68 protein-coding genes and 1 tRNA gene (1 of these 69 cut by a window edge) are annotated in these 53,256 nt (G+C 66.7%); 34 read left to right on the top strand and 35 right to left on the bottom strand.

The genetic code is table 11. From position 1 onward, the window contains the following. Both AB0P21_RS09950 and AB0P21_RS09945 read left to right on the top strand, forming a co-directional pair. Positions 1-298, top strand: partial view of an alpha/beta hydrolase gene (locus AB0P21_RS09950; protein ID WP_363695306.1) — the 3' end only. The gene continues 377 nt to the left of window position 1, outside the view; the window shows 298 of its 675 coding nt (coding positions 378-675); the start codon falls outside the window, past its left edge; its stop codon occupies positions 296-298. Between the two features lie 39 nt (positions 299-337). Continuing rightward, complete coding sequence (locus tag AB0P21_RS09945; RefSeq protein ID WP_363695305.1) at positions 338-1,111, top strand: alpha/beta hydrolase; 774 nt, start codon at positions 338-340, stop codon at positions 1,109-1,111. 3 nt (positions 1,112-1,114) lie between these two features. Here the strand turns inward: AB0P21_RS09945 and AB0P21_RS09940 are convergent, their stop codons facing one another. Next, on the bottom strand, positions 1,115-1,504 hold the full coding sequence (locus AB0P21_RS09940) for a helix-turn-helix domain-containing protein (RefSeq protein WP_363695303.1): 390 nt from the start codon (positions 1,502-1,504) through the stop codon (positions 1,115-1,117). A 91-nt stretch (positions 1,505-1,595) separates the two neighbouring features. On the opposite strand from AB0P21_RS09940, the gene AB0P21_RS09935 reads away from it, so the two are divergent. After that, positions 1,596-1,991: a nuclear transport factor 2 family protein gene (locus AB0P21_RS09935; RefSeq protein WP_363695302.1), complete on the top strand. Its 396-nt coding sequence runs from the start codon at positions 1,596-1,598 to the stop codon at positions 1,989-1,991. A 49-nt stretch (positions 1,992-2,040) separates the two neighbouring features. Here AB0P21_RS09935 and AB0P21_RS09930 read toward each other — a convergent pair whose 3' ends face one another. After that, positions 2,041-3,018, bottom strand: a complete 978-nt coding sequence (locus AB0P21_RS09930; RefSeq protein ID WP_363695301.1) for an aldo/keto reductase — start codon at positions 3,016-3,018, stop codon at positions 2,041-2,043. A 110-nt stretch (positions 3,019-3,128) separates the two neighbouring features. On the opposite strand from AB0P21_RS09930, the gene AB0P21_RS09925 reads away from it, so the two are divergent. Further along, positions 3,129-3,416, top strand: coding sequence for a YiaA/YiaB family inner membrane protein (locus tag AB0P21_RS09925; protein WP_363695300.1), 288 nt, complete (start codon positions 3,129-3,131; stop codon positions 3,414-3,416). 66 nt (positions 3,417-3,482) lie between these two features. Here AB0P21_RS09925 and AB0P21_RS09920 read toward each other — a convergent pair. Further along, a tRNA-Arg gene (locus AB0P21_RS09920) sits at positions 3,483-3,556 on the bottom strand. Positions 3,557-3,754: 198 nt separating this feature from the next. On the opposite strand from AB0P21_RS09920, the gene AB0P21_RS09915 reads away from it, so the two are divergent. The 3 genes from AB0P21_RS09915 (at position 3,755) to AB0P21_RS09905 (ending at position 10,479) form a co-directional block, all read left to right on the top strand. Beyond that, complete coding sequence (locus AB0P21_RS09915) at positions 3,755-5,341, top strand: PrsW family glutamic-type intramembrane protease (protein ID WP_363695299.1); 1,587 nt, start codon at positions 3,755-3,757, stop codon at positions 5,339-5,341. Between the two features lie 90 nt (positions 5,342-5,431). Next, positions 5,432-8,824: a dynamin family protein gene (locus AB0P21_RS09910; RefSeq protein WP_363695297.1), complete on the top strand. Its 3,393-nt coding sequence runs from the start codon at positions 5,432-5,434 to the stop codon at positions 8,822-8,824. After that, entirely contained in the window at positions 8,821-10,479 is a 1,659-nt protein-coding gene (locus tag AB0P21_RS09905) for a GTPase (RefSeq protein WP_363695296.1), read from the top strand. The genes AB0P21_RS09910 and AB0P21_RS09905 overlap by 4 nt, the downstream gene beginning before the upstream one ends. Before the next feature lie 3 nt (positions 10,480-10,482). Here AB0P21_RS09905 and AB0P21_RS09900 read toward each other — a convergent pair whose 3' ends face one another. Beyond that, positions 10,483-11,121 (bottom strand): helix-turn-helix domain-containing protein, encoded by a 639-nt coding sequence (locus AB0P21_RS09900; RefSeq protein ID WP_363695295.1) that lies wholly within the window; start codon positions 11,119-11,121, stop codon positions 10,483-10,485. Between the two features lie 54 nt (positions 11,122-11,175). Here AB0P21_RS09900 and AB0P21_RS09895 point away from each other — a divergent pair, with 54 nt between their 5' ends. From AB0P21_RS09895 to ettA, 4 genes are all read left to right on the top strand, one after another. After that, entirely contained in the window at positions 11,176-11,685 is a 510-nt protein-coding gene (locus tag AB0P21_RS09895) for an ester cyclase (RefSeq protein ID WP_363695294.1), read from the top strand. Positions 11,686-11,984: 299 nt separating this feature from the next. After that, positions 11,985-12,152 carry a hypothetical protein gene (locus AB0P21_RS09890; RefSeq protein ID WP_363695292.1) on the top strand — a complete coding sequence of 56 codons (168 nt, stop codon included), beginning with the start codon at positions 11,985-11,987 and terminating at the stop codon, positions 12,150-12,152. A 101-nt stretch (positions 12,153-12,253) separates the two neighbouring features. Continuing rightward, the gene (locus AB0P21_RS09885) at positions 12,254-12,685 is read left to right on the top strand and encodes a single-stranded DNA-binding protein (protein ID WP_363695290.1); all 432 of its coding nucleotides are present in this window, start codon (positions 12,254-12,256) and stop codon (positions 12,683-12,685) included. 209 nt (positions 12,686-12,894) lie between these two features. Next, complete coding sequence (ettA, locus tag AB0P21_RS09880; protein ID WP_363695288.1) at positions 12,895-14,577, top strand: energy-dependent translational throttle protein EttA; 1,683 nt, start codon at positions 12,895-12,897, stop codon at positions 14,575-14,577. A 773-nt stretch (positions 14,578-15,350) separates the two neighbouring features. Here the strand turns inward: ettA and AB0P21_RS09875 are convergent. Together AB0P21_RS09875 and AB0P21_RS09870 are read right to left on the bottom strand one after the other, a co-directional pair. Beyond that, positions 15,351-15,746 (bottom strand): VOC family protein, encoded by a 396-nt coding sequence (locus tag AB0P21_RS09875; protein ID WP_363695286.1) that lies wholly within the window; start codon positions 15,744-15,746, stop codon positions 15,351-15,353. A gap of 122 nt (positions 15,747-15,868) precedes the next feature. Continuing rightward, positions 15,869-16,327, bottom strand: coding sequence for a MarR family transcriptional regulator (locus tag AB0P21_RS09870; protein WP_363696470.1), 459 nt, complete (start codon positions 16,325-16,327; stop codon positions 15,869-15,871). Between the two features lie 150 nt (positions 16,328-16,477). Between AB0P21_RS09870 and AB0P21_RS09865 the strand changes: the two genes are divergently transcribed. Beyond that, a complete protein-coding gene (locus AB0P21_RS09865) occupies positions 16,478-17,032 on the top strand; it encodes a YceI family protein (RefSeq protein WP_363695284.1) in 555 nt (184 codons plus the stop codon). Positions 17,033-17,381: 349 nt separating this feature from the next. Here the strand turns inward: AB0P21_RS09865 and AB0P21_RS09860 are convergent, their stop codons facing one another. Next, a complete protein-coding gene (locus AB0P21_RS09860) occupies positions 17,382-17,984 on the bottom strand; it encodes a TetR/AcrR family transcriptional regulator (protein ID WP_363695282.1) in 603 nt (200 codons plus the stop codon). Between the two features lie 102 nt (positions 17,985-18,086). Between AB0P21_RS09860 and AB0P21_RS09855 the strand changes: the two genes are divergently transcribed. The 7 genes from AB0P21_RS09855 (at position 18,087) to AB0P21_RS09825 (ending at position 23,630) form a co-directional block, all read left to right on the top strand. After that, on the top strand, positions 18,087-19,232 hold the full coding sequence (locus AB0P21_RS09855; protein WP_363695280.1) for an acyl-CoA dehydrogenase family protein: 1,146 nt from the start codon (positions 18,087-18,089) through the stop codon (positions 19,230-19,232). Positions 19,233-19,475: 243 nt separating this feature from the next. Beyond that, positions 19,476-20,606, top strand: coding sequence for a site-specific integrase (locus AB0P21_RS09850; RefSeq protein WP_363695278.1), 1,131 nt, complete (start codon positions 19,476-19,478; stop codon positions 20,604-20,606). A gap of 114 nt (positions 20,607-20,720) precedes the next feature. Further along, on the top strand, positions 20,721-21,131 hold the full coding sequence (locus AB0P21_RS09845; protein WP_363695276.1) for a hypothetical protein: 411 nt from the start codon (positions 20,721-20,723) through the stop codon (positions 21,129-21,131). Positions 21,132-21,145: 14 nt separating this feature from the next. After that, positions 21,146-21,718: a hypothetical protein gene (locus AB0P21_RS09840; RefSeq protein WP_363695275.1), complete on the top strand. Its 573-nt coding sequence runs from the start codon at positions 21,146-21,148 to the stop codon at positions 21,716-21,718. A gap of 65 nt (positions 21,719-21,783) precedes the next feature. Continuing rightward, entirely contained in the window at positions 21,784-22,449 is a 666-nt protein-coding gene (locus AB0P21_RS09835; RefSeq protein ID WP_363695274.1) for a hypothetical protein, read from the top strand. A gap of 187 nt (positions 22,450-22,636) precedes the next feature. Continuing rightward, a complete protein-coding gene (locus AB0P21_RS09830) occupies positions 22,637-23,197 on the top strand; it encodes a HEPN domain-containing protein (protein ID WP_363695273.1) in 561 nt (186 codons plus the stop codon). A gap of 37 nt (positions 23,198-23,234) precedes the next feature. After that, positions 23,235-23,630 (top strand): hypothetical protein, encoded by a 396-nt coding sequence (locus tag AB0P21_RS09825; protein ID WP_363695272.1) that lies wholly within the window; start codon positions 23,235-23,237, stop codon positions 23,628-23,630. Here the strand turns inward: AB0P21_RS09825 and AB0P21_RS09820 are convergent. The 27 genes from AB0P21_RS09820 to AB0P21_RS09690 form a co-directional block, all read right to left on the bottom strand. Continuing rightward, on the bottom strand, positions 23,627-24,076 hold the full coding sequence (locus tag AB0P21_RS09820) for a hypothetical protein (protein WP_363695271.1): 450 nt from the start codon (positions 24,074-24,076) through the stop codon (positions 23,627-23,629). The two genes, AB0P21_RS09825 and AB0P21_RS09820, sit on opposite strands and share 4 nt — an antisense overlap. Further along, positions 24,073-24,282 carry a hypothetical protein gene (locus AB0P21_RS09815; RefSeq protein WP_363695269.1) on the bottom strand — a complete coding sequence of 70 codons (210 nt, stop codon included), beginning with the start codon at positions 24,280-24,282 and terminating at the stop codon, positions 24,073-24,075. The genes AB0P21_RS09820 and AB0P21_RS09815 overlap by 4 nt, the downstream gene beginning before the upstream one ends. Before the next feature lie 13 nt (positions 24,283-24,295). After that, positions 24,296-24,511, bottom strand: coding sequence for a hypothetical protein (locus tag AB0P21_RS09810; RefSeq protein ID WP_363695267.1), 216 nt, complete (start codon positions 24,509-24,511; stop codon positions 24,296-24,298). 52 nt (positions 24,512-24,563) lie between these two features. Then, entirely contained in the window at positions 24,564-25,355 is a 792-nt protein-coding gene (locus AB0P21_RS09805) for a M15 family metallopeptidase (RefSeq protein WP_363695266.1), read from the bottom strand. Further along, a complete protein-coding gene (locus AB0P21_RS09800) occupies positions 25,355-25,591 on the bottom strand; it encodes a hypothetical protein (RefSeq protein WP_363695264.1) in 237 nt (78 codons plus the stop codon). Before AB0P21_RS09800 ends, AB0P21_RS09805 begins: the two co-directional genes overlap by 1 nt. A 13-nt stretch (positions 25,592-25,604) precedes the next feature. After that, positions 25,605-25,940: a hypothetical protein gene (locus AB0P21_RS09795; protein WP_363695263.1), complete on the bottom strand. Its 336-nt coding sequence runs from the start codon at positions 25,938-25,940 to the stop codon at positions 25,605-25,607. A gap of 11 nt (positions 25,941-25,951) precedes the next feature. Next, positions 25,952-26,494, bottom strand: coding sequence for a hypothetical protein (locus AB0P21_RS09790; RefSeq protein ID WP_363695261.1), 543 nt, complete (start codon positions 26,492-26,494; stop codon positions 25,952-25,954). Positions 26,495-26,505: 11 nt separating this feature from the next. Beyond that, on the bottom strand, positions 26,506-27,579 hold the full coding sequence (locus AB0P21_RS09785; protein ID WP_363695260.1) for a DUF5047 domain-containing protein: 1,074 nt from the start codon (positions 27,577-27,579) through the stop codon (positions 26,506-26,508). Positions 27,580-27,629: 50 nt separating this feature from the next. After that, a complete protein-coding gene (locus AB0P21_RS09780) occupies positions 27,630-28,532 on the bottom strand; it encodes a hypothetical protein (RefSeq protein ID WP_363695258.1) in 903 nt (300 codons plus the stop codon). Next, a complete protein-coding gene (locus AB0P21_RS09775) occupies positions 28,529-32,401 on the bottom strand; it encodes a hypothetical protein (RefSeq protein ID WP_363695256.1) in 3,873 nt (1,290 codons plus the stop codon). The genes AB0P21_RS09780 and AB0P21_RS09775 overlap by 4 nt, the downstream gene beginning before the upstream one ends. Positions 32,402-32,404: 3 nt before the next feature. Then, positions 32,405-32,698, bottom strand: a complete 294-nt coding sequence (locus AB0P21_RS09770) for a hypothetical protein (RefSeq protein ID WP_363695255.1) — start codon at positions 32,696-32,698, stop codon at positions 32,405-32,407. 62 nt (positions 32,699-32,760) lie between these two features. Next, positions 32,761-33,069 (bottom strand): hypothetical protein, encoded by a 309-nt coding sequence (locus tag AB0P21_RS09765; RefSeq protein WP_363695253.1) that lies wholly within the window; start codon positions 33,067-33,069, stop codon positions 32,761-32,763. Beyond that, on the bottom strand, positions 33,066-33,635 hold the full coding sequence (locus AB0P21_RS09760) for a hypothetical protein (RefSeq protein WP_363695251.1): 570 nt from the start codon (positions 33,633-33,635) through the stop codon (positions 33,066-33,068). The genes AB0P21_RS09765 and AB0P21_RS09760 overlap by 4 nt, the downstream gene beginning before the upstream one ends. Positions 33,636-33,650: 15 nt before the next feature. Further along, on the bottom strand, positions 33,651-34,061 hold the full coding sequence (locus tag AB0P21_RS09755) for a DUF3168 domain-containing protein (RefSeq protein WP_363695250.1): 411 nt from the start codon (positions 34,059-34,061) through the stop codon (positions 33,651-33,653). Continuing rightward, entirely contained in the window at positions 34,058-34,399 is a 342-nt protein-coding gene (locus AB0P21_RS09750; RefSeq protein WP_363695248.1) for a hypothetical protein, read from the bottom strand. The genes AB0P21_RS09755 and AB0P21_RS09750 overlap by 4 nt, the downstream gene beginning before the upstream one ends. Then, positions 34,396-34,785, bottom strand: coding sequence for a hypothetical protein (locus tag AB0P21_RS09745; RefSeq protein ID WP_363695246.1), 390 nt, complete (start codon positions 34,783-34,785; stop codon positions 34,396-34,398). Before AB0P21_RS09745 ends, AB0P21_RS09750 begins: the two co-directional genes overlap by 4 nt. A gap of 2 nt (positions 34,786-34,787) precedes the next feature. Further along, positions 34,788-35,159, bottom strand: coding sequence for a hypothetical protein (locus tag AB0P21_RS09740; RefSeq protein ID WP_363695245.1), 372 nt, complete (start codon positions 35,157-35,159; stop codon positions 34,788-34,790). A gap of 14 nt (positions 35,160-35,173) precedes the next feature. After that, complete coding sequence (locus AB0P21_RS09735; RefSeq protein WP_363695243.1) at positions 35,174-36,115, bottom strand: phage major capsid protein; 942 nt, start codon at positions 36,113-36,115, stop codon at positions 35,174-35,176. Positions 36,116-36,133: 18 nt separating this feature from the next. Then, complete coding sequence (locus AB0P21_RS09730; protein ID WP_363695241.1) at positions 36,134-36,751, bottom strand: hypothetical protein; 618 nt, start codon at positions 36,749-36,751, stop codon at positions 36,134-36,136. A gap of 45 nt (positions 36,752-36,796) precedes the next feature. Continuing rightward, the gene (locus tag AB0P21_RS09725) at positions 36,797-37,537 is read right to left on the bottom strand and encodes a hypothetical protein (protein WP_363695239.1); all 741 of its coding nucleotides are present in this window, start codon (positions 37,535-37,537) and stop codon (positions 36,797-36,799) included. Then, positions 37,534-39,027 carry a phage portal protein gene (locus tag AB0P21_RS09720; protein ID WP_363695238.1) on the bottom strand — a complete coding sequence of 498 codons (1,494 nt, stop codon included), beginning with the start codon at positions 39,025-39,027 and terminating at the stop codon, positions 37,534-37,536. Before AB0P21_RS09720 ends, AB0P21_RS09725 begins: the two co-directional genes overlap by 4 nt. A 22-nt stretch (positions 39,028-39,049) precedes the next feature. After that, complete coding sequence (locus tag AB0P21_RS09715) at positions 39,050-40,747, bottom strand: terminase TerL endonuclease subunit (protein ID WP_363695237.1); 1,698 nt, start codon at positions 40,745-40,747, stop codon at positions 39,050-39,052. Beyond that, a complete protein-coding gene (locus AB0P21_RS09710) occupies positions 40,731-41,216 on the bottom strand; it encodes a P27 family phage terminase small subunit (RefSeq protein WP_363695235.1) in 486 nt (161 codons plus the stop codon). The genes AB0P21_RS09715 and AB0P21_RS09710 overlap by 17 nt, the downstream gene beginning before the upstream one ends. Before the next feature lie 140 nt (positions 41,217-41,356). Continuing rightward, positions 41,357-41,545, bottom strand: a complete 189-nt coding sequence (locus AB0P21_RS09705; protein WP_363695233.1) for a hypothetical protein — start codon at positions 41,543-41,545, stop codon at positions 41,357-41,359. A 17-nt stretch (positions 41,546-41,562) separates the two neighbouring features. Beyond that, positions 41,563-42,027 (bottom strand): hypothetical protein, encoded by a 465-nt coding sequence (locus AB0P21_RS09700; RefSeq protein ID WP_363695232.1) that lies wholly within the window; start codon positions 42,025-42,027, stop codon positions 41,563-41,565. After that, entirely contained in the window at positions 42,020-42,832 is an 813-nt protein-coding gene (locus AB0P21_RS09695; protein WP_363695231.1) for a hypothetical protein, read from the bottom strand. The genes AB0P21_RS09700 and AB0P21_RS09695 overlap by 8 nt, the downstream gene beginning before the upstream one ends. Beyond that, complete coding sequence (locus tag AB0P21_RS09690) at positions 42,825-43,070, bottom strand: hypothetical protein (protein WP_363695230.1); 246 nt, start codon at positions 43,068-43,070, stop codon at positions 42,825-42,827. The genes AB0P21_RS09695 and AB0P21_RS09690 overlap by 8 nt, the downstream gene beginning before the upstream one ends. Before the next feature lie 604 nt (positions 43,071-43,674). Here AB0P21_RS09690 and AB0P21_RS09685 point away from each other — a divergent pair. The 8 genes from AB0P21_RS09685 (at position 43,675) to AB0P21_RS09650 (ending at position 47,817) form a co-directional block, all read left to right on the top strand. Next, positions 43,675-43,983: a hypothetical protein gene (locus AB0P21_RS09685; RefSeq protein ID WP_363695229.1), complete on the top strand. Its 309-nt coding sequence runs from the start codon at positions 43,675-43,677 to the stop codon at positions 43,981-43,983. 99 nt (positions 43,984-44,082) lie between these two features. Continuing rightward, positions 44,083-44,484, top strand: coding sequence for a hypothetical protein (locus AB0P21_RS09680; RefSeq protein WP_363695228.1), 402 nt, complete (start codon positions 44,083-44,085; stop codon positions 44,482-44,484). A 124-nt stretch (positions 44,485-44,608) separates the two neighbouring features. Next, positions 44,609-45,343 carry a hypothetical protein gene (locus AB0P21_RS09675; protein WP_363695227.1) on the top strand — a complete coding sequence of 245 codons (735 nt, stop codon included), beginning with the start codon at positions 44,609-44,611 and terminating at the stop codon, positions 45,341-45,343. Positions 45,344-45,453: 110 nt separating this feature from the next. Further along, positions 45,454-45,846 carry a hypothetical protein gene (locus AB0P21_RS09670; protein WP_363695226.1) on the top strand — a complete coding sequence of 131 codons (393 nt, stop codon included), beginning with the start codon at positions 45,454-45,456 and terminating at the stop codon, positions 45,844-45,846. Positions 45,847-46,016: 170 nt separating this feature from the next. Then, positions 46,017-46,406 (top strand): hypothetical protein, encoded by a 390-nt coding sequence (locus tag AB0P21_RS09665; protein ID WP_363695224.1) that lies wholly within the window; start codon positions 46,017-46,019, stop codon positions 46,404-46,406. Next, positions 46,403-46,624: a hypothetical protein gene (locus AB0P21_RS09660; protein ID WP_363695222.1), complete on the top strand. Its 222-nt coding sequence runs from the start codon at positions 46,403-46,405 to the stop codon at positions 46,622-46,624. Before AB0P21_RS09665 ends, AB0P21_RS09660 begins: the two co-directional genes overlap by 4 nt. Before the next feature lie 85 nt (positions 46,625-46,709). Beyond that, positions 46,710-47,018 (top strand): hypothetical protein, encoded by a 309-nt coding sequence (locus AB0P21_RS09655; protein WP_363695221.1) that lies wholly within the window; start codon positions 46,710-46,712, stop codon positions 47,016-47,018. Between the two features lie 115 nt (positions 47,019-47,133). Then, positions 47,134-47,817 carry a hypothetical protein gene (locus AB0P21_RS09650; RefSeq protein WP_363695220.1) on the top strand — a complete coding sequence of 228 codons (684 nt, stop codon included), beginning with the start codon at positions 47,134-47,136 and terminating at the stop codon, positions 47,815-47,817. A gap of 104 nt (positions 47,818-47,921) precedes the next feature. Here AB0P21_RS09650 and AB0P21_RS09645 read toward each other — a convergent pair whose 3' ends face one another. After that, positions 47,922-49,118, bottom strand: a complete 1,197-nt coding sequence (locus tag AB0P21_RS09645) for a helix-turn-helix transcriptional regulator (RefSeq protein ID WP_363695219.1) — start codon at positions 49,116-49,118, stop codon at positions 47,922-47,924. A 250-nt stretch (positions 49,119-49,368) separates the two neighbouring features. On the opposite strand from AB0P21_RS09645, the gene AB0P21_RS09640 reads away from it, so the two are divergent. From AB0P21_RS09640 to AB0P21_RS09610, 7 genes are all read left to right on the top strand, one after another. Next, a complete protein-coding gene (locus AB0P21_RS09640) occupies positions 49,369-49,536 on the top strand; it encodes a hypothetical protein (protein WP_363695217.1) in 168 nt (55 codons plus the stop codon). Further along, positions 49,536-49,841 carry a hypothetical protein gene (locus tag AB0P21_RS09635; protein ID WP_363695216.1) on the top strand — a complete coding sequence of 102 codons (306 nt, stop codon included), beginning with the start codon at positions 49,536-49,538 and terminating at the stop codon, positions 49,839-49,841. Before AB0P21_RS09640 ends, AB0P21_RS09635 begins: the two co-directional genes overlap by 1 nt. A 177-nt stretch (positions 49,842-50,018) precedes the next feature. Continuing rightward, complete coding sequence (locus AB0P21_RS09630) at positions 50,019-50,378, top strand: hypothetical protein (protein ID WP_363695214.1); 360 nt, start codon at positions 50,019-50,021, stop codon at positions 50,376-50,378. Continuing rightward, a complete protein-coding gene (locus AB0P21_RS09625) occupies positions 50,371-50,574 on the top strand; it encodes a hypothetical protein (protein WP_363695212.1) in 204 nt (67 codons plus the stop codon). Before AB0P21_RS09630 ends, AB0P21_RS09625 begins: the two co-directional genes overlap by 8 nt. 247 nt (positions 50,575-50,821) lie before the next feature. Then, positions 50,822-51,082 carry a hypothetical protein gene (locus tag AB0P21_RS09620; protein ID WP_363695210.1) on the top strand — a complete coding sequence of 87 codons (261 nt, stop codon included), beginning with the start codon at positions 50,822-50,824 and terminating at the stop codon, positions 51,080-51,082. Between the two features lie 8 nt (positions 51,083-51,090). Further along, entirely contained in the window at positions 51,091-52,008 is a 918-nt protein-coding gene (locus AB0P21_RS09615; RefSeq protein ID WP_363695209.1) for a DddA-like double-stranded DNA deaminase toxin, read from the top strand. Continuing rightward, entirely contained in the window at positions 52,001-52,525 is a 525-nt protein-coding gene (locus AB0P21_RS09610) for an Imm1 family immunity protein (RefSeq protein ID WP_363695208.1), read from the top strand. Before AB0P21_RS09615 ends, AB0P21_RS09610 begins: the two co-directional genes overlap by 8 nt. Positions 52,526-53,256: the final 731 nt, after the last annotated feature.

Here is a 53,256-nt window from a genome sequence, read left to right as displayed (position 1 = left end):
CAACCGCGGTCGCTTCGACCCGGTGATGCTCCGCCAGGTCGTCGCCGAGTTGCGCGCTCCCCGCCCGCAATGGTGGGACGCGCTGTCGTCGATCACTGCTCGGACTCTCCTGCTGGCAGGAGGAGGCGCAAGCCACCTGGACCAGTCGCGCTTCGATCTGGTGGCGAAGGTGATGCCTGCTGCGACCCTCACGACGATCGACGTAGGTCATCGGATCCATGCCAAGGCCCCGGACCGCTGGCTCGCGGCGGTCACGGACTTTCTCCGCTCACCTCGCTGTGACCCAGGTCATAGCTGACTGGTGTCTTGCTGGAGCGGCATCGATCGACGGAGGGGTATGGACACGATCAGCTCTTCCGACGGAACCATCATCGCCTACGACACCTTCGGCAGCGGACCGGGACTGATTCTGGTGGCCGGCGCCTTCACCGACCGCTCGTACTACGTACCGCTGGCGACCGCGCTGTCGTCGTCGTTCACCGTCATCACCTACGACCGTCGCGGCCGAGGCGACAGCACCGACAGCACGCAGTACTCGGTGGAGCGGGAGATGGAGGACCTTGCTGCTCTCCGTGAAGCCACCGGTGCTGTCTTCGCGTCGGCCGACTCGTCCGGCGTCATGCTGCTCCTGCGCGCGGTCGCGGCAGGCGTCGGCTTCGAAAAGCTGGCCCTGATGGAACCGCCGTTTCGAGTCGATGGCGCACCCCCGGCCCCGGTCCGTTACCTCGAACGCCTGCAGCGCTTCGTCGCCGACGGGAACCCCAGCGCCGCAGCCGAACTGTTCATGGTCGAGGCGGTCGGTCAGCCGCAGGAGCTGGTCGACAGCTTCAAGGACACCCCGATGTGGAAGTCCCTCGAGGCGATGGCGCCCACCCTGGCCTACGACGCCTTGCAGATGGGCGACAGCTCAGTACCGGTGGAGTTGCTGGCGTCCATCTCGATCGACGTCCTCGCCCTGCACAGCACCGCCAGCCCGGCCTGGCTCCAAGACTCGACCCGGCAGACCGCCGAGGCTCTCCCGAACGCCCGGCTGCTCGGCCTGCCTGGCGAGTTCCACCAGGTCTCACCCGAGATTCTCGCGCCGGCGCTGGACGGCTTCTTCAACGGCTGAGGGTCAGCGGTCGTCGTAGGCGTCGCGGGCGGCCAGTACTTCGGGGATGTGCTCCTCGGCCCAGCGGCAGAGCGCAGTCAGTGGGCCCTGCAAGGTGCGGCCGAGCGGGGTCAGCTCGTACTCGACGCGGGGTGGGACCTCGGGGTACGAGCGGCGGGTGACCATGCCGTCGCGTTCCAGGTCGCGCAGGGTGTCGGTGAGCACCTTGCCGCTGATGCCGTCGAGCGCGGTCCGGATGTCGCCGAAACGCAGCGGGCCGTCGTCCAGGACGACGACGGCCATCGCGGTCCACTTATTGGCGATCCGGGCCAGCGACGTGCGGGACGGGCACTGGCTGGACAGCACGTTCCAGTTCTGGCCGGGCGGGGGAGTATAGGTCTTGTGCTGTGTCATCGCCGGACCGCCATTAGTTACGTTGAGGTTAATGGTCACCAATAGTAAGTATTGATCTCCAGCAGGACAAACGATCCGATCTGGAGGAATCATGAGTGACCCGGTGGCAGTGGTTCAGCAGTACTTCGACGCGCTCGCGGCGAAGGATTTCGCCGCCGTGGCGGGCTTCCTGGCCGACGACCTGGTCTGGCACCAGCCCGGTGGCAACCGGTTCTCCGGGCTGCAGAGCGGCGCCGGCGCGGTGAACGCGATGATCGGCGCGATGATGGAGATCAGCCAGGGCAGCTTCGAGCTCGCGCTGACCGGCCCGCCGATGCTGAACGGCGACGACCTGGTGGCGGCCCCGATCCACTTCACCGCCCAGCGTCCGGGCGCCGACCTCGGCCAGGACGGCGTCGACCTGCTGAAGGTTGCCGACGGCAAGATCGTCGAGGTCTGGCTGTTCTCCGCCGACCAGCCGGCCGAAGACGCCTTCTGGGGTCGCTGAACCGCCGGGGCCGGACCAGTACGGGGTACTGGTCCGGCCGGCTGCTAGGTCAGTCGGAAGGGATGGCGTCGAGGACGGCGAGTTGCTCGGCGGACAGCTGGATCGAGCCGGCCGCGAGGTTCTCGGCCAGGTGGGCGGGGTTGCTGGTGCCGGGGATCGCCAGGACGTGCGAACCCTTCGCCAGGGTCCAGGCGATCCGGATCTGGGCCGGGGTCGCGCCGTGCTCACGGGCGATCGCGACGACCGGGTCCGAGTCGGCGACTCCGCCTTCCTCGCGCCCGGTGGCGGTGACGGCGAAGAACGGGACGAAGGCGATACCTTGCGCGCCGCAGGTGGCCAGCATGGTGTCGTTGACGCGGCCGAAGCCCACGCCGTACCGGTTCTGAACTGCGACCACCGGCGCGATCTCCTGGGCCTGCGCGAGATGCTCGCCGCGGACGTTGGACAGACCCAGGTGCCGGATCATGCCGGCCTCGCGCAGCTCGGCCAGAATGCCGAAGTGCTCCGCGACCGAGGTGAGGCCGGTCTGGCGCAGGTACACGAGGTCGAGCGTCTCCAGGCCGAGTTGGCGCAGGTTGTCCTCGACCAGGCCACGCAGTTGGTCGGGTCGGGCCAACCCGTGCTCGAGCGGGCCGACCTTGGTCGCGATCAGGAGGTTGTCGGAGTACGGGGCGAGGGCGCGGCGGATCGCGTCGTTCGCCCAGTCGACGCTGTCGAACCCGTGCTTGTCCCCGGCCCGCCCGTACGACGGGTAGAAGGCGGCGGTGTCGAGGTGGTTGACCCCCAGCTCGACGGCCTGCCGGAGCAGCGCCGTCACTCGCTCGCTGCCGGCAGCGAGCGCGTCCGGAGTACCGGCTGGGCGGTGGGCGATCGGACCACTGCCGCCGAGGCGTTTGGTGCCGAATCCGATCCGGTTGACCAGCTGATCGCCCAGGCGCCAGGACCCGGCGGGATTGGGGGACTTGCGCCCCGCTTCGTCAGATGCTACGGTTGAGGCGAGATCTGTGTTCACATCTGTCCTATGCATGAGGACAGGATAAGGCCGTCGCCCGTTCAGGGCCAGAGCCGTGGACCAGATCTTCTGCTTTGAGTAGTTCAGCTCAGGCGCGACGCCCGCTCCGCGCCGACGATGAGGGCATGACGAAACCGATCCAGCCCTCGCAGACCCAGGCCTTCTACCTGCAGGCGATCCTGTCCTTCGGCATCTCGATGACCGCCATGACGATTGCCATCGTCTACCTGCCTGCGGCCGGCTGGATCCGGGCCTTCCTGGCCCTCGGCCTGCTGTACCTGGTCACCTCGACCGTGACGCTGTGCAAAGTGGTCCGGGACCGCCAGGAGCTGTCCGTCGTCACCAACCGCGTCGACCAGGCCCGCCTCGACAAACTCCTCGCCGACCACGACCCGTTCCGCGTCGACGCCTGACCTTCGACGCCTGACCTTCGGCCCCTGACCTTCGGCCCCGGCCGGATTCCCTCACGTCCTGTACTGCGCGCCCGGCAGGATTCGAACCTGCGACCAACGGATTAGAAGTCCGACGCTCTATCCAGCTGAGCTACGGGCGCTCTCGGGCCGGGATCTGGGTCCGGCACGGATCAGAGTCTCTCAGATGGTGGGGTGATCACGCTCGTGGGTTCCTTCGGCGGGGCGGAGCGGCGGACGGGCGGCTCCGGCTACTGCGAAGTACAGGCTTGTCGTTCCATCACGGTAACGCCGAGTGGGCGGTCCTGCCGTGTGGAGGGCTCTACAACTAGGCTGCCTGCATGAGTTACCCCTCTCCAGGCACGCCCGAGTCGCCGCAACCGGCGACGGGGGCCGTCGGCGCGCCCGGCGGACCGCCGCTGCCCAACCGGCTCGGCAAGCATCCGGTCCCAGGTCAGCGACGCAACCAGGGCATCCTGATCGGGGTCGTCGTGGCGGTCGCGTTCGCGATCGCCGGGCTCGGCATCTTCGCGATCGTGGCGAAGTCGACCGGCGCCGGCGGGTTCATGTGGGGGCTGGTCTTCGCCTTCATCCCGGTGATCCCGGTGATCGCCCTGTACCTGTGGCTCGACCGGTACGAGCCGGAGCCGGCCAAGTACATCCTGACCGCGCTGTGCTGGGGCGCCTTCATCGCCACCCTGGCCGCCATCTTCATCAACACCCAGGTGTCGGAGTGGATGCACGAGTCCGGCAGCGGCGGCAACCGGTCGGCGGTGTTCGTGGCACCGCCGGTGGAGGAGTTCGCGAAGGGCTCGATCATCTTGTTGCTGGCGCTGCTGCGCCGCAAGGAGTTCGACGGCATCATCGACGCGCTGGTCTACGCCGGCATGGTCGGCGTCGGCTTCGCCTTCACCGAGAACATCCTGTACTACGGCCGCATCTTCAACCAGCTCTCCGAGGAGGCCGGCAGCGACGCGGGTCTGCGCGGCGCGTTCGTGCTGTTCGTGATTCGCGGGCTGATCTCGCCGTTCGCGCATCCGCTCTTCACCTCGTTCACCGCGATCGGGATCGGGATCGCCGTCCGGCACCGCAGTACCGCGGTGCGCTACCTGGCCCCGATCGTCGGCTACCTGACCGCCGTGCTCGCGCACGGACTGTGGAACGGCGGCGCCAGCTGGGCCGGTGGCGGCGGCTTCATCACCGTCTACCTGTTCTTGATGGTGCCGATCTTCATCGCGATGGTCGTCTTCGCCCTGATCATGCGCTCCCGCGAGGGGCAGATGATCGCGTCCCGGCTCTACGACTACGTGCGGTTCGGCTGGCTGATCCCGCAGGACGTGCCGCTGATCGCCACCCTGCGCGGCCGCAAGGCGCTCCGCCAGAACGCCAAGCGGTACGGCGGACAGGCGGAGGCCGCGGCCAAGGCCTTCCAGCAGAACGCGACCGAGCTGGCCTACCTGCGGGACAAGATCGTCCGCCAGGTGATCGGCCCGGAGGCGCTGGAGACCGAGAAGAAGCTGCTCGACGAGCTCCGGGCGCGGCGCCCCAGTGTGCCGTTCCCGCCGATGCCGGCGTTCGCGCAGGCGGTTCCGCAGTACCAGGGGGTGCCGAATGGACCGCAGTACCCGGGCGGGCCGCAGTACCAGGCGCAGCCGTACCAGGGGGTGCCCGCGGGCCCTCCGCAGTACGGCGCGCCGCAGGGTGGGGCTCCGCAGTACCAGGATCAGCCGCAGGGGCCGCCGTACCAGGGCGGACAGCAGCAGGGGACTGGTGGATACCCGCCCGGTCAGGCGGGTTATCCGCCTCCGCAGCAGGGGTACCCGTCTGGGCAACCCGGCTACTCAGCGGGCCAGCCCGGTTACCCACCGGGACCCCCTGGACCGCCCGGAACGCCGGGAGGATACGGTCCCTATCCACCGTCGCAGTGACTGCCACCCGTCCACGCCGCCAAACGGGGATGAAGATGACTTTGCTTCTGCGCTGTCCGACCGGGCACTCTGTGCTCGTGGGCGGTAGCCGTGGCTGACACCAGGCCAGCTGGTGAGGGTTCGGAGCGTTCGGGAGAGCCGAAGGTTCCGGCCCAGGATCAGCCTGTCTCCGAACTGGCCCGGCTGATCGAATCCGGACCGGGTTCGGGGTCCGGGGCTGATGCCAAGGGCAAGGGCTTCTGGCGCCGGCGGAAGCGCAAGGCGGGCGGTGCTACGTCCGCTGCTGCTCCGGCTGAGCCGGATGCGGATGCTGTTGCTCCAGAGGTGTCTGCTGCTGCAGGTGCCACCGACGCTGTGGATGCGACCGCTCCTGCTGATGCCACCGCTCCTGCGGATGCTGTTGAAGCGGATGCCGCCACGGCTGATACTGCCGGCTCCGAAAAGTCTGCGGAGGCGGGCGCGGATGCCAGTGCCGCCGCGGAGTCCGACGGTCAGGTAGAAGACAAGGCCGCCGCTCGCCCGAACGATGACGCCGCCACCACGCAGTCGACCGCAGGGGAACCCGTAATCAAGCAGCCGACCGCCGGAGGCTCGTCTGCCGAGCAGGCGACCACCGGAGATCCTTCAGCCGCACAGGCGCCCGCCGGTGAGCCCGCAGCGGAGCAGGCGACCGCGGCCGACCCCACGGACCAGGCGACGGCTGCTGAGGGGACCTCCGACGAGCCGGCGACGGCGGAGAAGGTATCCGCCAAGGCGTCCGACGCTGAGAAAGCGCCGGTTGAGAAGGCGGCGGCTGAGACGGATGTCGAGCTTTCCGCCGAGATGGTGACCGACGAGTCTGCGCTGGCGACCACTGGCGAGGAAGACGCGCGCCCAAAGGTCGGCGTCACCTATGAGCCGGACGAGTCGGCTGATGGGTTCCCGCTCGAGTACGGCGAGATCATCATCGGACTGCCCAAGGGTTTGGGTGAGGACGACGAGCTCACGACGGACTCCGAAGCGGCGGCGCTGGAAGACGAGTTGATCGCCGCCCACGAGGCGGAGACCGAAGACGTCGCACACGCGAACCCCGAGGACGCTGCAGAGGCCGAGCCCGAGAAGGTTGCCGAGGCTGAGCCCGAGGAGGCCGCCGAGGTCGAGCCCGCGGTTGCAGACGGTGCAGAGCCCGAGGTTGCTGAGGCTGATCTGGAGCCTGAGCTTCCCGAGGGTGAGCCGGAGTCTGCTGCCGAAGTGAAAGACCAGCAGGCGCCTGCTGCTGCGGGCGACGCCGACGCCGAGCCAGAGCTAGACGCCGAGTCGGACGCAGAAGCAGATGCAGGCTCTGGCACGGAGCCCGCCGCTCAGTCGACGGCCGATGCGGAGCCGAAGGAAGACGCCGAGCCGAAGGCTGATGCAGACGCCGACGCGGAGTCGGAGTCTGGCGCCGAGGCCGACTCTGTTGCTGGCGCCGACACCGAAGCTGAAGCAGTGGCGGCCGTTGAAGCTGACACAGCGGCCGACGCCAACGCCGCAGCAGATGCTGACTCGGACTCAGCGGCGGGCACCGACGCAGACACGTCGGCAAGTGCTGACGAAGACACCCCGGCGGCTCCTGAGACTGCTGCTATCGCGAGCTTTGCTGCAGTCGGCGGTGGCAAAACCACCAGCGACAAGCCCGCAGATGACGACGCCTCAACTGACGCCACCACCGACACCGTCACCACCGGCGACGCCGACACCACCACCGACGAGCCCGCGGAAGCCGCACCGGAGAAGTCGGTCGAAGAAGTAGCGACCGAGCAAGCAGCAATGGCGCTCATCACCGCGCTCATGAAGCTCCGCGGCGCGCTCGCATCCAGCCGCTTGCCGATCGACGTAGTCGGCGCCGACGAAGCCCGTCAGCAGCAGAAGTCGATGCTGGATCAGCTCGACGACTACATCCTGCCGCGCCTCGTCCAGCTCGAAGCGCCGGTCCTCGCCGTGGTCGGTGGTAGCACTGGCGCGGGCAAGTCGACGCTCGTCAACAGCTTGATCGGGCAGGTCGTCAGTGAGCCCGGCGTACTGCGTCCGACCACCCGCTCGCCGGTGCTGATTCACCACCCGGCCGACGCCGAGTGGTTCACCGGCGATCGAGTACTGCCGCAGATGGCGCGTTCCAGCGGTGACAGCCCGGGTGGGATGGAGGATCCCGGGCAGATCCGGCTGGTTGCCGCTGACACCATTCCGCAGGGGCTGGCGGTTCTCGACGCGCCTGACATCGACTCGGTGGTCGAGGCCAACCGGGATCTCGCGACCCAGCTGCTTGCGGCCGCTGATCTCTGGCTGTTCGTCACCACCGCCGCCCGGTACGCCGATGCGGTGCCGTGGGAGTTCCTGCAGAGCGCCTCGGACCGCAGTACCGCGGTCGCTGTGGTGCTCGACCGGGCGCCGGCCGACACGATCGACGACATCACCGGGCACCTCGCCCAGATGCTGCTCGAGCGTGGGCTCGGCGACTCGCCGCTGTTCAGCATCAAGGAGACCGTTGTCGACGGCAACGGGATGCTCGCCAGCGATGTGGTTGCCTCGATCAAGGACTGGCTGGTCGACCTGGCGGCTGACCAGGAGGCCCGCTCGGCCGTCGTCCGGCGCACGCTGCAAGGCGCTGTCACCGCGATGACCAAGAAGACGCCGGCCTTCGCCAAGGCGGTCAGGGCGCAGGCCGACACCGTGGTGGAGCTGCGCTCGACCGCTGAAACGGCGTACGACCGGGCCGTCAAGGACATCGCGAAGGCGACCCAGGACGGCACCATGCTGCGCGGCGAGGTGCTGGCCCGCTGGCAGGAGTTCGTCGGGACCGGCGAGCTGCTCAAGGGGCTGCAGACCAACATCGGCCGGATGCGCGACAAGGTCCGTACTGCGGTGGTCGGCAAGCCGCCGCCCACCCGGGACCTCAAGGACGCCGTCGAGTCCGGCCTGGAGTCGTTGCTGCGTGAGCACGCCGAGGCTGCTGCCGAACGTGCCGAGGAGTCGTGGCAGTCCACGGCGCCGGGCCGCCAGTTGCTGGCCGCGGGCGACCGCGACATGGGCCGGATGTCCAAGGAGTTCCCGGCCGAGGCAGGCCGCGCAGTACGCGAGTGGCAGGGCTATGTGCTCGACCTGGTACGCCAGGAAGGCGCCGACAAGCGCAGTACGGCGCGCATCCTCGCGTACGGCGTCAACGGTCTCGGACTGGCCCTGATGGTCGTCATCTTCGCCAGTACTGCGGGCATCCCGACCGGCGCGGAGGTCGGCGTCGGCGCCGGGACCGCTGTGGTCGGGCAGAAGCTGCTGGAGGCCGTGTTCGGCGATCAGGCCGTTCGCACCCTGGCCGCCAAGGCCCGCGACGATCTTGACGCTAGAGTTCATGCTTTGATGGATGCCGAATTCGCCCGCTACCTGGCTGTGCTCGACCAGCATCCGGTCGATCCGGACGCACCCAGGCAACTGACGGAGGCCGCGCGCGCGGTGGAGGACTGCACGTGACGGGACTTGTGGATACGGTCAAGGGCCTGGTGAGGGGCTCCACTGATGTCCTGACGAAGATCGAGGCGCTCGAAGATGCTGCCGAGGCCGGCCGCGGACGGCTGGACCAGGTGGTTCTGAGCGAGGCATCACAGATCGTGGACCGGGCCAGCCAACGGCTCCGGATGTCCGGCGATCTGACGGTGGTGGCGTTGGCCGGTGCGACCGGTTCGGGTAAGTCGTCGCTGTTCAACGCGCTGACCGGGCTCGACCTGGCAGCGATCGGGACCCGGCGACCGACCAGCTCGATGCCACTCGCCTGTGTCTGGGGCGAGGAGCCCGCTGGTGAACTCCTGAACTGGCTGGGGATCCCGCGCCGGCACCAGGTGCAGCACCGCAGCTCGCTGGAGGGCGCGCAGTCCGAGGACCTGGACGGGCTCGTCCTGCTGGACCTGCCCGACCACGACTCGACCGAGGTCGAGCACCGGCTGATCGTGGACCGGCTGGTCGAGCTGGTCGACGTACTGGTCTGGGTGGTCGATCCGCAGAAGTACGCCGATGCCGCGCTGCACAACCGCTACATCAAGCCGTACGCGTCGCACTCGTCGGTGATGGCGTTCGCGCTGAACCACGCGGACAAGCTGACCGACGCGCAGCGCAAGAGCTGCCTGGCCGACCTGACCCGGCTGCTCAAGTCGGACGGTCTCAAGAACCCGCAGCTGGTGGCGACCTCGGCGATGAGCGGCGACGGGCTGGACGATCTGCGCGCCCTGCTGGTCAAGCGGGTCAACGCCAAGCGCGCCGCGCGGGAGCGGCTCGCCGCCGACGTGGACCGGGTCGCCGACCGGATGGCGAGCCAGTGCGGCAACGCCAAGACGCCGGAGATCGCCAAGTCGGACATCACCGAGCTGGTGGACTCGCTGTCGGACGCCAGCGGCGTACCGGTGGTGGTGGAGGCCGTACGCCGGTCCTACTTGCAGCGCGCGACCGCTGCGACTGGATGGCCGGTCACTAAGTGGCTGGGCCGGTTCCGCCCGGATCCGTTGCGGCGCTTGCATTTGGGCCAGCAGAACAAGGCTTTGCGGAAGTCCGCGTCCAACGAGGTGTCGATCGCTCGCTCTTCGTTGCCGGCAGCAACACCTGTGCAACGCGCGCGGATGGACACCGCAGTACGGAACATCACGAACAAGGCAGCAGCCGGTCTGTCCCGCCCGTGGGCCGATTCAGTCCGTACTGCGATCCGCCGCCGCGAGGAGTCTCTCGGCGACGAGCTGGATCAGGCAGTCGCGCGTACTGACCTCGGCGCCAACAACACCCCTGGCTGGTGGGCCGCAGCGCGTTTCCTGCAGTGGCTGCTGTTCCTGGTTGCCCTCGGTGGCGCGGTCTGGCTCGTACTGGTCGGCTTCCTGCAACTGCAGGACCTGACGCTGCCCAAGTGGGAGGGCATCCCGTACGCGACGATCATGCTCATCGGCGGCGCGCTGCTAGGGGTAGCGGTCTCGGTGGCCTGCCGCCTCTTCGCGACGAGCGGCGCCAACCGCCGGGCTCGCCTAGTGGCCAAGGCGCTTCGCAGCGAGCTGGAGAAGGTTGCCGACAGCCACGTCGTTGCCCCGGCCCGCGACGAGCTCGACGCGTACACGGTCTGCCGCGACAAGCTGGCCATCGCCCGCGGCTGACCTCTACGGGCAGATGGCCGCAGTGATGGCCTGGGTGATCCAGGCTGTGTAGCGGTCGAGAGTCCACTCGCGTTGCAGGACGAGCAGTTCGTATAGCTCGACCGAGATGCAGGTCCACAACACATCGCGTACTTCGGCGTGGTCGATCCCCTGGCGGAGTTGGCCGGTGTCGACGAGGTGGGCGGCGCACAGGCCCATGCCGGTGAGGCGCTCGGTCAGCAGGTTCTGCCAGAGCTCTTCGAGGGTGTCGTCGGTGTGGCGGCCGTCGCGGATGAGGATCTGGACCTTGGCCGAGCGGGCCTGCCGCTGGGCCAGCCCAGCGGTGTAGAGCGCTAGCTTGCGGCGTACGTCGGGCTCTGCCTGGACGTCCTGCGACTCGGTTCGCTGGGCGATCGGTACGGGCTCGTCGTCGCCGGCAAGCACCTGGTCGAAGACGGCCTTCGCGAGCGCCGCCTTCGTCCCGAAACCCTTGTAGATGCTCTCGGCCGAGACTCCGGCCGCCTTGGCCACATCGGCGATCGTGGTGGCCCGGAAGCCGTCTCGCTCGAACAGTTCCCGCGCAGCCAGTACTACGGCCCGTCGGCGAGCGCGGGCGCGCTGCTGCCGGCCGGAGGCGTCGTACGGCCTCTTGACTTCTGTCATGCACCGATCCAATATTTTGGGGACAGTCTAACTGTATCTAATCTGGGAGGGGCGATGAACAGTGACCTGGGATCCGTGGTGATCAGAAGCATCCTGGCCATGGCCGACGGTAGTGCCAGTGACTTCGAGGAGCTCGTTCATCCGGCCGCGGTGGATCGGGAGAACGTGGTGCAGCCGCCGTCGTCGCGAGTACCGGGGCCCGCTGGGTTCTATGCCACGGCTTTGTGGCTGCGGGAGGCGTTCGCCGAGCTGCGCTACGAGATCCATCACTCGGTGGCGGACGGCGACCTGGTGGCGGTGAACTCGACGATGAGCGGGCGGCATGTCGCGCCTTTCGTTACCTACAACGAGGCTGGGGCGATCGACACGGTGTTTCCGCCGACGGGGAAGACGTTCGCGGCCACTCAGTCGCACTGGTTCAGGGTGGAGAGTGGGCTGGTGCTGGAGCACTGGGCCAATCGCGATGACCTGACTCAGGCCAAGCAGCTCGGGTGGGTGCCGCCGACGCCGCTCTATCTGTTGCGGATGGCTCGGGCCAAGAGCCGCGCGGGTCGCGCGGCCTGACTGCATGGCTTTAAAGAAAATCTTCGATCGGCGATCCGGGCGTGAATTGGCTGACGGCTGCTTCGATGGCGGGCCGTAGCTCGTCTTCGGTGACCAGCTCGGAGTCTCGTACTGCTTGGGTCCATGCGCGGATCGAGTGGGCCGAGAACTCCAGCGTCTCGGGGGAGTTGGCCATCCCTCTGGGATCTTGCCCCTCTTCGACCTTGCCTTCGAGGTAGAGGGCTAGGCCGAAGAGCGCCGTCCCAGCCGGGGCCGACGTAGAGCGCGCCGCTCGGGCCGCCGAAGGCCGCCGGTACCGAGTGGTCCATCTGGAGATCTGTGGTCTCGCCATCGCCGCTGAGGGTGATCGCGTCCCAGACCTCCTCGACCTGGGCCTGGTAGCTGCGCCGGAGCGTCACCCGGACCTCTTCGCCGGTCTGGCTCACCTGGCGCTGGATCGCGGTGATGTGCTCGAGGAGGTCGACTGAGATTAGGTTGTCCCCAGGCTCTGAAGTCGTCTCCGGGATCGGGCGAATTCGCGGCATCTTCTCTGGTGTAGGCAGTTCACGACACCAGGAGGGTGATGACGATGAGTGAGACACATCTGGCCGTGCAGGGCTGGATCGGCAGCGATATCCGGTTCAAGGAGATCTCCGAAGGAGTTTCGGTCGCCTCGTTCCGGCTGGCGGCGACCCCACGGCAGTACAACAACGACACCGCGGTCTGGACCGACCGGCCGACGAACTGGTTCACCGTCGAGTGCTGGCGGGCGCTGGCCGGCAACGTGCAGCAGTCCATGATGCGCGGCCAGCCGGTGGTGGTCGCCGGCCGTTTCCGCACCACCGAATGGAAGGACGAGGCCGGCAATCCCCAGTCCCGGATGGTGATCGAGGCGACCTCGGTCGGCCATGACCTGTCGCTGGGCACCGCCATCTTCACCAGATCGCCTGCCCGCAACCAGTTCGACACCGCGACCGACGAGCCCGACCTCCGGGTGCCACCACTTCAACAGGTTGCTTGAGCTCTCCTGCGGACAGGTTGCCTGGAGAGCGGGCTATGGCAGGCGCCTGCCACAGCTTCTTTAAGGCTGCCGTACGTCGGTGTTGGTCGGCGGCGTACGGCGTCTTGTCTCTGTGCGGAGTACTCGGGATCTCCGCCTGGAGTACCGGGCTGGTCGGCGTGGGGTACTCGGTTGGGAGACGGTGGGGGGTAGCGCATAGGCTCGGGGGTATGGCGGAATTCATTTACACGCTCCGCAACGTGCGGAAGGCCCATGGTGACAAGGTCGTTCTCGACGACGTCACGCTGAACTTTCTGACCGGCGCGAAGATCGGCGTGGTCGGGCCGAACGGCACCGGCAAGTCCTCGTTGTTCAAGATCATGGCCGGGCTGGACCAGCCCAACAACGGCGAGGGGCGGCTGGCCGAGGGCGCCACGGTGGGGATCCTGCTGCAGGAGCCGCCGTTGACCGAGGGCAAGACCGTGCTGGAGAACGTCGAGGAAGGGGTCGGCGACACCAAGAAGAAGCTGGACCGCTTCAACGAGATCTCCGCCGAGCTGGCCGATCCCGACGCCGACTACGACACGCTGCTCGCCGAGATGGGCGACCTGCAGACCGACCTCGACCACAGCAACGCGTGGGACGTCGATGCTCAACTGGAGCAGGCGATGGACGCGCTGCGCTGCCCGCCGCCGGACGTGCTGGTGGACAACCTGTCCGGTGGTGAGCGCCGCCGGGTCGCGCTGTGCAAGCTGCTGCTGCAGCAGCCCGACCTGCTGCTGCTGGACGAGCCGACCAACCACCTGGACGCCGAGTCGGTGCTCTGGCTGGAGCAGCACCTGCAGAAGTACCCGGGCGCCGTACTGGCGATCACCCACGACCGGTACTTCCTGGACAACGTGGCCGAGTGGATCCTGGAGCTGGACCGCGGCAAGACCTACGGGTACGAGGGCAACTACTCGAAGTACCTGGAGACCAAGCAGCAGCGGCTGGTGGTCGAGGGGCAGAAGGACGCGAAGCGGGCGAAGATCCTGGAGCGCGAGCTCGAGTGGGTCCGGTCGAACGCGAAGGCCCGGCAGACCAAGAGCAAGTCCCGGCTGGCCCGGTACGAGGAGCTCGCGGCCGAGGCCGAGCGCTCCAAGCCGCGCGACATCGACGAGATCAACATCCCTGCCGGTCCGCGACTGGGCAGCACGGTGATGGAGGCCAACAAGCTGGAGAAGGGCTTCGGCGATCGCGTACTGATCGACGGGCTGAACTTCTCGCTGCCGCGGGCCGGCATCGTCGGGGTCGTCGGTCCGAACGGCGTCGGCAAGTCGACGCTGTTCCGGATGATCGTCGGTGAGGAGACCCCGGACAACGGCAGCCTGAAGCTGGGCGAAACGGTCCGGATCTCGTACGTCGACCAGTCCCGCGGCGGCCTGGACCCGAAGAAGACGGTCTGGCAGATGGTGTCGGACGAGCTCGACTACATCAAGGTCGCGAACTTCGAGATGCCGAGCCGCGCGTACGTCGCGTCGTTCGGCTTCAAGGGCCCGGACCAGCAGAAGCCGACCGGCGTCCTGTCCGGCGGTGAGCGCAACCGGCTGAACCTGGCCCTGACCCTGAAGATGGGCGGCAACCTGCTGCTCCTCGACGAACCGACCAACGACCTGGACGTCGAGACGCTGCAGTCGCTAGAGGACGCGCTGCTCGAGTTCCCGGGCTGCGCCGTGGTGATCTCCCACGACCGGTGGTTCCTGGACCGCGTCGCGACCCACATCCTGGCGTGGGAAGGCACCGACGAGGACCCGTCCAAGTGGTTCTGGTTCGAGGGCAACTTCGCGGCCTACGAGGCGAACAAGATCGAGCGCCTCGGCGCCGAAGCGGCGCGCCCGCACCGCGTCACCTACCGCAAGCTCACCCGCGACTGACCCAGCCGCCAGAGCGAGGCGCAGCAGCAAGCGCAGCAAGCAGCAGAGCCCCGCCGGGATCATCCGGCGGGGCTCTTTGCGTTCCTGCATGAGGTCCGTCGAGATCATCCGGCAGGGGTCCGTTGGGTGGCGCGGTGATGGCGGCGGCGAGCAGTCGCGGGGTGAGGTGGCAGCTTGGCGATGGCGGTCCCGAGCGGTCGCCGGGTGGGGGTGTGGCTTGGCGGTGGGAGTGGCGTGCGGTCGCGGGGCGAGGTGGTGGCTTGGCGATGGCGGTCCCGAGCGGTCGCCGGGTGGGGGTGCGGCTTGGCGATGGGAGTCGCGTTCGGTCGCCGGGTGAGGTGGTGGCTTGGCGATAGGCGGTGTCGACCAGTCGCTGGGCGAGGCGGCGGCATGGCGACGGGGTGGTGGACAGTCGCCGAGCGAGATGGTGGCTCGGCGGTGGAGATGCCGAGCTGCTGTCGGGCGGGGTGGGGCTAGGCGGCGGGGGTGCTACGCGGTCGCCGGGTGAAGTGGCGGCTCGTGGTGGGGATGCCGAGCTGCTGTCGGGTGGGGTGGGCTTGGCGGCGGGGTGGCGTGCGGAGGAGATGGTTTGGCGGCTGGGGTGGCGTGCGGTCGCCGGGCGGAGAGCGGCTTGGCGGTGGGGTGTCCGAGGTGCTGCCAGGTGGGGCTTGGCGGTGGGGGTGCCGAGCTGCTGCCGGGGCGGGATGGTAGCTCGGCGATGGCTGTGCCGAGCAGTCGCCGGGTGAGGTGGAGGCTCTGCGGATACCAGTGGTTCAGGTGAAGAGGCAGAAAGGGTGGCCGGCGGGGTCCAGCAGGACTCGGACGTCGGTTTGGGGTTGGTGGTTGGCGAGGGTGGCGCCTGAGGCGAGGGCGTGGTTGACGGCTGCCTCGAGGTTGTTGACGTGGATGTCGAGGTGTTGAGTGGCGTGCTGGGTGCCGGGGCGGCTCGGCCATTGGGGTGGGGTCCACTCGGCTTCGTATTCGAAGTTGAGGGTTGGGCCGATGATGGGGCGGATCTGGGCCCAGCCGTCGGTGGGTGGGGCGCCGGGGCGTGGGCCTTCCTCGGTGGTGACCGGCTGGCTCAGCAGGCGGGAGTAGAAGGCCGCGAGCGCGCGGGGATCCGGGGTGGTGATGGTCACGGAGGTCACTTGGATTGTCAGTCCGTCCATGAGCAGACGGTACTGCGAAGGGCCGACAGCTTCAGGCCCTGATAAGAGGCTGGCGATCGCGTCGGTGAGGAAGGTGACAGGCGAGCGTCGAGGCGCGCCTGTCACCCAACAAGGAATTAAGGCTAGCGCTGGCCGATGTGTTCGGAGACGGCGTCGAAGACTCGGCCGACGGCGGCGAAGTCCTCGGGGGAGGCGAGGTCGACCAGGTTCTCCCGGACGCCTTCGACGTGGAACGGCGCGGCGTGGTCGAGGAGCGTCATGCCGGCGTCGGTGAGCTCGGCCCACACGCCGCGCTTGTCGCTCTTGCAGGACGTCCGGCGGACCAGTTCGGCTGCCTCCAGGCGGCCGACCGTGTGGGTCAGGCGGGAGCGGCTCTGGTGCAGGCGGTCGGCCAGCTCCGCCATCCGGAGCCGCCGCTCGGGCGCCTCGGAGAGCCGGACCAGAATCTCGTAGTCGTTGATGCCCAGGCCGAACTGTCGGAGATCGTCGTCGAGTTTGGCCATCAAGCGCGCAGTGCCCAGCAGGTACGCGCGCCACGCCACCTGCTGCTCGGAGTCAAGCCACCGGGTCCCAGTCGTCATCGTCACCCGGACAGTGTACCGGGAATGTAATTGACTTTTAAACAGTTCCTCTCTAGTGTCGAGCTCGTTGGTTGATGCTTCAACCCGAATCACCAGCACAGCGACAGCGACGCCCCCGACTGGCTTACCGTTTCGAAAGGACCCACCCCCATGAGCACCGCCACGACCACGATCCCCGGCCTGGTTTCCGGCACCTACGCCCTCGACGTGGCGCACACCGAGATCGGCTTCACCGTCCGGCACCTGATGACCAAGGTCCGCGGCACCTTCCAGGAGTTCTCCGGCGAGATCATCGTCAAGGACTCGCTCGAGGAGTCGACCGCCGACGTGTCGGTCGAACTCGCCTCCGTGCACACCCGGAACGAGCAGCGCGACGGCCACCTGCGCTCCGGCGACTTCTTCGACGCCGAGAAGAGCCCGAAGATGTCGTTCACGACCACGGGTTTCAAGCCCGAGGGTGACGACTACATCCTGGCCGGCGAGCTGACCATCAAGGACGTCACCAAGCCGATCGAGTTCGCCGTCGAGTTCCTCGGCGTGGAGCAGAACGCGTACGGCCAGACCATCATCGGCTTCGAGGCCTCGACCCAGATCAGCCGCAAGGACTGGGGCATCGACTTCAACGTGCCGCTCGAGGGTGGCAAGCTGCTGATCGGTGACAAGGTGGACATCCACCTCGACGTACAGGCTGCTCTGCAGGCCTGATCTGTAGCTGAAAGGCCCGGCTTCCCGTGGGGGAGCCGGGCCTTCGCACGTGCCGAGGTTGGTGAGACTGCGTCGAGGTGGTCAGCGCAGAGCCTGGTCGGCAGGGCGCAGGGCGCAGGGCGCGGGGTGCGGGGTGCGGGGCGCAGGACGCGGGGGCGCGCGGGCGCGGATGCCGGGCAAGGGCGGCGGGTACGGGGGCGCGGATGCCGGGTGCGGGGCGCAGGACGCCGGGCGGCGGGTGTGGGGCGCGGCCGGGTGTGGGACTGCGTAGAGGTGGTCAGCGCGGAGCCTGGTCGGCAGGGCGCCGGGCGAGGGTGAGGGTGCGGGTGCCGGATGATGCCGGCGCGGACTAGGCCTGGACCATCCGCAAAGCCAGGTCGGCGTACGTGGCGCCGAGTGTCTCGGGGGATGCGCTGCGCCTTGGGTCGTACCAGCGGGCCACGTCGATCGACAGGGACAGCACCGCGAGGGTCGTGCCCGGCAGGTCCGGTACGGCGAAAGTGCCCTCGCTGACGCCGTCCGCGAGGACCTTCTCGATCAGTGTGGAGATGGCGCGGCGGATCGCGGCGACCTCGGTGAAGTGTTCGGGGCTGAGTGCGGCCAGTTCGTACTGGACCACGCGCGCGATCGTGTGGTGCTCGGCATGCCAGGCGGTGAAGGCGGAGACCATCGCGCGCAGACGAGAGGTCGGGGAGTCGGCGTCGTTGGCCGCGGTGAGGATCTCCAGCGCGGCGCGGTGGCCGTACAGGCTGATCTCGAAGAGCAGGCGTTCCTTCGACGGGTAGTGCACGTAGAGCGCGGCCGGCGACATGTCCGCCCGGGAGGCGATGTCGCGGGTGGTGGTGGCCTGGAAGCCGCGCTCGGCGAACGCCTCGATGGCGCCGACCAGCAGGCGGCGGGCGGCGGCGGGCTGGACGTGCTCCCACGCGAGGGGACTGGTGACTGCGGACACGTTGACACAATGCCCTAGATTCGCGAAGCTAAGCAAGCGCTTAGCCACCCGCTGGACCGGGCGGCGGCGTGATCTCAGGCTCACTTCTCGGGAGGACGCGCGATGGAACGGATCATCTTCAACGAGGACCACCACGCCTTCCGGGCCAGCGCCAAGGAGTACTGCGATCGCTCGCTGGTGCCGCGGATGGAGCAGTTCCTCGAGGAGAAGACGATCGAGCGGGCCGCCTGGCTGGAGGCCGGCAAGCAGGGCTTCCTCGGGCTCGACGTGCCGGAGGAGTACGGCGGCTCGTCGGTCGGCGACTACCGGTTCAACGCGGTGTTCGCCGAGGAGGTCTCCAAGGTCTCGGCCTCGCTGTCGAGCTGCTTCGGGATCCACTACGACTGCTCCGCGCCGTACCTGGTCGACCTGGGCACCGAGGAGCAGAAGCAGCGCTGGCTGCCGAAGTTCTGCTCCGGCGAGCTGATCGCCGCGATCGGGATGACCGAGCCGTCCGGCGGCTCCGACCTGGCCGCGCTGAAGACCACCGCGAAGAAGGCCGACGGCGGCTGGGTGCTGAACGGGTCGAAGACCTTCATCACCAACGGCGACATGGCCGACCTGGTGATCACCGCGGCCCGCACCGATCCGAGCAAGGGCGCCAAGGGCATCACCTTGTTCGCGGTCGAGGAGGGCATGACGGGCTTCGGTCGCGGCCGCAAGCTGGACAAGGTCGGCCAGACCGAGTCCGGCACCTCGGAGCTGTTCTTCGAGGACGTCTTCGTGCCGGACGAGAACGTGCTCGGCACCATCGACCGCGGCTTCATCCACATGATGGAGCGGCTGGCCCAGGAGCGGATCGGCGCGGCGGTCTCCAACATCGCGCACGCCGCCCAGATCCTGACCGAGACGATCGAGTACGTGAAGCAGCGCAAGGCGTTCGGCCAGGCGGTCGGCTCCTTCCAGTACAACAAGTTCCTGATCGCCGAGCTGGTCACCAAGGCCGAGGTGACCCAGGCGTACGTCGACAACGCGGTGGTCGCGCACGACGAGGACCGGCTGTCGGCTGTGGACGCGGCCAAGGCGAAGTGGTGGAGTGCACAGGTACAGAACGACATCCTGGACGCCTGCGTCCAGCTGCACGGCGGCTACGGGTACATGAACGAGTACCGGGTCGCGCGGGCCTGGCGGGACGCGCGCGTCACCAAGATCTGGGCGGGTTCGAACGAGATCATGAAGGAACTCATCGGCCGCAGTCTCGGTCTCTGAGTAAATAGGGCCGATTCGGCTCTTCCCGTCTAGAAATCGACCTACCAACGACCTACGAATCGGTAGGCTTCCCGTAGGGCTGCCATCAACAGCCCAGCCCAGCCATCAACTGGGCGCTGACAGAGCGGGAGCACAAGCATGGCTAGTAAGCCGATTCAGAACCTGTCCAGATCGACAGGGAAGGTCACCTCTTGGACGGTCCGATGGACCTACGGGGGTAAACGAGGTGGTGCCCCACAGCGGGTGACCTGGGACGACTTCGAGGGCTTGAGGAAGTTGAGCCGGGCTGTGGCAGAGCGCGGCCACATGGTCTACGACAACGACCCGATTGTCCTCGACAGGAGCATCGTCTACCCGGAGCGCAGCCGGCCGTTGCCGGAGCCGGAGACGGGGCCGACCTTCTATCAGATGTACGAGCGATTCATCGCAGAACACCCGTATCACAAGGATTCGACGGTCCGTGCCTACGGCTTCCACATCAAGCAGCTCAAGCACTGGTGGGATAGGCCAGTAGAGGAGATCGAGGAGCGCGACGCCCGCGAGCTGTGGAACTACCTACGCAGCCAGGGCGACCCTCGTGCGGGGATGGTGCTGGCCAAGGCGGTCATGAACTTCGCGCGCAAGGTGGCCAAGGTCATCCCGGAAAACCCCTGCGACGTGGTCGTGATCCCGAAGCGGCGCAAGTCGCAGAGCATCGCCCGGTACATCACCGAGGATGAGTTCGAGATCCTGCGCGCCTGCGCGGTGACGGTGATCCATCGCGGACGACACATCATGGGTGTTGAGCCTGACGAGGATATGCGGCTTGAGATGGATCTGGTGTGGGAGACCGGTCTACGTAGTGGCGAGGTCTCAGCGCTGGAGCCCAAGCACGTAAAGATCAAGGGGCAGCAGGCATGGATCGAGGTACGGCAGACCGCGACCCGTGTGGGTAGCGGATGGGGTGTCGGATCGCCGAAGACTGAGCAGGGAGTTCGCGACATCCCCTGCTCTGTCGAGCTGGCCAGACGCCTCAAGGCCCATCACGAGGCCCACGGCAAGCGGTTCATCTTCCCGGCCAAGTTCGGCGGCCTGAAGCGACCGGACACGCGTTGCAAGGTCTGGACCCGGCTTGTCGCACGAGCAAACGAGCATGGGTTCGACGGGGAGTGCAGGTTCCACGATCTGCGGCACGCGTACGCCAGCAACCTTCTGACCGGGAATGTTCCGATCGGCGATGTCTCGGTGATGATGGGTCACAGCTCGATTCAGGTCACCTGGGACACCTACGGCCACATCTGCCGTGGCTTCCGCGATCGCATCCTGGCGGCGACCAGCCGGAAGCGTAATCGCAAGGCTCCGCTTACCCGCGAGGACATGGTGCTCGCAAGCTAGTTGTCCATCCCTGTCCACATTTGGCACCCTCTCTGACCGATTTTGTGGTCAGGGAGGGTGCCTTGCGATAGGCACTTACCTAGCAACTACAGCACCGGAAGGGAGCACCCCTAGATGAACTCGGAATGGGCCGACCCGGACGAGGTTGCATCGTGGGCCGAGGGCAAGAGTCAGGGCGTCCTCAAATGCCGCACGAGTCGCAACCACTGGTGGGATGGCTGGGCGGCCAGACCGCTAACGGAGGACCCGAAGATCCGAGGCCGGATCGCCGGAGCTTTCGAGTGGCGGTACCCACTGCAACAGATCCAGCGATGCACACGATGCAAGAAGGTGATCCGGAAACTGACCATTCATCCGTTCACCGGCAAGGTCTTGCACCGCACGTCTGCGCAGTACCTAGAGGGCTACCTCCTTGAGCCCGGCATGGGCCGGATTGATGAAGATGGCAACGGCCAGTTGAGGCTGATGGTGATGAGCGTCGACGACGGCGAGCGTGAACGCCCGCGACTGCGGAAGGTCGGCTGATGGGGTCGAGGGTCGTGATCGAGCGCTGGTGCGACAACCACGGTGGCAGTGAGGAGCACCCGGCAGAGGAGCGCACCTACGCACTCAACGACAGGCCACGGCTCGCAGATACCTGCAACCCGTGCGATGAGAACATGAGTATGGCGCAGATGCGTGCGTTCCTAGCCGAGTTTGGTCGCCCGGTACCGAGTGAGGCGAAGGCCGGCCGTGTGAAGCCGAACAGCGCGCAACACAATGCGATGGTGGCGGCGGCTACTGGCTCCCGCAAGGGGCGGAAGCCGACCGAGGGTGCCCACAGGCGACACCAATGCCTTTGGTGTGTGCTCGACTATGCAGCCAGCTCTGCATTCACCAAGCACCTCAAGGACCTGCACGGCTTCGACTCCTCGGCCGATGCCTTCGGTCGTGTGTGCCCGGTTTGCGCCCAGACGGATATTGAGATGATGGGTGGCCACGCGAGCCGGAGTCACGCGGACATCGCCTCGACGGCGTCGGAGCTGTTCGTCTGGGCGCGGGAGAACGGTGATCCCTACGGCATCTACGCCGAGCGCCTGGCGCAGGGCACGAATGTCCAACTAGCAGCCTGAACGACGAAACGCCCCCACTCCAACTGTCGGGATGGAGTGGGGGCGTTCGGGTCTATTCTCGTCACATGCGCCGCGCTTACATCTCACCGCACATCGACCTACCTGAGTCGTTCGATCTTGCGAGGGTATGGGCAGGGGGCGACAAGGTCACGATCATCGGTCCCAGTACCGCTGACATCGACGCGTCACCCTTCCTCGCGAAGGCTGGCCTACCTATCGGAATCACGGGCCATCGGCATACCCGGTACACCGCGCGGGCGCGAACTGGAGTGGTCATCGCGTGGTGCCTGCACCTGGACGAGATCCTCGGCATCGAGCGGGAGTCTGGGCTTGACGGTCTCGTCGCGGTCCGTGGGTTCGAGATTCATGCGCCGTGGATTACCGCCCACGACGCGGAGCTTCTAGACGGCGAGCCTGTTCCGCAGGTCCCTGAGGCAAGTTCGGCCATCAAGGCGATGGTCCGCGGGATCTCCCAGCTAGTAGCGGTGCCAAATCAGGGGCTCATCGATCCGCGGGAACGATCGTCAGCAGTCCACGCGCTCGTCTACATGCGTAGTCACGGCCATCAGCTCATCCCCGAACAGCTCGCCGTCGAGGCAATCCGTAACGAGTGGCCTGGGAAGAGTCCCCTGGACCTGGCCGACCTCGCGAAGCAACTCAATGCAGGAAAGCAGCTCCGGTACGACAAGCGACTCAGCTCGACCGTGCTTGCAGAGTGGGCGGCGTCCTGACGCCCTGTGGATAACTTGCAACCTGCTGAGCGGATTCGGGGCAGACTATTGGTGTCGCCAGCCCCGGCCCGCAGTCACCGGTGGGTGTAGCCGTCGCCCGCACAGCGTCGAGGCGCGAGGCCCCTCCGGCAGGCAGGTCCGGGCTGGCGACGCTGACCAGGGTCGCCACAGAGCTAGGGTCATCGGTATGACGATCCACTTGCCGGAGTTGAACCAGCTCTTCTTCTCGAGGGAGGACAGCGAAGGTGATCACGCCGACGACTCGTGCTGCCTGTCGCTCGACTGGGATGGATTTCCCAACGAGGAGTCCAAGTGGTCTGAGGTTCGGGATCAGCACCTAGCCGCCCTCGGCGTGATGGCCGAATACGCGTCGAAGGAAGCGGGCGGTCATTCAGGTTGGCTGTTGGGGCGACCGCTGGTCTTCGCGGCCAACCACGCTGCCGAACTTGCGCTCAAGACAGTTCTTCTGCCGCAGCGTGACGCCTGGCCGAAGGGGGTTGATGGTCATGAACTCGGAAAGCTGCTGGCCTTGGATCGTCGGGAGCACGGTACGCGGCGGGACACGGAGGACTGGGAGAACCGTTTCGTGGACTTGCTCAGTCGCGCTTGGGAGGCCGGCCGTTACCCGGATAGCCCGCGCCGGGAGCCTCTGTTCGATCAGTGGTGCTGCGTGAGCGCTGGAACCCTGGTGGACGCGGTTCGCACGTTCGCCTATCTCGTCGCGCAGCCCGAAGCCAACAACAACTGACCTCGACTCAGTCTCGAACATATGTTCCAATGCTGTCATGGGGAGTCGTGGAATCGGAGATGTGCGGCGGGTGCTTGGTGATCGGCAGCCTCAGGGCTGGATCGATCTGCACTTCAGTAGGCCCGCTCCTGCTCTTCCGGACATTCGCGGGGATGCTCTGTTCTCGTTCGTTGCACATCAACTGACCGGCCGTGAGAACCAGGTAGCGATCGAGTCCCGCGAGTACCAGGACGGGGCGCACGGCGCGGCTTTCTTGCGCTGGGCGCTCGACATGCGTAGGCAATGCGACGCGATACGCCACATCCTGGTCCGGTACGGAGAAGCCCACGACTCGGACTCCCCGGACCTTTCTTGCTTGCGTCAAACGCTCAAGGATCTCGCGGGGTCGTGGTCCAACGAGTACGGCTGGCGTGAGTCCTGGGACGACGCCTAGATTCCACACTGTCCGGTTGGCACCGGAGGCAGTGGATTAGCCCTGCGCTCTGCGTCATTGGCAGCCTGCTGGCGCAGGTAGGCATCGAGCGCCTTCATCATGACTTCCCGTTCGGGGCTGCGGGCGATCGTGCGGGCCAGCAGGTTCTGGTTGGCTCGGTCGTCGTCAGCGATCTTGGACCGCTCGGCCAGGGCTCGGGAGAAGGCAAGGTTGTATTGGGCTTGGCACTCGATAGAGCGGGACCGGTCGCGCTGGTAGAGGTAGTTCTGGATGGTCATGACGACAGCGAGGATCAGGACGAGCGCGCCGAGTGCTGCGCGTGGTCGCCGGTGTCCTCCCCGGAACTTGTCGGTGGCTGCCTGCCAGGCGGAGCTGGTCAGGTAGCCCGCGAGGAAGCCGAGCATGCCCCACAGGAGCGCTGCCTGGGCGTAGGTCTGAGCGGTCATTCGCTCTCGTCCTCCTTGGGCGGCTTGGGGTCTGACTTCCCGCCGCCGCGACCGCTCGCCACCAGCGCGCCGATGACGGCGAGGAAGGGTGCGTTGATGGCGGGGTCGGGTTTGTAGTTCGGGTTGATGATGCTGGCGGTGTAGTTGGCCACCCAGACCAGGGACACGGCGACGATGAGGATGGTGCGGACCCGGTCGTTCAGCATGGGTTGGCTCCGCTCAGAACTCGTCCGTGGTGGGGACTTCGGTTTCGGCCGGCGGCAGGGCCGCGGTGGGCGTGACCTGGGACCGGGTGATCAGGGCGAGAATGGCGGCGGTGACGGCGAGGATTGAGCCGGTCTGCACGGTGGACAGGTGGAGTCCGAACGCGACCGCCAGCGCTACGACGGCCTGGACGGCACCGAGGAACAGCGCGGGTTCTCTCTTCCAGAGCATGGGTGAGTAACCTCCCTTCGGTTACTCGAGGAGGGACGGGGGTGTACGTGGGTCAGGGCTGGACGCGGTAGCCCGCAAGACGGCGCAGCATGTCGGCGGTCTTGGGGCCAGGGACGCCATCCGGAGCGAGGCCGTAGGCGCGCTGGAATCGGGTCGTGAGGCTGACGAAGGACTCGGAGCCGTTGAACTTCACGCCCTTGCGGGTGAGCAAGATGGCGTAGCTGCGGCGGTACCAGCCGATCCAGTGCTTCTCGGAAGCGCTGAGGGTCTCGGTGGGCTTCTTGCCCTTGTCGATGCGCCACTGCTTCATGAGCAGCGACAGGTCGAGCGGAGGCGCGACCACCGGCGTCAGCATCGCCTTGGCCTTGGCCAGGTGCGTGGCGACGGTCTTGGGGGTGCCGATGTACTCGAAGTGCATCGGGTCGGGCTTGGCCTTGGTGTACCGGCCGCCCCAGTAGAAGCCGCACGATTCCCAGGCGCTGACGACCTTCGGGGGAAGGTCGCTCTTGAACGGCGTGCCCTGTCTGTTCGGAATCGAGTTCACATCGACGGCCAGTCCCCAGCTGTGGTTGCTGGCGGTCTTGGTGCCCGCGATGGGCCGGTTCGCGAAACCCCAGGTCTGACCGGCCTTGACGTCGTAGCCGTACTTCTCGGTGACCAGTAGCAAGGTCTGAACGAGGGCGGCGACCTCGCGGCGAACGCTGACCTTCACTCCGGCCGCCGTGACAGTGGTCATCTTGGAGGTTTGGGCGTGCGGCCAGCCGGTGCCCCAGCCGCGGGCTTGTGCGTTGTTGACCGAGGCTCCGGCGTGCGGGTTGGGTCCGTACTTGGCGGGGGCTGCCATCAGTGGTCCGTCTCGTCCGGCGTGGTGTCGGGCTCCTCGTCGGTCCCAACTTCGGTGTCTGTCTCGACCGGAGGCTCGGGCTCGATGACCTGCGTGACCTCGGCCTCCGGCTCGGTGCCGGCCGTGGCGGGCTCGCCGAGCTGGTTGGGGTCGGGCAGCGCTCCGGCCTGCGTGGGCTCGGCGGTCGGGGCTGGGTAGTCAGGCCCGGTGCGAGGGTTGCTTTCGAACACGCCCATGGGCGGTTTCTCCTTACTCAGGTGGGGTTTCCGGTGTTGGTTCCGGAGTGAGGTTTCTCGTGGCCCAGGGCTGGTCGCGCACGGTCCAGCCGTAGTACCAAGGGCATTCGGCCGAGTGGTATCCGGCGCCGCCCCAGGGCTGTCCGAGGCTGACGGTCGCGCCGTCGCATCCGCCGCAGAACTCGGCCTGGATCGCCGAAGCGATCAGTCGCTCGATCGCGGCGGCGTTGTTGACCATCGGGTCGGGGATCTCGATGTTGAGCCGGTCGTCGCCATCGACGGGCGCGGGGACGACTTGCCAGTAGATGGTGTTGTCGGCGCGGGAGGCGCGGAAACTGATCCATGCCACGGGGTTGCCTCCTAGGTGGCGTGAACGAGCCATCCGGCCAGGGAGCAGTAGTAGGGCTGGATGACGGTGCCGATGGCTGCGCTGTGGTTCTGGAAGGCGAACAGCGTGATTGGGTCGCCTGCCGCACACAGACCGGTCCAGGTGCATTGCACGGTGGTGGGCAGGCTGTTGGCGGTGGCGGCGTCGACGGCGTGGAAGTTGACATCGGTCGCGCCGACTTTGAGGTTCGCGCGACGGTAGGTGCCGTTCGAGGCGACGTACTGGAACGCGAGCTGTCCGACGATGGTGTAGATCCCGGCGACCGGTGCGACCAGACGGCCATTGGGCAGGTCGGCCATGCCGCCCGAATTCACCAGCGGGGTTTGGTAGAAGATCTGGACGTTGCTGTTGGCCGGGATGCTCTGTACGTCCTTGGCTTTGAGTACGGCGGCCGGTCGCGGGACGGCCCACACCTGTTCGATGCGTTCGGCAAGGGCTTGGAACGCGGCGGGGCCGTCTGGTGGCTCAGTGAGTAGCGGGTAGGGGAGTGCGTTCTTGGCGGTGTAATTGGGCACAACGCCTCCGTTCAGGCGGGCAAGGTGATCGCTGTGGTTCGGGTGTTGAGGGAGAACTCGCCCGCTGGAGTGAGAGGGATGGCGAGGCTGTCGATGACCCGCAGAGAGGTGCTGCCGTCTGGGAGGGCCACGGTGACGGCGTCTCCGGGACGCAAGGCGGGGTTGGGGGCGATCGACAGGTCGACCGACGAGGACAGGCCGAGCGAGCGCGCCAGGAGCTGGCGGGCGGCAGCGAGGCAGGCGGCGGAGTCTTGGAGGTAATCGACCTGCTGAATCAAGGTTCGGCGGCCGAAGGTGCGCACATAGGTGGGGCTGGTCGGGGTGGTGTCTTCGACGTAGCCGTAGGGGTCGGCAAACGGCGGAACACCTTTGCCCTGCACCGAGACGGCGTTGTAGACGGTTTCGCGGCTGATGGTCTGTTCCCAGTCGGCCAGCGATCCGGACGCGCCGAAGTCGACCGCCCACACGGGCGCGGGGGTGACCATCTCGGGGCTCTTGGCAACGATCAAGCGCGAGTCGTCGTAGGCCGCGTAGACCTCGGCGTTGAGCTGGTAGGCCAGTTGCTGGATCGCGTTCCAGCGGTCCTCATCGACCTCGGTCGCGGGCACCGGCTTGTCGACAACACCAGGCAGGACGGTGAGGGTTGCGGGCCGGTCGAATGTGCCTGCGTTCCACGTCGCTGCCCACGGCTCGGCGGCGAGCATGGCGATCAGGTCGAGCGCGGACGGGCCTTGGATGGTGCGCCGGGTGGGGAACTTGGCGTCGGCGATGAGGGCGGTGCGGTCGAAAGCCCGCACGGTCAGCATTTCTTTGCTGTCCCAGGTGACTTCGGTCAGGAAGGCCCGCGCCAGCGGGACGGTTTCTTCCTTGCCGTCTGCGAACTGGATTCCGCGGTGCACCTGCACTTCGGTGCTGTAGGGGGTGAGGGTGCGGTTGCCGAGGAATCCGGCGATGTCGCGGCGGGCGATCGTGAGATCGACCTGTGCACGGACCTGCGATGTCCGGTCGAGACTGACCGATCCGGAGCTGATGGGGACGCGGTTGACTCGGCGGTTGCCGGAGAACAGGTCGACGTAGGCGACCATGCGGTGTGACTGGCGGACGGCGTCGAGGAACCGTTGCGAGACCGGGTACATCAGCCGACCGCGAACGGAGTCCGGTAAACGTCGAGCCAATCGGCCCGCTGGTCCTTGACGTCCTGCCAGGTCGCGGCACCGGTGACGACCTGCCGCCAGGTGTTGTCGCGCCCCGACACCAGGCGGCCGATCGGGGCGGAGGTCTCCACGAACTCCAGGCCGAAACGCCGGGCCGGGTGCATGCCGAGACGGGTCGCCCGCGACTCGGTGGCCTTCTGGACGGCGAAGTAGAGATTCCCGATGCCGAACTCGCGGGTGGTGCGCAAGAGCAGCACGTCGCCGTCATCGAGCAGCCCCCACAGAGCGTCGCGCTCGTCCAACGTGGCGGTGACGAGGCGGAGCTGTCCGCGACGGGATCCGCGGGTGCCGGTGACGACGACGGGCAGCGAGCGGCCGACCATGTCGAACACGCCGACTTCGGCCGGCCGTTCGATCTCATCGAGCCCTTCGACCCACGCGAGCACAGCCGACGCGGGGTCGACGGCGTTTGACAGCCACGCGCGGCCGTACCCGCCAGCGTCCAGGACCACGGCCGGGCTGGCGGCGACGACGGTTTCGGGGTCGCCGGTGCGGGTGAAGGTCGCGGTGTAGGTCAGCGGTACGCCGAGCGGGGCCTCATAGTCGAACCCGATCCAGCCACCGTCATTGAGCGCGACGTTGACGCCGTCACGGATCGGCTCAGCCACACCACCCGGCGCGGTGCGGGTGATGGTGGCCCAGTTAAACCGGAACGGCGCGAACGCCTCCAGCAGCACACCGCCACTGCCCGGCCGGGGCTCGGCGTAGAGCGTGATGGCGGTGGGCTCGCCGGGGTTGTCCTTCAGCGCCTGCCAGGTCGGGACCTGGTCGGCGACTTCCTGCCACGAGTGGCGGGCGTAGGTGACCTGCGTCCAGCTGGTCATACCGTGGTCCTCCGCAAGGTCTTGTCCGCCTGGGTCCTGGTGGCTGCCTTGACCTCGGTGCGGGCGATGTCGGTGATCTCGCGGTCGCCGATGAACACGCGAAGCTGACCGATCGCGAGCTGCGGCCCAAAACCGTCCGGCAGCCGGGTACCGGTTCCGAGGACACCGGCCAGGCTGAGCTGGGCGCGGTCGACCAGGGACTGTGAGCGCTCCAGACCGAGCGCGAGACCGGCGCCGGTGTTCCAGCCGATGTCTTGGAAGACCCGCGACGGCGACTTGATCTTGAGCGTCTTGCGCAGCGCCGCAACCATCGCGTTCGCGAGGCCAGTGAGGTACTTCTCCAGCGCGGCCTTCTGGGACTGCAAGCCCTTCAGCAAGCCCTGGGCGGCCCTGATCCCGGCGTCATACATGCCCCCCGCGACCGTGTTGCCGAGCGAGCTGGCCTGAGTGCCGATCGCGGCATAGGTGGAGTTGAGTTGCTTGATCTGCGCCGGGGTGGACTTGAGCAGCACGTCGGCCATCTGGCCGCCGGCCGTCGCGCCCTGGGCGGCGATCTGCTGAATGACCTCGCTGTTGAGGCCCTTCTTCACCAAGGCGGCGATCTTGGTCCGGAACGCCGTCAGCGCCTTCAGGTTGGCCTGCAACCGGGCGATCACGGCGGCCGGGTCCGGGGCGATTCCTTGCATCAGGTCGCCGAACAGGTCGCGCCCGCCGAGGTTGGCATCGCGGATGTTCGTGAACACCTGGGCGCGGGCTTCGGTCAACGACTTGAGCCGTGCCGTGGTCGCGGTGATCGAGGCAGCGAGGGCATCGATCTTCTTCGCGGTCGGCGCGATGACCTTGCTGTACGCCTTGGAGACATAGGCAAGCAGCTTGTTGCGCTGGGCGAGGATCGCGGCGCGCTGAGCCTTGGTGATGCCCTTGGTCGCGTACGCCTTGTTGGCCGCGTCGATGATCTTGTTCATCAGCGCCGCAGTGACCTTGCTCGCCGATGCAGCGGAGTCGTTGAGACCGGCGACGAAGCCTTGGATCGTCTGGCGGCCAATGACCATGAACACCCGCGACGGCGACTTGATGCTCAGGGCATCCTTGGCGGCCTTGACCGCGCCGGAAACGACCGAGCGGGCCTTGTCTGCGACGGCTCCGGCCATCGAGGAGATGCCGTTGATCAGTCCACGGATCAGGTCACCACCGGCCGACACGAGCCACCCGGCCGCGCCGGACACGGCACCGGTCACCTTCGACTTCAGCGACGAAACCGCTTGTACGGCTGACGAAACGCCGGACAGCACCGCCGACTTCAGCCCGCTCATCGCCGAAACGACAGCGGCCTTGGCACCGTTGAACGCCTCGGCGGCTCGCGCTCGCACGGCCAAAAGTCCGGCGACTGCCGACTGGACGCCGCGCACGGACGATTGGACGAATGAGCGGATGAACCCGAAGACCGCTGCGACCACGGAGCGGGCGGCCTGGACGTTAGCGACGATGTACGACCGGACGAATCCGAAGACGGCCGAGACGACCGAGCGGACCACGGCGAGGCTGGTACGGACCACTGCCGCGTAGAGGCGGAAGTAGGTTCCGATCACGGAGCCGATGACCGAAGCAGCCTTGGAAACAAAGGGTCCGGCCCACGCCCAGACGGACTGGATCACCGAACGGACGACCTGAAGGTTGCTGACGACAACGGAACGGATCGCGCTGAACACGGCCATCGCGACGCTGCGGAACGTGGAGCTGCGGGTCCACGCCAGGTAGATCGCTCCGGCCAGCAAAACGAGCCCGGCCACCACCAGCCCGATGGGGTTGGCGGTCATGGCGGCGTTCAGCGCCCACTGGATCGGCACCCACGCGGCCATCGCCGCACGGATGATGAGAGTCTTCGCAGTCGCGAGCGCCGAGCGAGTGGCCATCAGCAGCAGGGATGCGCCGACGCGGGCGTTCATGGCGATGATCTGGGCACCGGCTGCCGCGCCGCGCCCAAGCGCCGCGCCGTAGCGCCCGAGGGCACTGCCGGCCGTGGCGACGCCGGACCCGATGGACGACCCGATCCGCGCGCCGGTCTGCACGGCTGCGCTGCCGAATCGTGCGAGCGCGCTACCGGCGGACCGGACGCCGGTGGCGATCTTGGAGCCGAGCTGGAGGAACGTCTCCTGCACGGTGTAGCCGAACTTGGTCAGTTTCGACTGGGTGTTGATCGCGCCGACGCCGATACCGGTCCAGGCGGTCGACAGCCCGGACACCATCTTGGCTCCGATGCCGCGCATCGAGTCGGCCAGCAACATGCCCTTGAGGCGGATCGTGTCGAAGGTCCCGACGACGCCGCCCTGGGACTTGACGCCTGCGGCACCCAGCCTGCCCAGCGCCCCGACCACGGAACTGATGCCGGTCACGGTTCCGACGAACCGGATCGCGGCCAGCGTGCCCAGGACAGTCGCAAGACTTGCGACGGCCTGCGTTCCACCGGGGATCGAGGTAATCAGGTGGGCGAGGGTGGTAGTCATCGAGGCCAGCGACGACACGAACGACGCGACCGCGCCGCCCGCATTCATCTGCTGGAGCGCAGCGCCGATCTGGGCGATGCCGTCGATGACCTGCTGCCCGACGCCGGTGGCGTTGATCTGCTGAAGCAGGCCGAGCAGCGGGGCGATGGCCTGCCGGATTCCGGCGATGGTGTCGGAGGGGTCCGACGTACCGGCCAGGGCACCGAATGCCTTGGCGATGTCGGCGATCAGGCCGCCGAACTCGACCATGGTCTGCTTGCCCTCAGCGAACCAGCGCTGCAACGCCGAGCGGCCCTTGAGGGAACTCGTCCAGGCGGCGAACCTCGCGGTCAGGTTGTTGATCAGGACCAGCAGGGAGTCCCCGGTGCCCTTGCCCTGCTTGAAGATGTTGCCGAGTGCAACCGCGAGGTTCTTGGCGATCGATAGCAGTAGCTTCGCGGAGACGAACGCGCCGCGCATGAACACGGTGATCTGGTTCGAGCCCTTGGTGCTAGCCGCCCATCGGGCGAACGACAACGCGATGTTGTTGATCGACCGGGCGAGCTGGACACCGAACGGCAGCATTGGAAGGAGCGCGGATCGTGCGCCGGTGAAGGCCCGGATCGCGGCCGAGCCCATCAGCTTGAGGATGGTGTTGTTCGCGCCCATGATCCGGCCCCAGTCCCGCAGGGCATGGGTGGTGGTGTTGGCGGACACGAACGCCTTGCCGAGCCGGTTGACCGACGTGGCACCGGTGTTGAGCTGGCGCGTCAGCAGCGGCAGCACGCGGCCGGCCGTGGACTTCATGACCCCGGCGACACCTGCAAACAGGCGCTGCTGGACACCTAGGCGCAGCTTCTGGAAGGCCGGATACAGCTTCACCGTTTCCCCGACGACCTGACGTGCAGCCGGTGCCAGGTTCTTCATCGAGGCGGTCAGCTTCTGCTGCTGGGCCTCGGTCAGCTTCTCCCCGGCTGCCAGGCTGGCCTGAGCCTTGAACGCCTCCTTGAAGGCGTCCTTCATGCCGATGGTGCCGATCTTGGTCACGCCGATGCCCTGGGCGAGCGCGGTGTAGATCGGGATCGCGGCGGCGGCCGAACCGCCTGCGTAGGCGGCCGACGACCCGAGCGCGGTGAGTCCCGCGGCCAAGCCGGAAGTTGCCGCCGACAGCGGCCCCGCCATGACCGCACCGAGCCCCACCAGGAGCCCGGTACGGCCCAGCGACGAGGCAACGCCGGTCTGCATGGCGTTGCCGAACCGCAGACCGACGTTGCGGCCGCCCTTGTCGGCCTGGCCGCTGATCCCGGCCATCTGAGCCTTGAGCCAGGTCCCGAACTTGTCGGAGTCCGGCTTGACCTCTACGTAGGCGTCACCGACCTTGGCCATGGCTCACCTCCCGGCGAAGAAGGCCAAGACCTCGGCCTCAGTGGGCTGCCGCGACTTCGGGCGTGCGGGGGCGGCAGCGGTGCCCTGATCGGGCTGGTAGGGATCGGGTCTGGGGACCTTGAGCGGGCGGGGCAGGCGCTTCACGCCACCGGCCGCGAGGGTGGCCCGGAATTGGGCGTGGGCCAGTTCGACCAGGGCCGCCGCCAGCTCCCGGTCGTCGCTCCAGCCGCTGTTCACGGTCCGGCTGAGTGCGGAGTCGGGCGGGAGATGGGTGATGAGGGCAACGAGTCGCCGCATGCCGACCTTGCCCGCCCAGACATCGCGGATGTCCAGGCCGTAGAACCGCTGGAGGTCGGCTTCTACATGCTGGGGAAGGGCTTCAAGTAGGGCGGCGGCCCCTGCGCTTCCCCCATGTCGATGCCGTACGCCTCCTGCATGATTGCTTCGAGGTCCTGCATCGACGGGCGGGTCTTGAGGAACGCCTCGGCCTGGTCGCCGAACAGCTCCCGCGCGGCGGCGGGGATGTCCATCTGGGCGGTGTACTGGGCGAACATGATGGGCATCTCGACCGGTGCATGCAGCACCAGGTCATCCACGACAATTTCGACGCTCTCGCCCTTGGCCTCGCGGACCTGCGCGCGGCGGGCGTTCAGATCGATCCTGGTCACGGGGCCACCGCCATCCCGGCCTTGTCGAAGTACAGGACCTGCGGGGCCGCGTTCTCCGTGCCGAGCATGGTGACGGTGACACCGAGCGTGGACATCTCGCCCTTGTTGAACGTGGTGTCCTCGCGCTCGGTGACCTTGGCGTGCCGGTAGAACACACCGACGTTGTGCGCCGAGCTGGTCAGCACGTTGAGGAACACGGCCCAGTCCTCGGTCTCGCCCATTGCAGGCGGGGTGAAGGTCGTAGTGGTGGCCTCGGTGTCATCCCAGGTGCCACCGTTGAACAAGAACTCCACGGTGTGGCGGTTCCACTGCGCCAACGCGGCAGAGATGGACGAGGCTTGGCCGGTGGTGACGATGTCCCAGGGGAACGCCATCTGCCAGACGTTCATGTCCTCGGTGTCCTCGTCCAGCGGCGTGTAGCTGACGCCGTCGTCGCTGATGAGTCCGAGGTAGGACCAGGGGGCAGCCGCGAGGGCTGCGAAGTTGGCGGGCTGCGGGGTCGGGTAGGGCGCGACGTAGATGCCGCCACCCGCCCCGACGACCGGCTTGGTGTCGAGGGTAGGCATGACTGAGTGCTCCTGTCAGGGATGGCAGGTCACGGTGATTTCGCTGACGTAGCGAGGCCGTGCGTGCCCGGCCGAGTCCGGGGACTCGGCATCGGGTGAGTAGGTGGTTGAGGTCGGGACCACGCGCGTGACGTAGCCCTCGGCATAGGCGCCGGGCAGGTTGAGCAGGGCAGCCATCACGGCGGCGGTGAGTTGCTGGGCATCGACGTGCCGTAGTCCGTAGACGGTGACGGTGACGTTGGGCTGGGCCAGCCCGAAGCCGCCCACGGGCGGCCCGCCGCTGCGCTGGATGAGCACGAGCGGGTAGGCCCGTTCGTTGGGCAGGTCGGTGTAGACGCGGCCGGCCGTCGCCTCAGCGGTGGCGGTGTCGGCGCGCAGGTAGCGCGAAATCAGCCCTTCGATATCGACTTCGGCATACGTGCTCACGCGATCCCGCGCATGCCGGGGACGAACCGCAGGCCGCAGGTGATGACGGCATTGCGGATCGGGGCGCGGGCCGGGAACGGCCGTCCGCCACGGACCGGGCTGGGGCCTGCTCCGTACTCGATCCAGTTCCACTTGAAGTCGCGGATGTAGATCCGCACCCTCGCGTCGGCGAAGCCCATGTGGCGTACGTCGATCGAGGCGTCGTAGTGGCCGGAGCGGTGCGGAGCCAGCGCGGGGATGGTCTCGGCGACCGTTTCGGCGGCGGCCTGCATCGCGACGTGCATGAACGGCTCACGCTTCATGGCCGCAATGCCCTTGTGGTCAACGGAGAACTTCATGCGGTGGACGACCTCCGTCCGGTGACTTCGACGTGATGGACTTGCCGGCCGTTGCTGGACAGCGCGCGCCAGAACGCCGGGTCGCCGTCGACTTCCACGCGGCCCACCTCGTCGATCTCCAACCAGGAGAAGGAATCGAGGGTTGCCTGTTCGGTGGGGTCGGCCGGTGGCTTGTGCGCGAGCACATCGGCGGCCGGAAGCAGCACGAGATAGATGTCGTCCGACGACCGGCCGTCCGGGGCTTCCAGGCGCGCTTGGATCTGGCAGTAGCAGCGGCTGGGATAGGAGTCCTCGGCGTAAAGGACGTTGCCGTGCGCGTCGCGGCCATCCGGGTAGCGGGTGTGCACGGTGCAGGGCCGGTTGAGGCGGCGGTCGAGATAGCTCATCGCTACGCCAGCTCCACGATGACTGAGGCGACGGTGCGGCGCTGGGGGCGACCCATCAGGCCGTCCAGCACCGACCGCTCATCGGCGGTGAAGGTCAGCGGATCACCGAACCCATCGGCATAGCTGACGCTGGTCGACCCGACCGACTCCGACCTGATGCCGATCGGTACCGCATCGGCCCGGAACGCCTTCATCACCGTCAGGTAGACCAAGACGTTGCGATACGCCGCGTCTACCGCTGTCGCTTGCGGGCCGAGGTAGGCCCAGACCAGGGCGGCGATCACGCCGAGCCTGGCCCGGACCTGCGGCTCAGTTGCCTTGGGCACCTGCGTGCCGGTGATGGTCTCGTAGTCGGTGATCGTGACTTCGAGCACGACAGACCCCTGCGTTACGGGGTCTTCGGGGCGAGGATGGCGAACGGGAACGCGTTCGCGGGAGCGCCCGGCATCTTCGGGGCGACCGTGGTGAAGCCCATGCGGATCTTGAGCCGCATTGCTAGCGCGTCCTGCTCGGCGAGGTTGATGTCGCCGACCGTGGCCTGGTCGAGCATCTTGACGGTGATGTCTTGGCGCATCACGATCCACGCGAGCTGCGGGTCACCCATCAGAGCGAGGGCCTTGGTGTTGTCCCAGATCCCGCGGGACGCGTAGGACACCGGTACGCCGAACGGTGCAACGGCGGAATCAGAGGTGAAGTTGTTCGCCAGGATCGGCTGTCCCTGGGCGTTGGTCGCGGTGCGGAACACGCCCTTGAGCTGGGGGCCGGCGAACGCGCGCTGCACGTCGTAGCCGTCGTTCTCGACCAGTTCCATGGTCTCGGCCCAGTCCATGACGATGTCGTCGGTGGACTTGAAGGTGTTGCCTGCGGCGATCGCGCGGCCGACGAGACCGCCGACCGGGAACGCGGCCGGGACGGCGGAGCCGTCGGGGGCCTGACCGAAGAACACGGTCTTGTCGACCAGGCGGCCGATGGCCTCCACGGCGCGGGTGCGGACCTCGCCCCACAGGTCCACGGTGGAGTCGTCCAAGACGTTCTCCGGGATGACCACGATCGTCGCGGCCTCCTCGACCGAGACGGTGGCCGAGTCCCACGACATGGTGGTGGTGGGCTTCTTGGCCACATCGACGTCTTGTCCCTGAGGGACCGAGAGCCACTGGGCGTTGGGCAGGGTGTCGAGGATGTTGTAGCGGAGCACCGAAGTGCCGACATTCACGCGCCGGAAGCTGCTGAGGGCAACGGATGCCTCAGCTGCGGCCTGCAGAATCTCGGACGAGCGCTCCTCGATGATCAGCGCGGCTGCGTCCGCGCGAGAGATGTACGAGGTGGGCACAACCCCTCCTTGAAGGGTTCATCGCCGGGGCCTCAGCGCCTCCCGAAGCTGGTCACTCACGCTCTTGGAAGCGGGTGCGGTCTTGCGGGGGCCGAGGTCGGCATGCGGATGGGGCGGTTGGTTGCCATCGGCATCAACCGCGAGGATCGGGTACTTCTCCAGCACCGCTTCCACCTGCGCTTTGAGGGCGTCCTGATCCACCGTTCCGTCGTCTGCGATGTCGATCGCGGACAGGTCGAGATGGGGCAGGGCGAGGTCGGGAGCCTTCACCAGACCGGTGAGCAGGGAGACCGCTGCACTGCGCACGGCGAGCGTGCGGTACTTGGCGCTCCACTCCTGGTCGGCCTTGGTCTTGGCTTCCTTGCGCGCCTGGTCGAGCGCCTTGTCCTCGGCGGACTTGGTCTGCTCCTCCAGGGATTCCAGCCGGGTCATGGCGTCGGCGAGTGCCTTGTCACGGCGCTTGGCTTCGGACTCCCAGTGACGCGCCTGACGCTTCGCTTTCGCGAGGTCGTCCTCAGGCGGTGTGGTGGTGTTCGGCTGGGTCTCCTGGCCCTCGGCGGGCTGAGTCGATCCCTGCTGGGTGGTGTCAGTGGGCTGCTGTCCCTCGGCGGGACCAGCGGTTGGTGCGTCGGGCATGGCTGCCCTTCCTTGGGTTGTGGCCCCTCGGCGGGGCGACGGGTGTTACGCGGCCAGGTCGCGCCGCTGCGCGATCGACGCGAGAGCGCGGTCACGTTGCGCGGTGAGGTCGCGTTTCAGCTCCCGCACCTGCGCCAGCTCGACGCGGCTGAAGGTGCGGCGGACTCGGTAGATGGGCTGCGGTAGCAGCACGCACCGACAGTTCGGGTGCGGCTTGGCCCATCGCTCGGTGACGTCGTAGATCACCGAGCCAGTGAGGTTCGGGTTGGTGCGGGCGGCCAGGCGGCGGCAGAACCCGCAACTGTCGGGTTTGGCTTCGCGGCGGTAGCCCTGGAGGATCGCGTAGTTGTCGCCCATGAGGCGTTGCAGCTCGGCCTTGGACACCGAGTCCAGATGGTTGCCCGCTGCCAGCGCGAGCCGGTCGAAACCCTTGCGCATGGCCTCGGCCCGGTCGATGCCCGCTTCCAGCAGGTTCGCCGCGTGGAGGGGTCCGGCGCTGTAGAGGGTGGTGGCCAGCTCGGGCCGGTTCTTCAGCAGTACGGCGGCGCGAAGATCGACGCCGAGGCCGTGGCCGAGCATCAGGTCGATGAACCACAGCACCGTCTGGGCGCGGGCGGTGGTCGCGACATCCTGCACATCGCTCAGCGCGCGGTCGGCAACGTCGTCGTACCAGTCGTCCAAGATGTACTGGGGCCGCAGGTCCGGCCAGTCGCCGGACAGAACCGCGGTGGCCAGGACGGCGGCATTCCTGATGACCTTGCGCCAGGCGTCGCCGGTCTGGCTCACGCGGCGCCGGCCGTGGGCTCAGGCTCTGGCTTGGTCGCTTCCTTGCCGGTGGGGACGGTGCGTGTGCCTTGGCCGATCGCGAGGCCGAGACCGGCTTCGGTCTGGGTCTCCTCGGCGAGCATCTCTTCCCACTTGGCGGCTTCCTGCGGGGAGGCTCCCCAACGCTCCCACAGCACCTTTCGCGGTACGCCGAGCGTGGACATCTTCAACAGCGCGTCCACGATCTCGCCTTCACTGCGGGCCTCAACGTCGTCCCACAAGACCCCGATCTGCATGTCGGTCGCGAGGGCCTGGTTGCCTGCGGCCAGAGCGCACAGGCGGATGGTGTCGGCCCATGCCTCGCCGTAGGTCTGGCGGCGGTTGCCGACCTTGCGGGACAGGCCATACTCGGTGGCCCGGACCGATTCCCCGGACGGGAAGTTGCCCATGCCAGCGGTCAGGTAGTGCGGGGGAGTCCGGCTCTGGGTGGCCAGCGCCTGGATGTCTTCGCGGTTGGCCTCGAGGAAGCCGGTGGGGCTGGCGGCCGGGAACTGGCCGAACTGCGTGTCCGGCGCGAAGGCGGTCCACAGCCGGTCGACCTCGGTATCGAACGGGGAGATCGGTTCGCCGTCCTCGTCCAGCTCGACATCGATCCCGGTCACGTACCGCTGCGGGAACGCGAGGTACTCCTGCGTCAGGAGGCGGTGGTAGTTGGTGCGGTTGATGCGGTCCTGGATCGGGATGACGCCCTGAATCTCCGAGCTGGTGCCGCCCTCAAGATCGGGCTGGGTCGGCATCCACACGAACGGGACGACACCCATGGGGTTGTCCAGAAAGGGACCGCCGTCGTCGTCGGGGTCGCGCGGGACGATGTCGATCTGGGCCAGGTCGACCGACATGGGCGCGGTCACCGGGTACTTGTCCAGCACCTCCAGTGCCTGGGCCGACCGGAACCGGTACACACCTTCGGGCCGGTACAGCGACACGTACAGGTGCCGGGGTGCGCGCAGCGATTCCCAGACCTTCACGGCCTCGGTCGGCTCGCCGGTGATCTCGTCACGGCGTACGTGGACCTGTAGCGGGGATTCGCCGTTGATGCGTGGCGGGAGCTGGTCACGCGGCCAGACGGAGGTGTAGGTGTAGCCGAACTTGAGCGCCGACAGGTGTACCGCGGCCTGGTGGAAGTCCATGTTGTTCGCCTGCCAGAACTCCCAGGCGTCCTTGTCCAGCTCGCCGTCCTTGGATGACTTGATGCCGCCGACGACCAGGCGCTCGTTGACCACGTCGACCACCAGCCGGGTCCAGTTCGACACGGCCATGGCGAGGAGGTCTTTGTGCTTCTGGGTCAGGCGGCGGGGCTCTTTCGGCATGGCCTGGATACCGGCGTAGTAGTCGTCGTACAGCTGGAGCTCCGGGCGCAGATCGCCGAGTTCCTTGGCCATGGCCTTCGCGGTCGCGATGGCTTCGTCGTCGGCCAGTCGTGCGCCGCCGGCCGTGGGTTGATCAGCCATCAGGGCGCACCTCCTACAGGGGTTAGCGGAAGCCGTGACCGACGCGCTTGCGCTGCGTCAGCTGGCCTCGGGTGGTGTACGCACCGACCGCGAGCGCGGCCGGAATGACGGAGTCGATCCGCTTCCCGCCGGTGTTGCGCGGGGGCTTCACGGGCTTGATCAGGTCGGGGTTGTCCACGCCGCGCTTGATCTCGACGTTGTCGAAACACCACGCGGCAACGGGGTTGCCGTGGTGCTTCCAGGTCTGGTCGACGGTCGCCGACATGAGCGCGTTCATCGGACCGGTCATGCCCAGGAAGCTGGGTTCATTGGCGACCTTCGGGACGCGGCCCATGAGGGTGTCCAACTCCTGGCGGACGTACTCGCCCGACCATTTGTCGTAGGTGACTTCGCGGGGCCGGAACGGCTTGAGCCAGGCGGCAATGTCTTCGCACAGCAGCTTGAAGTCGATGACCGCGCCGTCGTGCAGGGTCAGCCATCCGGCTTTCACCCACTGCGACGCCATCTCGTTGCTGGCTTCGTCCAGCGACCCGAGGGTGTCTTCGGGGATCCAGTGCCGCCAGATCATGTCCCCGGTCTCGGGGAAGTACGCCGCGCACGAGGTCAGGTCGTGGCGGGCCGACAGATCGAGACCGACCCAGCAGTCTTTGCCCTTCAGGGCCTCGGTGCCGTAGTCGGGTGTGAGCCAGATGTCTCCGGTGCACTCGGCGTAGGCGTGCATCGGCATCCACCGGGTGGACTGCTTGACCCACTGGTTCAGCCGGAACTGGCGGAACGCGTTCTCTTTGCTCGGGTCGTTCTTGGCTTCCTCGGCCTCTTGGCGCAGGGCCTCCAGAGACAGGTAGTCACCCAGTGCGGGGTTGGCGTGCGGCCACAAGGACTCGTCCCAGGGGTCGGCGTCCATGGGGATGTTGCGCAGGTACACGAACCGGTGCCGTGCTCGGTTGGGGTCGTCGGCGATCTTGACGCACTCGATGTGCTCGGCGTGCGCGAACGACGACAGGTCATCGCCGGCCGTGGTCGCGGCGATCATCAACGGCTGGGTCCGTGCGCCCATCGCCGTGCGCATCGAGTTCCACAGTTTCGAGTCCGGTTGTGCGATGACCTCGTCGAACAAGATCGCGTGCGGGTTCTGGCCAAGGTTGCCCAAGGCGTCGCGGGCGACTGTGGTGTAGAAGCTGCCGGTCGACGCGACGACGATGCGCTTGGTGCTGGTCATCGTCTTCAGGCCGATCTTGGCTGCGTTGCGCTGAAGTACCGGGGACAGCGCGCACATCCGGTCGGCGACATCCCAGACGATGCGGGCCTGGTCGCGGTCGCGGGCGGCGCCGTAGATTTCCGCGCCTTCCTCGCCGTCCATGATCAGCAGGTAGAGCGCGATCCCGGCCAGGAGTTCGGATTTGCCGTTCTTGCGGCCCAGCTCGATCCAGCCCATCGAGAAGCGACGGGTGTAACAGTCGGCCTCGTCGTTCCAGCGAACATCGCCGAACAAGGGCTCGATGATGTCGGTGCGCTGCCAGTCGGTCAGGATGAACGGCTTGCGCGCCCACCGGCCCTTCGTATGCACCAGGGCGGTGTTGAAGAACAGGACGGCGTGCAGTGCGCGAGGCTCGCAGCGGTGATCGCCGCGGGCCTCGCACAGCGGCAGCTTTGCCCACCTGCGGTGCTGTCCCTCGGACCAGGTCTCGTGGCAGAGCGGCAGGTCAGCCGAAGAGGGCATCTGCGCCCGCCTCAGCCCCTACGCCCTCGTCCTGCAACAGCGTCGCTTTGAGCGCGGTACGCGACGAGCTGGTGCCGCCGAATTGCTGCGCCAGCGACTGTGCGGTCTTGAGCGCGGCCTGCCACTCGCGCCGCACGGTCAGAGCCTTCGGGCCGCCGTCCTTCGGGTCGCGCTCCAGCAGCGGCGAGCGCAACAACGCGCGGCCCAGCCGCTCGGCGTCGACCACGGCCGTGACGTACTGGTGGAACATCTGCTCATCTGCGGCCCGGACCCATGGCCACTGCGCCAGCGAGAAGGCGAAAACCTGCCGCCAACGGACCTGCCACTCGTCCTCGCCGGCCGTCCAGTCCGGCAGCGAAACCGCAGTCTCGGAGACCTTCGGCTCATCGAGATTCAGCTGTCGCTTGTCCGTCACGCCCTTGAGCAAGGTGAGCGCTGTTGGCTCCTTGGCGGGTCCACGCTTGCCCATGGCGGCCCTCCTGTCTGTAGTTGTCTGCTGTTTCAGGGCAGGCGAAGACACCGGCTCCGTATGGGGGGTGGGTACGGAGCCGGTGTCGCTTCCCCGAAGCGCCGCCGCGCCCCGTGGGGGAGGGGCGGGCGGACGTGTGGTTAGGCCGACCCGGACAGCGAGTTGGCGATGCTGGTCATGGACCGGCGCTGGTTGCCGGTGACCGGGTTGACCCGAGATGGCGCGGTGGCCGAGTTCGCCCAGGCGAAGACGTTGCCCAGGTTGTCGCCTCCGCTGTACCCGGCCTTGCGGGCACGAGCGAGGATCTGACGACGGCGAGCCTCAGTCATGGCTTCCCTCCTCTCCTTCAGTTGGTGGAACGGTTGTCCTCGACGCTCATCGCGTAGGCATCCCACGAGGTGTCGCGGCGAGCGTTGGGCCAGACAGGATCGGCGGGCAGCTCGATCCCTTGCCTGCGGGCGATCTCGCGGCCATCGAGGTAGCGGGTGCCGAGGTCGCGCCAGTTGATGGCGGCCAGGAAGGCGTCTCGCTGGGCTTGGGTGGCGAAGCAGACGCACAGCCAGTAGTCGGAGTTGGTGGCCAGCTCCATCCGCTCGGCCTCGCGGTCCTTGCGGTCGCGGAAGCCTTGCGCGACGGCGTCGAGTTCGGCGGCGGCGTCGGCCTCAAGGTCGGCGATGTACTCGATGCCGTCGAGGGGGCGCGGTACGGCGCTGTCCAGGTCGGAATCCGCGGCTTGGCTGGCCTGGTCCTCGCCGTAGCCGATCACGTCGTCGGGGTTGTAGCCGACGACCTCGAAGTCGTCTTCAGACATCTGGGGCGTCCGTTTCCCCGCGCCGCCAGGAGTCCAGGCCCACGAGGGGATACAGGTCTGTCAGGGCGCGGTAGTCCTCGGGGAAGGTGTCGCGGATCGGTTTGGTGAACCGGTGGTCGAGGCCGTCAAAGGACCGGCCGAACAGGTGGTAGTCGACCGGGAGCCGGGTGCCGGTTTCCTCGAGTACGCGGCGGATGTCGCGGACGTAGTAGTCGTGGATCGGGTAGAAGACCCGTTCGTTGGGCCGCCAAGGGCCATGCTTGTTCAGCAGCATCCGCCGCATCGGGGAGTCCGCCGATCGCACGCCATGGGCCACCCACGGCCGGTGCTCGGTAAGGCCCAGTTGCTCGGCGATCAGCTCGTAGATGTCGGGATAGGTGAAGTCGGGGAACTGAGCGCCCCAGATCACCGGCAGATTGCTCGGTGTCTGAAACACCGCATCGTTGAGAAACCGGAACACCGACCGGTTCGGCAGACGCAGGATCGGCCGCCCGAACTCCAGCTCGTAGTAGTCCAACGATCTGTTCACGAACCCCAGATGCGGACTGAGGTACAGGTGGTAGGGATGGATGTTCTCGGCGGGCCAGTACTCCAACAGCCGATGCCAGGTGGCGATCGAGTCCTTGCCAGCCGAGAAGCCCAACAAGACGTGATCGGTGCGTTCGCGCACCCAGGCGCAAAGGCCGGCCGAGTCCAGCCAGGTGCCAGCCGCCGAGATAGGCCGTTCGTCAGATGCGTAGGGCTCCCAGCCGGGCAGCAGCTCGCCCTGGGCCGCCTCGGGGACGGCATCCCACAAGTCAGTCACCGGCACCCCAACGGTTACCGAGGGTGAGCAGACCGATTACATGTGAGTAGAGCATGTGCGGTGCGCAGAGCAGGACGCCACGATGACTGCCGCTCTCCAAGTCCTGGACGTTGGCGAGCAACACCCACTCCGTCAGCACCGGATTTCTGAGGTCTACTTCATCGTCATCAGACGTGAATTCGCCAGCCAGGCTGGAAAGTAGGTCATTGAGTCGGTCGATCACACCGGCTTCGGACATGTCGACGCTCCAATCGATCAGGTGTTCGGATGCTCGCCCAGTCCCGGGCAGGGGTGACTGGAAAGCGGTTACCGCCAGAATTTGTCAAGCCCCAAGTTGTTGAGGCAGGCAGGGCGTCAGAAGCTGCAAAAGTGACCCTGTGTCACCTTCCGGCGATAGGATCGGGTGTTCCACCCGATCCACCCCGAGAGGGGCCGGAGCGGGGCGGACTCGCAACCTGACAAGTCCACACCGCGCGACCTCAGAGCCCGCTGTACGGCTGCCTAGCGGCACGCCAGGGCACGAACACAGGCCGCACCTGCCCACGGATGGCCCAGGCGGACTCATCGCCCCACAACGGCCAGCAACGACAGGGACCGCATACGCGGTCCGCTCACCGGTACGGCAGGGAACGGACCGGGGAACCGGCAGCGCGGTGGAGGCAACGCACCTTGACATCTCAACAGTGAGTGCTCTCTCTTCACCCATTCGGTTGTGTGAGGCAACAGTTACCACCCTCATAAGCCCTGGCATGCCGCCAGGCCGCTAGGGCTCTGCTGTTGCCTCCGCACTGCCCGATGGGCGGGCATGCCGAGCCATCAACTCGGCGAATGAGGGGAGCAACATGTTTGTTGACGAGCGGATCACCAAGCTGGACAGGGATTCCGTCGCCTTCGTCACCACACGACAGGACCAGGCGATGTACTACGCCTGGGGCGCGATCGACACGCTGAAGCGCCTAGACCCCGAGTTCGGGGACTGGTTCAGCGATGACGACGTGTGGAACTTCGGCCACGCTGCCTTCACCGGCGGCATCACGTTCCGGCTCGGTGAGACGACCATGCTTACGTCGGTACAGGACCTGTGGGACGAGTTCTGCCGGGACAAGTTCGGGATGTTCATCGTCGTCACGTTCATCTCGTCTGAGGACTGAGGGTGAGGCACCGGCCAATCGGTCGGTGCCTGGCCTGCTGTCACTCAGGCAGCACACCGCCTAGCCATCAACTGGGCGGACAGTGAGGGGAGCAATGCAATGGCTGATGTCACCTGCGCGCACTGCGGGGAACCGTGGGACGCGCACCATCTGCGACACGACATGAGCTGGTACCAGTGCCAGGACTGCAAGAGAACCGTCGTGAAGCACACAGACGGAAGCTGGCAGACCAAGGGGCGACCCTGGGAAGGATCACCGGGCAATTGCACACACCCACTCGGCGGCGTCCTGCACTGGGACGACAGCTACGCCGAAGGCACCCCGGACGAGGTCGCAGCTAGTACCGATCCACAGGCATGGTTCACGGTCGTCATCGCCGGCCGTGGCTGCCCGGACTGTGGGGTAGTCGGCGAACGGCCAGATACCGAGCACGGCGAGGCCAACTTGATGGCGTTGCTTGACTCGGCAGTGTTCGACGGTGATCCAACCGAATACCTGTAGGAGGTCCGAGCCAGTCGTCTGGCCGCCAAGAATCGCGATTCCTGAATCTTGGCGGTCGGGCAACCTGCTCGCGAGCAGGCCAGCCGGGGCCATCAAACCCGGCGCTTACCCGAGGGGAGCAGTCGTGACAATCACGACAACGAATGAGAGCACTGTCAGCTTCGACAACGCCCGCTGGTCGATCGGGCTCGCCCGACAGGTCGAGTGGGTGCGCCTCAACCGTGAGGACAACCTCGCGGTTGTCCAACTTGAGGATGGCCACCAGGTCGGCCGCGAGGTCACAGACCTGGTCGCTCCGTACCGTCCCGGCACCGTGGTGTCAGGGCGTCGCAGCAGCGACAACCAACTCGTGCAGGGACTGGTCACTGAACGATCGGCCAGTGGCCTGACCGTGTGGACGAGCCGAGGGGTCGACTGGTACGGCTGGGAAGCCGGTGCCGCCGACCGATGGTCGGAGGTCACCAGTGTTGTGGTCCAAGAGCTGGTGCGTAGCTTCTGGCAGCATCACCAAGAGACGCTACGCGCTGAACGCCGAGCCAGGCAGCAGGTCGTCACAGACCATGAGGTCTGGAAGTCCAATGTGGCCGAGCGTTTGCACACGGAGGCGAACGACCGCAACTACTGCGAGGACTTCGACGACATCATGGCGGCGATCGGCCTGCCGCGCCGGGAGTACGACTACGACGTGGAGGTCGACGTGACCACCACGACTCGGGTCGTCGTCCGGGCTCGCGGGACCGATGTCGAAGACGCCATGCAGAACGTGGAAGGCTCCGAGGTGCGAGAAGCCTTCCGTCACAGCGAACGGCGTGGTGACTGGTCCGAAGACTGGTCCGCAGTAGACGCGGAGAAATCCTGACAGTGCAGCGCTAGCGCGTTGCCCGCGCCATCCCTCTCCGGAGGGGTGGCGGGGGTTGCCCGCTAGGGCATGGGGGCTTCCGGCAAGAGCCGGAGGTGAGAGGAGATGGGATGACACAGCCAGCGCAGGTGCCGTGCGGCTTCTGCGACGTGGCCCAGCGATGGCCCGATCATTGCCCCGGCGATCCACCCGACGACCACTGTCTCGGAGAGATCGACTACCGGCATGCGGTGGGCGATCACCGGCGCTGCGTCGCACCAGACTGCACTGGTGCTCTGCTGGTCGCGGAGGTCGCGGTCCAAGGCAGCCACTTCGCTCGCTCCGAAGGAAAGGCGTTCGCGGTGGTCAACACGTTGACCGAACCGTGGACCTTCCGCTCGTTCGACCGTCTGCAACAGGCCAAGCCCTACCGCAGCTACTGCGGCAAGGCGGCCGGTGCCACCTGGTCGATCGAGTTCAAAGGAGCGGTGTTCGTCGTGACCGCCAACGGCGTCGTGCTCTAGTCCCAGCTTCCCCGGCCACGTCCGCGCCGGCCGTCTGATGACGGTCGGCCGCGGGCCTGGTCCTGCCCCACCTCGTGACCGTCCCGGTGAACCGCCGAGTCCCAACGAGCAAAGGGGATCCGGTGGTCCGCCGAGTCAGTCAGTGAGACTGGCTTGAAGGGAGCACCCAAGTGAAGAAACGCAGTTTGGGATCGTTTCTACCGCAGAAGGACGACGACAGCTACGCCTCCCATCAGGGCGCGCTGCTGTGGTCCGAAGCGGGCTACGAAGCGATGATCAAGACCATTGCCTCGGGCATCGATGGCTACACGTCCGTCATGGACCAGTTTGCCAACGCCGAGGACGGGCCGATCGATGAGAACCAGTCGGTAGGCATCGGCCAGATCCTGCACGGATTCGTCGGCCTGCTCAACGGCGACATCGGCCGGTTCAACGCGACCTGCCTGGATTCGTGGGCTCGATACAACGCCGCCTTGGTCGGCTACTGCCTGAACCATCAGGACATGGCCTACAACTGCCGGTGCGGCGTGGATCGCGTCCGTGAGGAGGCCGGGGTTTGAAGACCAGGCCCCGCTACTACACCCTGCGGCGCGGACACCACAACGTCCGGCCGTGGGGCGAGCTGACGATCGTCGGCGAGGTCATCCACCAGGCGGTCCCGCCGTACCGGTGGCAAGCGCGCCTGCCGGAAGGCAGGTATCTACCCGATGCCCGAACCACCTACACCACGCGGGAAGAGGCAGCGGAAGCGCTGCTGAAGGAGGCCGGTTACGAGTAGTCGAGTAGTGGAGCATCCGCCAGGGGACCCATCACCCCTGGCGGGTGTGCTGCGACTCGGCAGCAAACGAAGGGAGCACCCGACAATGACCGACGCATTCTGGAACGCCGTCGAAGCCCAGCTCGTAGAGCTGGAGACCGCCGCCACGGCAGACGACGTCCTACGCATCCTCTCCCAAGAACGTAACCCGTACGGGCCTGGCTCATCGTCCGCTGATGGCTTCTTCGCCGGATCGGGCGGTGACGGGTCAGTCATGGGTTCGCTGGAAAAGGCAGGATGGTCGGTGACGTGGTCAGAAGCCAGCTACTACTGGGTCATGGAGGCCCCCAACGGGGACAAGATCAGGTACGTGGAAGGCGACATCTACCGAGGAGACCGGACCGTCACTGAGTAGGTCGAGAGGTTGAGCATCGCGCAGGGACGGCCATCAAACGCCCCTGCGCGGTGTGCTGCAACTCGGCAGCACCGGGGGCCATCAAACCCCGGGCAAATGTAGGGGAGCAATCAGAATGGCAGAAGAGAGCAACAACGCGCAGGACCAGTCCTACTACGCCTTGGTCGTGGACGCGTTCCACGAGGGCGAAGGGCTGCGAGACCAGTACGCGGGGTTCGGCCCGTTCTTCCTCGAGGAGCTGGACGAGCAAGAGGCAAACCTTCTCGCGTTCGGCGCAGAGGTGCTTGCTGAAGGCCCGTTGTACTGGGTGGACGGCACGCCAGCGGTCGACTTCGGCGTGACGAGGATCAAGCTGGCCGGAACGGTTCCGGTCACGCGGGATCAGAAGCCGGTAGATCGCGCCGTGATCATCCATGCGGACGAGTCACGTCCGATCGAGGTCCGCTACCTCAGGTCAGGGATCGAGGAGTACTACGAGCTGATCGGCTCGGAGGTGCTCGAAGCCATCGAGCCTGCGCACGACACCCCGCCGGCCGTGAGCGGTTGGATCGGGTGGCGAGACGAAGACAGCAAGCGCAAGGGCTCGCCAATCAACCGGCGCGCCACCAACCTCGGGGCCGTCATCGGCTGGTCCGGTCACCCCGATGACCACTTGAACGGAACGATCGTGTTCATCGGGTCCACGGAGAACGGCGACTTCAAGGATGTCCCAGAAATCCTGGTGACGATCTGCGCCGAGATGCGATGCGACATCCAGTCGTACGACCGCAGCGGCGTCCTGGAGGACACCAACCGGTAGGCAGGGGAGAGAGCACTCACTGAGAGATGTCATGCGAGAGCCCCGGTCCGCTTCGGCGGGCCGGGGCTCTCTGCGTTTCAGGCTGCCTCTGATCTGTCGACTCATCAGAGCGCGGAGAGCAACCCCATGCGGTCGGCCAAGCCGCGCAGCTCGATGCCCCCGGCGTCGCGCCGGGCACGATGCACCAGTTCGGAGACGATCTCGCGCGCCCAGATGCTGTTCCGTGTCCTGGTCGGCCCCAGCTTGTCGGCCTTCTTGAGCAGGCTGACCACCTCGGCGTCATGGCCGTGCAGTGAGTGCAGCGCCCTTGCGTGGTCGATGAAGAACGCGACGCGACGGGACTTGGCGGGGATGTCGGATGCTCGGATTTCACGGGCGACCTCAGCGGCCTTCACCGGATCATCGGCCTCGAGAGCGATTGACATGCGCCACTGGTTGACGTTGGTCCGAGAGAAGTTCATCCAGAAGGCGTTGGTGCCGCTGGTCCGCTTGGCCGCCTCCATGGCCTCGCGGATGGCCTCCTCTGGGTCATCACCGCGGATCTGGGCTGTGAACGCCGTTGTGATGACCGACGTTCCGTAGATTTCAAAATCGGCCTCAGTCTTGGGCGATGTCAGCAGTGCGGCTGCGTTCTGGGCGAGCCGGTCGGCCCGCTGGTACGCGCCAAGGCCGATCAGAGCCTGTGACCGGGCGAACTCGGACGCGGCGATATACAGCGGGTCGTCCAGCATGATCGCGGCTTGATGGCCGCGTTCGGCGGCGACCCAAGCGAGATCGACTGCGCCGAGGCTCTTGAGGAAGAGGGTGGTGGTGTGCGTTGCCTGGACGATGGATCGCAACGCCGCCGTTCCGTCATTGCCGCCACCCACCGCCGTGGAGTGAAGGTCGGTGATCAGGCCGGGAAGGGCATGGCCAACCTCCAGATCGCGGCAAAGTTGGCGCCACTCGGCGACCTGCTGAGTCGTGGTAGCCAGTTCCGTCATCGCCCGCAGCGGGGCATCGGCCGGCCCCTCCAGGCCGCTCGACAACAAAGCGATGCGGATGTCCGGCACCGAGCCGATCACGTCGCCGTCTGACTGCTCGACCAGGAAGTGATCGCCGATCAGGTCGGCGATGGAGACCCGGAGCGCATCGGCGATGGCCTTGATGGTTGTCCGCTTGTCGAGACTGGCGTTGTTGTTCTCGATCTTGGAGAGGTAACCCTTAGACAGGCCGGACAGGTCCGCCAGCTCTTGCAGCGTCAGGTCGCGCCACTTACGGAGTCGGCGGATCTCCTGCCCGATGTTCGGGATGTTGTCCATGCAGCTAACGGTACCTGACTGAGTTTCCCGGCGGGAAACTTTGTCTCACCAATGTGTCGTAGCGTTCCCGCTATGACACGTACAGCAATGACGCGGGGGAGAGCGCTGCGGGCTCAGCACGCTCTGAGCGAGGCCGAGATGGCGATCTACATCCGCCGCTGTCCGCCTGAACATCGCTGGGCATTCGGTCCCTACTTACGTGGCGAACGCGACCTGGCTGGTGATGAAATCGGCGAGGGAGTGGACGATCGTGACTGATCGTCGGGTCTGCGTCTGGTTCGGACAGCACCTGATCATCGACAGGACCGACGACGAGGCGAAGGCCGTGCGCTACGAGGCAGCCATGCGTCGCCGCTTCGCATCACTGCGGGTCACCAGTGAGCCGGTCTCACCAGCCGACTTGGCCGGTGTTCGGTGATGCGCCGAGGTGAACTCTTCCGCTACCGCGACCCGTCCGGAGTCAGCGGGACCGGCGTCGTTGGCCTGGTGGTGGAGTTCCCTCCGAACGAGGACGGAGAGCAGTGGATCGCCCTCAAGTGGCTCGGGAAGTTTCCCAGCCTGACCTTTTGGCCCAGCATCGAAGGGCTGCTTGAGATTCACGGTCACCTCGGCGCGTCCGAGGTGCGTTGGTTCGATCCCGACCCATTTGACCCTGACGACGAGGAAATGACCGGGCAGGAGCGCGCGGCGCTCGCCTGGCAGCGGCACGACGAGCCGACCTGATCCGGCGCGGCTGGCGTGCCGATATGCCCCTGAATCCGCGCCAGTCGCGCCTTCCAACCCCTCTCATCGCAGGCCCTCCTCTCCTGCGAAGAGAGCTACGGGGAACGGACCCTCGGTCCCGGCAACCTCATCCGGGATCGGGGGTCCATCCGTCTCAACCACACAAAAGGAAGCCACATGCGTTACCCACCAGTCGATGAGCGCGATGGCCGCGATGAACCAGCCGACATCATCACTAAGGATCGCGCCTACTGGTACGCGCTGGGGTTCATCAGCGGTAACCCAATCATGGGCGGCCTGTTGCTGTCCTATCTCGAAGATGGCCTGCCGCCCAACGTGGACCCCCGGGACGAGAAGACCGCTGTGGACGCAATGTGTCTGATGTTCGCGGAGTCCTTCCACAACGAGTGCCCGCACGGCGATACGGCGCTGGGGTTCGTCCAGTGGATGGCCCTGGTGATGGACCCGCAGGTGGGGCCGCCGCCGCCCACTCCGCTCCGGGTCGTTCCCGGTTTGGCCGGTGCCGACTATGACTAAGACGCGCAGCAAAAGCGACGTGCAGCTGAAGTTCGGCTTCGAGAAGATCTCGCTTGGAACCCAATTGAGCGAGGGCGAGCGCGCTGGGCACGAACGTGCGGACGCGCGATGGATTCCTGGTCTGCCAGGGCAGGAGCGGCTATTGGAGGCCATGCTCCGCAGCAAGGCAGGAGGACTGTCGTGGAACGCAGGCTGACCGGGCCTGAGCGTGCCATCTGGGCAGTAGAGGACCCAGACGGATACTCCGCTCACTGTAGGGCCGAGGCCGAGGCGGCTGCGATTGCCACGATCAAGGACATGGACGAACAGCGGAGGGCCGCGACTCGGCGTCGCATCTTGCGAGTTCTCGGTCTCCGCACTCCCCGTGTTCGCCGGCCGTCGGGAGGCTGAAGGACCTAACAAAAAGTGTTGCTCGCAGTTCCCGCCCCAGTAAGGAGATTGAGATGTCAGACGTTCAGCGGCTCAAGGAGCAGTTGCACCAGGTGTCGATGGAGGCCAAACAAGCAGCGGGTGGGCTGGCCGGGTTCAAGCTGAAATTCACCCAGCACAGTCAGCAGGTGCAGAGCCTGATCGCAGGTACCGCGACCGGGGCGGACCGCGACATCTCGGAGATCCTGGATGCGGCAAGCAAGGCCGTCGAGCAGGCAGCCGAGGCTCTGGAGATTGCATCGGCAGGGGCCAAGAGCTACGCCGACCAGATCTAGGGCACGACGTGCCCTCCGATCTCCAGCAGGTCGCACAGGGACTGGTCGAGTGCCTTGATCAGGCTCCCGGGATTCTCCAACACTTGCAGCGGACGGCCGGGCGGTGTCGTGAGAACGCCGCTGTCCTCGCTCAGCTCGGGGCTTCGACGGCTGCCCAGCAGCTCGATGCTGCGGCGCGGGCATGCGACGAGGCAGCTCACTACCTGTCCCTGGCTCCGCCGAAGGCCAAGGGCTGGGCCGAGCGTCTGATCGGAGCCCATCTCGATGGGAGCCGCCAACCAGACGCAGGATCGGCGGGCCGCAATCCGTTGACGGCGGCGGGACCGAAGGCGGCGGAGGATAAGCGGGACGCCGGCCGTGGTGATGCACGGGGACGACCCGAGTCCGCTCCCGACCGGCAAGGCGACGAGGCTGAGCCCAGTGACCGAGAGGCGACGCCTGAACCTGGCAAAGGCGGAGGATCTGGCGGGAGCGGGCGCGCGTCGCTCCCCACGAATTCGCCTGACGAGCCGGAGCCTGCACCGTTCTTCGGAGACTTCTTACGAGGGCTCCCTGTCCGTCCGAAGGAGGACAGTCCCACGGCGGGCGTCCTCACCAGGATTGACGGGAAGGGCGCCTATCCGTTGGACAGCGGCGATGGACCCGGCCGCGGGAGTCCTGGACTCTCTGGCCGCAACGCGAGGTTGATGGTTGCTCAAGACCATGTGGAGGGGCACGCTGCGGCGCTAATGCGCCGAGCTGGCGCTCCGAGAGAGGCGACTCTCTACATCAACAATCCGCCGTGTGGGCTATTCGGAAAGCCGAAACGACTAGGCTGCGACAAGACTCTGAAGTACCAGCTTCCGGTTGGATCGAAGCTGACGATTTACTGGCCAGGCGGCTACAAGGTCTACATAGGAGAAGAGGGCGAGCCCGAATATGAGTGAGCACGTCGAGGCGACCTACCAGAGCGGCGACACTGACCGGAGCGAAATCATCCAATCGCCTGAGCAGCTTGAGGCGCTGATGGACGAGGCCGCCGCTCATGAGTACCCGGTTTGGCTCGAACTCGTGATACCAGGCGAGACCGAAGGGGTTTTCGACAACACGGTGCTGTGGATCGGTCTGGGTGCCCCGTTCAGCTCGCTCATGTACACCGAGAGGGGCAAGGACGGTAACCGGTACGACTCGGTGGGAACGCTCGGTGCACCCGATGGGGCCACCTTCGGTTATGGAGGTACGCCAACTTCGATGCCAGCGGGCAGCGCCATCGAAGTTGCCGCCGCTCGCGCCGCCGCCATTGAGTTTCTGGCAACTGGGCAGCGATCGAGCAAGGTGGACTGGGTTATCTACGATCCGCCGTACGTGGAGCCGGAGCCATTCAGCTGGGGCGATCTCGAGGAGGTCGAGCCCGGAGAGCCTGGGCCGCAGCCATGGGAAGCACACACCACCAAGACCGACTGATCCACCGTGAGTTCAGCAGTGAGCATCATCAAGGAGGCGGGACCCTACGTTGTGGCCCTCGCCGGTATGGGCGCGGGCTACTTCGGAGGCCGGAGAACGGGACGTGAGTCGCGCCACCATGCGCGGGTCGAGGCTCTGTATCAGGACATGCTCGACGACCTCGCCTACCAATCTCGACGTACTCATGATGCAGTCGGGGTCGACACGTTCGGGGCCGGGCCACCTGGCCCGGAGATACCCCCGGTCAGCAACTCGCGCATCCAGCTTTACGCCAGCCCAGCGGTCTCGGAAGCGTGGGGAGACGCGCTATTCGCCTTGCAGGTTTTGGGCAGCGAGGGGAAGACGGAGTACGGGACTCAGTTCATCTTCAAGAGCTACGCCGCCGACAAAGCCTTGCTCGCGGCCATGCGAGACGATCTCGGAGTTCCCAAGGGTCCGCTCCATCAACGCGCCAGGCGCAGAGCTAAGGAAGTCCAGAAGGCAGTAGCACGACGGCGCGCCACGTGGAAGCGGCGGCGAAGTCCCGCCCAGGTACGTCCGTAGTGATGTTGCCAAAACCTCCGGCCGCGCGAAAATGCCTGGCCGGGGGTTGTTGGATCTGACTTGTGCGCTTGTGCACCCCCCACCCTTAGGTTGCCTAGGGCAACGGTCAGTCCGGCCTTGGATCGCCGCTCGGCGAGTCGACGCCAGACACCGGCTGTGCGCGCCAAAGTGAGGGTGTGTCTGTTGCC

The organism is Kribbella sp. NPDC056861 (genome assembly GCF_040687575.1).
Lineage (GTDB): Bacteria > Actinomycetota > Actinomycetes > Propionibacteriales > Kribbellaceae > Kribbella.
Note: the sequence above shows the minus strand (reverse complement) of the source record. Positions and strands in the feature narration are given on the sequence as shown.

Coding starts and splice junctions, on each gene's coding strand:
- AB0P21_RS09945 (WP_363695305.1), top strand. CDS start 338: ATGGACACGATCAGCTCTTCCGACGGAACCATCATCGCCTACGACACC.
- AB0P21_RS09940 (WP_363695303.1), bottom strand. CDS start 1,504: ATGACACAGCACAAGACCTATACTCCCCCGCCCGGCCAGAACTGGAAC.
- AB0P21_RS09935 (WP_363695302.1), top strand. CDS start 1,596: ATGAGTGACCCGGTGGCAGTGGTTCAGCAGTACTTCGACGCGCTCGCG.
- AB0P21_RS09930 (WP_363695301.1), bottom strand. CDS start 3,018: ATGCATAGGACAGATGTGAACACAGATCTCGCCTCAACCGTAGCATCT.
- AB0P21_RS09925 (WP_363695300.1), top strand. CDS start 3,129: ATGACGAAACCGATCCAGCCCTCGCAGACCCAGGCCTTCTACCTGCAG.
- AB0P21_RS09915 (WP_363695299.1), top strand. CDS start 3,755: ATGAGTTACCCCTCTCCAGGCACGCCCGAGTCGCCGCAACCGGCGACG.
- AB0P21_RS09900 (WP_363695295.1), bottom strand. CDS start 11,121: ATGACAGAAGTCAAGAGGCCGTACGACGCCTCCGGCCGGCAGCAGCGC.
- AB0P21_RS09895 (WP_363695294.1), top strand. CDS start 11,176: ATGAACAGTGACCTGGGATCCGTGGTGATCAGAAGCATCCTGGCCATG.
- AB0P21_RS09885 (WP_363695290.1), top strand. CDS start 12,254: ATGAGTGAGACACATCTGGCCGTGCAGGGCTGGATCGGCAGCGATATC.
- ettA (WP_363695288.1), top strand. CDS start 12,895: ATGGCGGAATTCATTTACACGCTCCGCAACGTGCGGAAGGCCCATGGT.
- AB0P21_RS09875 (WP_363695286.1), bottom strand. CDS start 15,746: ATGGACGGACTGACAATCCAAGTGACCTCCGTGACCATCACCACCCCG.
- AB0P21_RS09870 (WP_363696470.1), bottom strand. CDS start 16,327: ATGACGACTGGGACCCGGTGGCTTGACTCCGAGCAGCAGGTGGCGTGG.
- AB0P21_RS09865 (WP_363695284.1), top strand. CDS start 16,478: ATGAGCACCGCCACGACCACGATCCCCGGCCTGGTTTCCGGCACCTAC.
- AB0P21_RS09855 (WP_363695280.1), top strand. CDS start 18,087: ATGGAACGGATCATCTTCAACGAGGACCACCACGCCTTCCGGGCCAGC.
- AB0P21_RS09845 (WP_363695276.1), top strand. CDS start 20,721: ATGAACTCGGAATGGGCCGACCCGGACGAGGTTGCATCGTGGGCCGAG.
- AB0P21_RS09835 (WP_363695274.1), top strand. CDS start 21,784: ATGCGCCGCGCTTACATCTCACCGCACATCGACCTACCTGAGTCGTTC.
- AB0P21_RS09830 (WP_363695273.1), top strand. CDS start 22,637: ATGACGATCCACTTGCCGGAGTTGAACCAGCTCTTCTTCTCGAGGGAG.
- AB0P21_RS09825 (WP_363695272.1), top strand. CDS start 23,235: ATGGGGAGTCGTGGAATCGGAGATGTGCGGCGGGTGCTTGGTGATCGG.
- AB0P21_RS09820 (WP_363695271.1), bottom strand. CDS start 24,076: ATGACCGCTCAGACCTACGCCCAGGCAGCGCTCCTGTGGGGCATGCTC.
- AB0P21_RS09815 (WP_363695269.1), bottom strand. CDS start 24,282: ATGCTGAACGACCGGGTCCGCACCATCCTCATCGTCGCCGTGTCCCTG.
- AB0P21_RS09810 (WP_363695267.1), bottom strand. CDS start 24,511: ATGCTCTGGAAGAGAGAACCCGCGCTGTTCCTCGGTGCCGTCCAGGCC.
- AB0P21_RS09805 (WP_363695266.1), bottom strand. CDS start 25,355: ATGGCAGCCCCCGCCAAGTACGGACCCAACCCGCACGCCGGAGCCTCG.
- AB0P21_RS09800 (WP_363695264.1), bottom strand. CDS start 25,591: ATGGGCGTGTTCGAAAGCAACCCTCGCACCGGGCCTGACTACCCAGCC.
- AB0P21_RS09785 (WP_363695260.1), bottom strand. CDS start 27,579: ATGGTCGCCTACGTCGACCTGTTCTCCGGCAACCGCCGAGTCAACCGC.
- AB0P21_RS09780 (WP_363695258.1), bottom strand. CDS start 28,532: ATGACCAGCTGGACGCAGGTCACCTACGCCCGCCACTCGTGGCAGGAA.
- AB0P21_RS09775 (WP_363695256.1), bottom strand. CDS start 32,401: ATGGCCAAGGTCGGTGACGCCTACGTAGAGGTCAAGCCGGACTCCGAC.
- AB0P21_RS09770 (WP_363695255.1), bottom strand. CDS start 32,698: ATGCGGCGACTCGTTGCCCTCATCACCCATCTCCCGCCCGACTCCGCA.
- AB0P21_RS09760 (WP_363695251.1), bottom strand. CDS start 33,635: ATGCCTACCCTCGACACCAAGCCGGTCGTCGGGGCGGGTGGCGGCATC.
- AB0P21_RS09750 (WP_363695248.1), bottom strand. CDS start 34,399: ATGAAGTTCTCCGTTGACCACAAGGGCATTGCGGCCATGAAGCGTGAG.
- AB0P21_RS09745 (WP_363695246.1), bottom strand. CDS start 34,785: ATGAGCTATCTCGACCGCCGCCTCAACCGGCCCTGCACCGTGCACACC.
- AB0P21_RS09730 (WP_363695241.1), bottom strand. CDS start 36,751: ATGCCCGACGCACCAACCGCTGGTCCCGCCGAGGGACAGCAGCCCACT.
- AB0P21_RS09720 (WP_363695238.1), bottom strand. CDS start 39,027: ATGGCTGATCAACCCACGGCCGGCGGCGCACGACTGGCCGACGACGAA.
- AB0P21_RS09715 (WP_363695237.1), bottom strand. CDS start 40,747: ATGCCCTCTTCGGCTGACCTGCCGCTCTGCCACGAGACCTGGTCCGAG.
- AB0P21_RS09710 (WP_363695235.1), bottom strand. CDS start 41,216: ATGGGCAAGCGTGGACCCGCCAAGGAGCCAACAGCGCTCACCTTGCTC.
- AB0P21_RS09705 (WP_363695233.1), bottom strand. CDS start 41,545: ATGACTGAGGCTCGCCGTCGTCAGATCCTCGCTCGTGCCCGCAAGGCC.
- AB0P21_RS09700 (WP_363695232.1), bottom strand. CDS start 42,027: ATGTCTGAAGACGACTTCGAGGTCGTCGGCTACAACCCCGACGACGTG.
- AB0P21_RS09690 (WP_363695230.1), bottom strand. CDS start 43,070: ATGTCCGAAGCCGGTGTGATCGACCGACTCAATGACCTACTTTCCAGC.
- AB0P21_RS09685 (WP_363695229.1), top strand. CDS start 43,675: ATGTTTGTTGACGAGCGGATCACCAAGCTGGACAGGGATTCCGTCGCC.
- AB0P21_RS09680 (WP_363695228.1), top strand. CDS start 44,083: ATGGCTGATGTCACCTGCGCGCACTGCGGGGAACCGTGGGACGCGCAC.
- AB0P21_RS09670 (WP_363695226.1), top strand. CDS start 45,454: ATGACACAGCCAGCGCAGGTGCCGTGCGGCTTCTGCGACGTGGCCCAG.
- AB0P21_RS09655 (WP_363695221.1), top strand. CDS start 46,710: ATGACCGACGCATTCTGGAACGCCGTCGAAGCCCAGCTCGTAGAGCTG.
- AB0P21_RS09650 (WP_363695220.1), top strand. CDS start 47,134: ATGGCAGAAGAGAGCAACAACGCGCAGGACCAGTCCTACTACGCCTTG.
- AB0P21_RS09645 (WP_363695219.1), bottom strand. CDS start 49,118: ATGGACAACATCCCGAACATCGGGCAGGAGATCCGCCGACTCCGTAAG.
- AB0P21_RS09635 (WP_363695216.1), top strand. CDS start 49,536: ATGCGCCGAGGTGAACTCTTCCGCTACCGCGACCCGTCCGGAGTCAGC.
- AB0P21_RS09630 (WP_363695214.1), top strand. CDS start 50,019: ATGCGTTACCCACCAGTCGATGAGCGCGATGGCCGCGATGAACCAGCC.
- AB0P21_RS09625 (WP_363695212.1), top strand. CDS start 50,371: ATGACTAAGACGCGCAGCAAAAGCGACGTGCAGCTGAAGTTCGGCTTC.
- AB0P21_RS09620 (WP_363695210.1), top strand. CDS start 50,822: ATGTCAGACGTTCAGCGGCTCAAGGAGCAGTTGCACCAGGTGTCGATG.
- AB0P21_RS09610 (WP_363695208.1), top strand. CDS start 52,001: ATGAGTGAGCACGTCGAGGCGACCTACCAGAGCGGCGACACTGACCGG.